General features: G+C 54.5%; 53 protein-coding genes (2 of these 53 cut by a window edge). 19 read left to right on the plus strand and 34 right to left on the minus strand.

The window, feature by feature from the left end; all coding sequences use genetic code 11:
* From AAEY27_RS08850 to AAEY27_RS08860, 3 genes are all read left to right on the plus strand, one after another.
* Positions 1 to 438 carry the 3' portion of a very short patch repair endonuclease gene (locus AAEY27_RS08850; protein WP_342324716.1) on the plus strand. Its footprint begins 51 nt before the window's first position, so only the last 438 of its 489 coding nucleotides appear in the window; its start codon lies off the left edge, out of view; the stop codon is at positions 436 to 438.
* A 202-nt stretch (positions 439 to 640) separates the two neighbouring features.
* Positions 641 to 1,048 (plus strand): hypothetical protein, encoded by a 408-nt coding sequence (locus tag AAEY27_RS08855; protein ID WP_342324717.1) that lies wholly within the window; start codon positions 641 to 643, stop codon positions 1,046 to 1,048.
* Positions 979 to 9,864 (plus strand): hypothetical protein, encoded by an 8,886-nt coding sequence (locus AAEY27_RS08860; RefSeq protein WP_342324718.1) that lies wholly within the window; start codon positions 979 to 981, stop codon positions 9,862 to 9,864. The genes AAEY27_RS08855 and AAEY27_RS08860 overlap by 70 nt, the downstream gene beginning before the upstream one ends.
* A gap of 54 nt (positions 9,865 to 9,918) precedes the next feature.
* Here the strand turns inward: AAEY27_RS08860 and yedA are convergent, their stop codons facing one another.
* Positions 9,919 to 10,830 (minus strand): drug/metabolite exporter YedA, encoded by a 912-nt coding sequence (gene yedA, locus AAEY27_RS08865; protein WP_342324720.1) that lies wholly within the window; start codon positions 10,828 to 10,830, stop codon positions 9,919 to 9,921.
* Positions 10,831 to 11,040: 210 nt separating this feature from the next.
* Between yedA and AAEY27_RS08870 the strand changes: the two genes are divergently transcribed.
* From AAEY27_RS08870 to dgcQ, 3 genes are all read left to right on the plus strand, one after another.
* Entirely contained in the window at positions 11,041 to 11,952 is a 912-nt protein-coding gene (locus tag AAEY27_RS08870; RefSeq protein ID WP_342324721.1) for a DUF808 domain-containing protein, read from the plus strand.
* 79 nt (positions 11,953 to 12,031) lie between these two features.
* Positions 12,032 to 12,214 (plus strand): YodC family protein, encoded by a 183-nt coding sequence (locus tag AAEY27_RS08875; protein ID WP_342324722.1) that lies wholly within the window; start codon positions 12,032 to 12,034, stop codon positions 12,212 to 12,214.
* A gap of 108 nt (positions 12,215 to 12,322) precedes the next feature.
* A complete protein-coding gene (gene dgcQ, locus AAEY27_RS08880; protein WP_342324723.1) occupies positions 12,323 to 14,032 on the plus strand; it encodes a cellulose biosynthesis regulator diguanylate cyclase DgcQ in 1,710 nt (569 codons plus the stop codon).
* On the opposite strand, the gene AAEY27_RS08885 is transcribed toward dgcQ, so the two are convergent.
* A complete protein-coding gene (locus AAEY27_RS08885; RefSeq protein WP_342324725.1) occupies positions 13,996 to 14,826 on the minus strand; it encodes a mannosyl-3-phosphoglycerate phosphatase-related protein in 831 nt (276 codons plus the stop codon). The two genes, dgcQ and AAEY27_RS08885, sit on opposite strands and share 37 nt — an antisense overlap.
* 223 nt (positions 14,827 to 15,049) lie before the next feature.
* Positions 15,050 to 15,280: a YodD family peroxide/acid resistance protein gene (gene yodD / locus AAEY27_RS08890; RefSeq protein ID WP_342324727.1), complete on the minus strand. Its 231-nt coding sequence runs from the start codon at positions 15,278 to 15,280 to the stop codon at positions 15,050 to 15,052.
* Positions 15,281 to 15,409: 129 nt separating this feature from the next.
* Between yodD and dsrB the strand changes: the two genes are divergently transcribed.
* The gene (gene dsrB / locus AAEY27_RS08895; protein WP_342324729.1) at positions 15,410 to 15,598 is read left to right on the plus strand and encodes a protein DsrB; all 189 of its coding nucleotides are present in this window, start codon (positions 15,410 to 15,412) and stop codon (positions 15,596 to 15,598) included.
* A gap of 44 nt (positions 15,599 to 15,642) precedes the next feature.
* On the opposite strand, the gene rcsA is transcribed toward dsrB, so the two are convergent.
* The 14 genes from rcsA to fliF form a co-directional block, all read right to left on the minus strand.
* Positions 15,643 to 16,266, minus strand: a complete 624-nt coding sequence (gene rcsA, locus AAEY27_RS08900) for a transcriptional regulator RcsA (RefSeq protein ID WP_342324731.1) — start codon at positions 16,264 to 16,266, stop codon at positions 15,643 to 15,645.
* Positions 16,267 to 16,544: 278 nt separating this feature from the next.
* Positions 16,545 to 17,342 carry a flagellar biosynthetic protein FliR gene (fliR, locus tag AAEY27_RS08905; RefSeq protein ID WP_342324732.1) on the minus strand — a complete coding sequence of 266 codons (798 nt, stop codon included), beginning with the start codon at positions 17,340 to 17,342 and terminating at the stop codon, positions 16,545 to 16,547.
* An 8-nt stretch (positions 17,343 to 17,350) separates the two neighbouring features.
* Positions 17,351 to 17,620, minus strand: coding sequence for a flagellar biosynthesis protein FliQ (gene fliQ / locus AAEY27_RS08910; RefSeq protein WP_023479157.1), 270 nt, complete (start codon positions 17,618 to 17,620; stop codon positions 17,351 to 17,353).
* Between the two features lie 9 nt (positions 17,621 to 17,629).
* On the minus strand, positions 17,630 to 18,367 hold the full coding sequence (gene fliP / locus AAEY27_RS08915; protein WP_342324736.1) for a flagellar type III secretion system pore protein FliP: 738 nt from the start codon (positions 18,365 to 18,367) through the stop codon (positions 17,630 to 17,632).
* Positions 18,367 to 18,741 carry a flagellar biosynthetic protein FliO gene (gene fliO, locus AAEY27_RS08920; RefSeq protein WP_342324738.1) on the minus strand — a complete coding sequence of 125 codons (375 nt, stop codon included), beginning with the start codon at positions 18,739 to 18,741 and terminating at the stop codon, positions 18,367 to 18,369. The genes fliP and fliO overlap by 1 nt, the downstream gene beginning before the upstream one ends.
* A gap of 7 nt (positions 18,742 to 18,748) precedes the next feature.
* Positions 18,749 to 19,165: a flagellar motor switch protein FliN gene (gene fliN, locus AAEY27_RS08925; protein WP_342324740.1), complete on the minus strand. Its 417-nt coding sequence runs from the start codon at positions 19,163 to 19,165 to the stop codon at positions 18,749 to 18,751.
* Positions 19,162 to 20,166 (minus strand): flagellar motor switch protein FliM, encoded by a 1,005-nt coding sequence (gene fliM, locus AAEY27_RS08930; protein ID WP_342324742.1) that lies wholly within the window; start codon positions 20,164 to 20,166, stop codon positions 19,162 to 19,164. Before fliM ends, fliN begins: the two co-directional genes overlap by 4 nt.
* A gap of 4 nt (positions 20,167 to 20,170) precedes the next feature.
* Positions 20,171 to 20,638 carry a flagellar basal body-associated protein FliL gene (gene fliL / locus AAEY27_RS08935; RefSeq protein ID WP_342324743.1) on the minus strand — a complete coding sequence of 156 codons (468 nt, stop codon included), beginning with the start codon at positions 20,636 to 20,638 and terminating at the stop codon, positions 20,171 to 20,173.
* A 100-nt stretch (positions 20,639 to 20,738) separates the two neighbouring features.
* Positions 20,739 to 22,004, minus strand: a complete 1,266-nt coding sequence (gene fliK / locus AAEY27_RS08940) for a flagellar hook length control protein FliK (protein WP_342324744.1) — start codon at positions 22,002 to 22,004, stop codon at positions 20,739 to 20,741.
* On the minus strand, positions 22,001 to 22,444 hold the full coding sequence (gene fliJ, locus AAEY27_RS08945; RefSeq protein ID WP_342324746.1) for a flagellar export protein FliJ: 444 nt from the start codon (positions 22,442 to 22,444) through the stop codon (positions 22,001 to 22,003). Before fliJ ends, fliK begins: the two co-directional genes overlap by 4 nt.
* 19 nt (positions 22,445 to 22,463) lie before the next feature.
* Positions 22,464 to 23,834 (minus strand): flagellar protein export ATPase FliI, encoded by a 1,371-nt coding sequence (fliI, locus tag AAEY27_RS08950; RefSeq protein ID WP_342324748.1) that lies wholly within the window; start codon positions 23,832 to 23,834, stop codon positions 22,464 to 22,466.
* Positions 23,834 to 24,550, minus strand: a complete 717-nt coding sequence (fliH, locus tag AAEY27_RS08955; RefSeq protein ID WP_342324750.1) for a flagellar assembly protein FliH — start codon at positions 24,548 to 24,550, stop codon at positions 23,834 to 23,836. Before fliH ends, fliI begins: the two co-directional genes overlap by 1 nt.
* Positions 24,543 to 25,541 (minus strand): flagellar motor switch protein FliG, encoded by a 999-nt coding sequence (gene fliG, locus AAEY27_RS08960; RefSeq protein WP_342324752.1) that lies wholly within the window; start codon positions 25,539 to 25,541, stop codon positions 24,543 to 24,545. The genes fliH and fliG overlap by 8 nt, the downstream gene beginning before the upstream one ends.
* Positions 25,531 to 27,243, minus strand: a complete 1,713-nt coding sequence (gene fliF, locus AAEY27_RS08965) for a flagellar basal-body MS-ring/collar protein FliF (protein WP_342324754.1) — start codon at positions 27,241 to 27,243, stop codon at positions 25,531 to 25,533. Before fliF ends, fliG begins: the two co-directional genes overlap by 11 nt.
* Positions 27,244 to 27,469: 226 nt before the next feature.
* On the opposite strand from fliF, the gene fliE reads away from it, so the two are divergent.
* Entirely contained in the window at positions 27,470 to 27,781 is a 312-nt protein-coding gene (fliE, locus tag AAEY27_RS08970) for a flagellar hook-basal body complex protein FliE (RefSeq protein WP_342324756.1), read from the plus strand.
* A 178-nt stretch (positions 27,782 to 27,959) separates the two neighbouring features.
* Complete coding sequence (locus AAEY27_RS08975; RefSeq protein ID WP_342324758.1) at positions 27,960 to 28,844, plus strand: diguanylate cyclase; 885 nt, start codon at positions 27,960 to 27,962, stop codon at positions 28,842 to 28,844.
* 43 nt (positions 28,845 to 28,887) lie between these two features.
* Here AAEY27_RS08975 and yedF read toward each other — a convergent pair whose 3' ends face one another.
* Together yedF and yedE are read right to left on the minus strand one after the other, a co-directional pair.
* Complete coding sequence (gene yedF, locus AAEY27_RS08980) at positions 28,888 to 29,118, minus strand: sulfurtransferase-like selenium metabolism protein YedF (protein WP_342324759.1); 231 nt, start codon at positions 29,116 to 29,118, stop codon at positions 28,888 to 28,890.
* Entirely contained in the window at positions 29,115 to 30,323 is a 1,209-nt protein-coding gene (gene yedE, locus AAEY27_RS08985; RefSeq protein WP_342324760.1) for a selenium metabolism membrane protein YedE/FdhT, read from the minus strand. The genes yedF and yedE overlap by 4 nt, the downstream gene beginning before the upstream one ends.
* Before the next feature lie 205 nt (positions 30,324 to 30,528).
* Here yedE and yedD point away from each other — a divergent pair, with 205 nt between their 5' ends.
* Positions 30,529 to 30,939, plus strand: a complete 411-nt coding sequence (yedD, locus tag AAEY27_RS08990) for a lipoprotein YedD (RefSeq protein WP_342324761.1) — start codon at positions 30,529 to 30,531, stop codon at positions 30,937 to 30,939.
* A gap of 35 nt (positions 30,940 to 30,974) precedes the next feature.
* Here yedD and amyA read toward each other — a convergent pair whose 3' ends face one another.
* The 10 genes from amyA to AAEY27_RS09040 are packed head-to-tail and all read right to left on the minus strand — an operon-like array spanning position 30,975 to position 41,059.
* A complete protein-coding gene (gene amyA, locus AAEY27_RS08995) occupies positions 30,975 to 32,462 on the minus strand; it encodes an alpha-amylase (protein WP_342324762.1) in 1,488 nt (495 codons plus the stop codon).
* Between the two features lie 57 nt (positions 32,463 to 32,519).
* Positions 32,520 to 34,142, minus strand: coding sequence for a gamma-glutamyltransferase (ggt, locus tag AAEY27_RS09000; protein ID WP_342324763.1), 1,623 nt, complete (start codon positions 34,140 to 34,142; stop codon positions 32,520 to 32,522).
* Entirely contained in the window at positions 34,132 to 35,634 is a 1,503-nt protein-coding gene (locus AAEY27_RS09005) for a class I adenylate-forming enzyme family protein (protein WP_342324764.1), read from the minus strand. The genes ggt and AAEY27_RS09005 overlap by 11 nt, the downstream gene beginning before the upstream one ends.
* Positions 35,627 to 36,397 carry a VOC family protein gene (locus AAEY27_RS09010; RefSeq protein WP_342324766.1) on the minus strand — a complete coding sequence of 257 codons (771 nt, stop codon included), beginning with the start codon at positions 36,395 to 36,397 and terminating at the stop codon, positions 35,627 to 35,629. Before AAEY27_RS09010 ends, AAEY27_RS09005 begins: the two co-directional genes overlap by 8 nt.
* Positions 36,394 to 36,804 carry a PaaI family thioesterase gene (locus AAEY27_RS09015; RefSeq protein WP_342324768.1) on the minus strand — a complete coding sequence of 137 codons (411 nt, stop codon included), beginning with the start codon at positions 36,802 to 36,804 and terminating at the stop codon, positions 36,394 to 36,396. Before AAEY27_RS09015 ends, AAEY27_RS09010 begins: the two co-directional genes overlap by 4 nt.
* A 13-nt stretch (positions 36,805 to 36,817) precedes the next feature.
* On the minus strand, positions 36,818 to 37,822 hold the full coding sequence (locus AAEY27_RS09020; protein WP_342324770.1) for a zinc-binding dehydrogenase: 1,005 nt from the start codon (positions 37,820 to 37,822) through the stop codon (positions 36,818 to 36,820).
* Between the two features lie 12 nt (positions 37,823 to 37,834).
* A complete protein-coding gene (locus tag AAEY27_RS09025) occupies positions 37,835 to 38,812 on the minus strand; it encodes an ABC transporter substrate-binding protein (RefSeq protein ID WP_342324772.1) in 978 nt (325 codons plus the stop codon).
* Positions 38,813 to 38,836: 24 nt separating this feature from the next.
* Positions 38,837 to 39,604, minus strand: a complete 768-nt coding sequence (locus tag AAEY27_RS09030; RefSeq protein ID WP_342324774.1) for an ABC transporter permease — start codon at positions 39,602 to 39,604, stop codon at positions 38,837 to 38,839.
* Between the two features lies 1 nt (position 39,605).
* On the minus strand, positions 39,606 to 40,364 hold the full coding sequence (locus AAEY27_RS09035) for an ABC transporter ATP-binding protein (RefSeq protein ID WP_342324776.1): 759 nt from the start codon (positions 40,362 to 40,364) through the stop codon (positions 39,606 to 39,608).
* Positions 40,361 to 41,059: a GntR family transcriptional regulator gene (locus AAEY27_RS09040; RefSeq protein WP_342324778.1), complete on the minus strand. Its 699-nt coding sequence runs from the start codon at positions 41,057 to 41,059 to the stop codon at positions 40,361 to 40,363. Before AAEY27_RS09040 ends, AAEY27_RS09035 begins: the two co-directional genes overlap by 4 nt.
* A 301-nt stretch (positions 41,060 to 41,360) precedes the next feature.
* On the opposite strand from AAEY27_RS09040, the gene AAEY27_RS09045 reads away from it, so the two are divergent.
* Genes AAEY27_RS09045 through AAEY27_RS09060 form a run of 4 tightly spaced genes read left to right on the plus strand, consistent with a single transcriptional unit; the run spans position 41,361 to position 45,226 of the window.
* Entirely contained in the window at positions 41,361 to 42,422 is a 1,062-nt protein-coding gene (locus AAEY27_RS09045) for an ABC transporter substrate-binding protein (protein WP_342324780.1), read from the plus strand.
* Complete coding sequence (locus tag AAEY27_RS09050) at positions 42,419 to 43,711, plus strand: acyl-CoA thioester hydrolase/BAAT C-terminal domain-containing protein (protein ID WP_342324782.1); 1,293 nt, start codon at positions 42,419 to 42,421, stop codon at positions 43,709 to 43,711. The genes AAEY27_RS09045 and AAEY27_RS09050 overlap by 4 nt, the downstream gene beginning before the upstream one ends.
* Positions 43,708 to 44,466 carry an ABC transporter ATP-binding protein gene (locus AAEY27_RS09055; protein ID WP_342324783.1) on the plus strand — a complete coding sequence of 253 codons (759 nt, stop codon included), beginning with the start codon at positions 43,708 to 43,710 and terminating at the stop codon, positions 44,464 to 44,466. Before AAEY27_RS09050 ends, AAEY27_RS09055 begins: the two co-directional genes overlap by 4 nt.
* A complete protein-coding gene (locus tag AAEY27_RS09060) occupies positions 44,459 to 45,226 on the plus strand; it encodes an ABC transporter permease (protein WP_342324785.1) in 768 nt (255 codons plus the stop codon). Before AAEY27_RS09055 ends, AAEY27_RS09060 begins: the two co-directional genes overlap by 8 nt.
* A gap of 54 nt (positions 45,227 to 45,280) precedes the next feature.
* Here AAEY27_RS09060 and fliT read toward each other — a convergent pair whose 3' ends face one another.
* From fliT to fliD, 3 genes are read right to left on the minus strand one after another with little or no spacing between them, the layout of a single operon-like run.
* Positions 45,281 to 45,640, minus strand: a complete 360-nt coding sequence (fliT, locus tag AAEY27_RS09065) for a flagella biosynthesis regulatory protein FliT (protein WP_342324786.1) — start codon at positions 45,638 to 45,640, stop codon at positions 45,281 to 45,283.
* Positions 45,640 to 46,050, minus strand: a complete 411-nt coding sequence (gene fliS / locus AAEY27_RS09070) for a flagellar export chaperone FliS (protein WP_342324788.1) — start codon at positions 46,048 to 46,050, stop codon at positions 45,640 to 45,642. The genes fliT and fliS overlap by 1 nt, the downstream gene beginning before the upstream one ends.
* A gap of 20 nt (positions 46,051 to 46,070) precedes the next feature.
* The gene (gene fliD / locus AAEY27_RS09075) at positions 46,071 to 47,483 is read right to left on the minus strand and encodes a flagellar filament capping protein FliD (RefSeq protein ID WP_342324789.1); all 1,413 of its coding nucleotides are present in this window, start codon (positions 47,481 to 47,483) and stop codon (positions 46,071 to 46,073) included.
* A 241-nt stretch (positions 47,484 to 47,724) separates the two neighbouring features.
* On the opposite strand from fliD, the gene AAEY27_RS09080 reads away from it, so the two are divergent.
* The 4 genes from AAEY27_RS09080 (at position 47,725) to AAEY27_RS09095 (ending at position 54,623) form a co-directional block, all read left to right on the plus strand.
* Positions 47,725 to 48,657 (plus strand): flagellin, encoded by a 933-nt coding sequence (locus AAEY27_RS09080; RefSeq protein WP_342324791.1) that lies wholly within the window; start codon positions 47,725 to 47,727, stop codon positions 48,655 to 48,657.
* Between the two features lie 184 nt (positions 48,658 to 48,841).
* Positions 48,842 to 49,774, plus strand: a complete 933-nt coding sequence (locus tag AAEY27_RS09085) for a flagellin (protein ID WP_342324792.1) — start codon at positions 48,842 to 48,844, stop codon at positions 49,772 to 49,774.
* Between the two features lie 199 nt (positions 49,775 to 49,973).
* Positions 49,974 to 50,906, plus strand: coding sequence for a flagellin (locus tag AAEY27_RS09090; protein WP_342324793.1), 933 nt, complete (start codon positions 49,974 to 49,976; stop codon positions 50,904 to 50,906).
* Positions 50,907 to 51,104: 198 nt separating this feature from the next.
* Positions 51,105 to 54,623 (plus strand): glycosyltransferase, encoded by a 3,519-nt coding sequence (locus AAEY27_RS09095; protein WP_342324795.1) that lies wholly within the window; start codon positions 51,105 to 51,107, stop codon positions 54,621 to 54,623.
* Between the two features lie 212 nt (positions 54,624 to 54,835).
* On the opposite strand, the gene AAEY27_RS09100 is transcribed toward AAEY27_RS09095, so the two are convergent.
* Positions 54,836 to 55,669, minus strand: a complete 834-nt coding sequence (locus AAEY27_RS09100; protein ID WP_342324797.1) for a methyltransferase domain-containing protein — start codon at positions 55,667 to 55,669, stop codon at positions 54,836 to 54,838.
* 230 nt (positions 55,670 to 55,899) lie between these two features.
* On the opposite strand from AAEY27_RS09100, the gene AAEY27_RS09105 reads away from it, so the two are divergent.
* Positions 55,900 to 57,051, plus strand: a complete 1,152-nt coding sequence (locus AAEY27_RS09105) for a DegT/DnrJ/EryC1/StrS family aminotransferase (RefSeq protein WP_342324799.1) — start codon at positions 55,900 to 55,902, stop codon at positions 57,049 to 57,051.
* 36 nt (positions 57,052 to 57,087) lie between these two features.
* On the opposite strand, the gene AAEY27_RS09110 is transcribed toward AAEY27_RS09105, so the two are convergent.
* Positions 57,088 to 57,671 carry the 3' portion of an FkbM family methyltransferase gene (locus AAEY27_RS09110; protein WP_342324801.1) on the minus strand. The gene runs 541 nt beyond the window's last position, so 584 of the gene's 1,125 nt are visible here — the last part of the coding sequence; its start codon lies off the right edge, out of view — the gene reads right to left on this strand; it ends in the stop codon at positions 57,088 to 57,090.

The following is a 57,671-nucleotide window of genomic DNA, read 5'->3' on the forward strand; positions in this document are numbered from 1 at the left end:
GCCACGCGTGATACCGCCATTGAAAAACGCCTGGCCGCCTGTCTGACTTCGCTGGAACTCGACTTTCGTGTGCAGGACGCCTCTTTACCGGGGCGCCCTGATTTTATTCTGGATGAATACCGCTGCGTGATTTTCACCCACGGCTGTTTCTGGCACCGTCACAACTGTTATCTGTTCAAAATCCCGGCAACGCGTACCGATTTCTGGCTGGAGAAAATCGGCAAAAATGTGACACGCGACGCGCGTGATTGCGCCTCGTTGCTCCAGCAAGGCTGGCGGGTGCTGATTGTCTGGGAATGTGCGCTGCGCGGAAGGCTGAAATTAAGTGACGCGGCGCTGAACGAAAGGCTGGAAGAGTGGATCTGCGAAGGGCAACAAACCGCGCAGATCGACACGACCGGGATTCACAGTATGGATGCGATGGGTTTCTCCAAATAGTTTCAGTTATCACTCTCTAATCTCTTATATTTTGCGGTTTCCCTTTTAATTAACCGCATGTATTCCTGTTTTTAATCTCCGATGAAAATTCTCAAATCATTTTTTCGCGTTTGTCATTCCCCTGATACCTGCCTAGCTTTTATTCATCCTGAGCTTTTTAATAACGCCTCATGTCACCTCGCTGTTTAGTCAGGGAGGCAGTATGCCTTTTCACGAGTACATGCTTAAACCTTTCTCTCTACTGAAAAGCAACGCAGAAGATATCTCTTTGCCTTCTGAGTCAGTAGACGAATATCGACACAATCATGAACCTGTTACCTGGCCTGGTTTATCAGCCGATGATCTGTTCGAGATATATGGTGATATTTCACCTGAGTATGAGCCGGTCATATCCAATACAGAAAGTGACCTTTCAGAAGATCGCTATCCTTTTGAAGAAAATCATCTTAAGCAATTTATTTTGGCAGCCTACAGCCGCAAGCTGCCCGGCTTCCGGAATCAGTTGTACCCCAAGGTATTCAACGCCAACAGGCGGAAGGATTGCTGGTTTCGCAAAGCGCAATGCTCAGCGCCGAATTTCGGCGTTTTAACCAGTTACAACATTCGCTGATGGCTGAAAGCCGACTGACCCGACAGCAACTGGCAGATTATCTGCAGCACAAAATTGCGGATATTCTTACGGCTGCGCGAGACGCGCGGGTTTATGCAATGAACGCATTACTCACTCAGGTCGATGCGACCGGGTTAGGCAATGCAGAACAACTGGCGTACTGGACACAAAATTACCAGATTTATGCACAACATTTTCGGGCCGTTGATGGCGAACCAGATAAACGTTTGCTGGTGGGTAACCCGCTTGCCAGGGCGCTATTGCCTGCCCGCGAAAAGGAACCCGACAATATCCGTTTAGTCCGGGCGATGCTGCATATGGCCGATACGCTGGGCACAATATCAACAATATTGGTGCGAGAAAAAAAACGGGTGGAACCCGAACAAGAGGACGATCGTAAGCCCTTTCAAGAGAGTAAATGGAAGCACGTTGATGACAGCGTCAAAAACGTTATGCAGGGCATAAAGGGTTTTGGTCTCGGCACGCGCAACACGCTCAGCAGACTCTCTTCAAGGGCAACCCATGCGCTTTTGCCTGGCGTGTATACCGAAGGGCTTAATCGAGCGATAAAAAACAGTGCAATGCTGATGCTTGATGAAATCCAGCAGACAGAACGGCAGATCAAACAGATCCCGGCGCTTGCCGATCTGATGGGCGAAGCGGTGGAACAGCGGTTGCGAGTCAGTCATCCCGCAATAGGGGATGAAGAGCTTCCGGTACTTAGCGTGGTGCTCAATCAGCAATTGGCAGAAGAAACCATGCGTTGGCAGGGGATCAGTTCCCAGGCACAAGAACAACTGGAGGCTTTAATAAAACCGGTTACGCGTTGGTCCAGCGATGAAAGGAAAGAGAAATTCTATGGCACCTTAAGCGAGATACTGGGTCAGACACGGCGAAGCCTGGAGCCCGACAGGTACAAAGACATGCAAAAAATGGATAAAACCATCCGCGAGATAGCCGAGGCTTTGAGCGGCCTTGCTCGCGAGGTAAATGGTTCTGTCGTGCGTTTGGCCGGGCATGGGTATAGCGGAGGCAAAGCGTTAAGGGGACATGCCAGACAATGGTTGATTGAACTCAATCGGCTTAAAGCAACTATCAAAAATCGCGTTGTGGATATTACTGGCCACTCTCTGGATAACTTCTCCCGCAGCGGGATGCTTGTTCGTGGGATAAGTGAATGGGCAGAAACGGTCAAACGTGAGTATCTGCAAGGGATTAGCTCGCAAGAAAAGCATGCCGCGGCGATGTTGTTTGACCAGGCATTCCTTGAGGTTGCAAGCGATAGCCGCAGCCATTTTGCCAAAAAATCCGATCCACAATCGGAAGGATTTTTGCGCCGGCTGACGCTCGCCTTACAGCACGCAGCGGATAACGCAACCGTTTATCCCCCAACGGCGGAAGAGATCCTCGCGGGCTCGCGGAGTTTGCCGGAAGATATTCGACGTTGGGCTGAAAGAAAGGTGGTGAGTGGCGCGTTATCGGCAATCGTGAGGGGAGGGTTTCGGATGGTGACGGGGCCATTCTCCCTACCAGTCCGCGTGGTACTGCGCGGCACACGTACCGGCGTAAACCTCTATCGCGGTGTGCATGCCATTAATCGTGTACGTCTGGGTGAAGGGCCTGCGGTGAATGTGAAAAATAGATTTATTAATCGGGAACTGTCAAAAATCGGCTTTCGATTGACATTATCACTGTCGCCAGCCGTCAGCATGGGGATTGCGACAACGGTAATGGGCGCCCGGTTATATCAGGAGAAAGATAGGCGAAAAAAGGTGGTTAAACGCATTGTCCTGAACTTGCCGGAGGAGTTGTTATGGTCGGGTGGCTATATTGGCGCGGGTAGAGGAATAAACGCTGCGGTAAAAGAGTATGCCGAGCAGGCGATAAGGCGCCAGGTCGAGGAAGCGTTCGCTAATCTCGGCCTGACAGACGAGTTCGACGCTACAGATAAGGTTGATGAGCTGGATGACACTGAACAAGCTCAGCCGCCCGCTGGCGATACAGTGGTCGCTGATGTGCTTGTGCAAGCGTCTTCTGGAGCGGCTACGAACAACAAAGCTGCGCGGCTGAGCAGACCGAAAAGGTTCGCGGGAGTCAACAGTAAGCCTGTCAATTTAGCCACTACAGTAATGCCAGCCTCCACCGCGATTTATCCGTTGTTACCGCGCAAATCTGTCATCAGTGCGGCATTATCAAAGAAAATAAAAGCAGATTTTCCCGTTGCTGACGCGCACCGCGCCGGAGTCGCGAAAGTCGAAGGGGTCAAAAATAGTAAGGCAAAAATCTATCACTCCGGAAAACGCAATTATCTTTATGCCGAGGGGCAATATCATTACATCAGCAATATCAAATATAAAAGTAAAGGAATTGTTACCGCTCAGCTTTATCCCACGGATAGCACTAAACCAAATGACAACAGTTGGGTGCCAATAATTTTTGAGTCTCGCAACAATGTTTGGGCGTGGTACCTGGGGCGAGATCAGGATGCAGCAAAGGGAAGCGAGAGTAAAAACCAGCAAGTACTGACACATACACTCGCCAGTGCTGAACTTATCGCTGCGGCAAAAACCTGGAAATCGAATGTTGCGTTTAGCTATAGCGAAATGGCATCTGGGTGGGAAGGGAGAATATATGCTGATGCTGAAAAGCATTTTATTTTCCTCAATAATTTCTATTGGCCCGTGCAAATGCAGGAGGATAGTAACGCGCTAATTACTATAGGTAAATCTTCAGAAGGTGTGCCGCAAACACTGAACATCTGGCTTGTTGATAACCAGTGGTCGCTCAAGGTTAAAACGCCAGCAAAAAAAGAAAAGCCAAAGGTCGTAACTCCATCACCAGCAACTATTCCAACGCCAATACCCGATGCAATAACAACAGCACCAACAATACCGGAAACAGTACCAGTAAAAACTGCAACTCAGGTTGTGGAAACAGCAAAACCGGCTCCCGTTGCACCTGCAGTCCCTACTTATCCGTTGTTGCCCCGAGCCAGTATCATCAGTGCTGATTTAATCAAAAAAGTGAGAGCAGATTTCCCCGCGTCGGGTGCTTACCGCGCTCCGGTAGCAAAAGTTGAGGGAACAAAAAACAATAAACCTCATATCTATCATACCGGTGCACGAAGGTATCTCTACATTGATGGGCAGTATTATTACATCGGCAATGTAAGGTATAAAAGTCAGGGGATAGTGACGGCACAGCTTTACCTGACTGACAGTACAACGCCAAATGACAATAACTGGCTGCCGATTATTTTTGAACCCCGTAACTATCGTTGGGCGTGGTATCTCGGGCGTGAGGAAGATGCAGCGAAGGGCGATGCTGGCAAGCAAAATAACCAAATACTCACCAGCGCAAGTACCGGACTTATCGCGGCGGCAAAGAAATGGTCTGCCGACAAAACGCTCAATTACAGCAGAATGATATCGGGTCGGGAAGGCCAACTTTATGCCGATGGCGACAAATATTATATCTTTCTGAATAAGCGATATTGGCCAGTACAGCTGCAGAAAGATAACAGCGCTGTTATATCCCCAGGCAAACAAAGAGCAAAAACGCTGTTTCGTAAAACTGGTTCAAATATATGGGAATTAAAGGAGCAGCCGGGTCATAAAGGTAGTTCAGCTATATTGTCTGAGGAAGCAAGACGGTGGGGTGCAACAGGAATAAATAAACACAAATTGCCTGTTTCTGGTGTCGAGGGCGAAATATATAAAGAAAGTGACGGTAAGCATTATATTTATATTTCCAGGCGCTATTGGCTATATACACCATTGAGCGATGATCTCGGTGGGGTTTCTGCTTCTGGTGGTGGACAAAATATGGTCGTCATCATTAATAATAATGATGGTTATTGGGATTTTTCTGAAGCAGTTGATGCTACTAATTTCAATACATTCGCCGTTATTAATGAAAGAATGTCAAAGGCTGAATTTACACCTGCAACGAGGCAGGCTATAGCATCTCAACTCGCTGCTGAACACTTTATTTCATTTAAAAACCTTATTAACCAGCTTTTTATTATTCTGGATAAGGAGTTTAGTCAACTGTATACCCAGCCGAATGATGAGAAGCTAAAGGATATTTTGTGGCTCAGAAATCGTCTCTCGCAACACTCGGACCTTGCACCGCAAACCAGAAATACCGACAGCAACCAGGACTGGGACCCGGTTTTGTTAGCAACCTATTGGGACGCTTTTAATGTTGATGCCGTAGATTACAGTGACCTTGCAACAGCCCGTCAGGCTCGTATTCTCGCTAATGACGCACAGGTAAAATTAGACAAACTCAATAATACAAGTGTCGATAAAAATGAAAAAAAATTGCGTGATATTAATGATGAAATAGAATCGATAAAAGCAGAAGAGAAAGATGAATATGAAAGATACAGAAGCAATCCTGATAAAAATGAGAATGTCCCTTATTATTACATGCGCAAGCGTGAGCTTGCGGAAAAATTAAAAAGTAAAGAGGCCCAGCAAAGCATTGTACGTACGATTGTCGATAGAACCCGCGCTCAAAAGGAAAAGTATCAGCGAGTGATAAAAAATTATAATGAAAAATATAAACATTATGATCTGGGTATTAAGCTTGGCAAGGAAGTATTTAATCAATACCTGTCTGCACAACGTGATAAGTCAGATATTTTAATGGCTGCCGAGGAATCTATTATTGAACTAGCGATGAAAGAGGTCGGTATTCGTAGTAAAACGGGTTTTTCAAATTCTGCGGCCGACCTTCAACAGCTTCGTACTTTACGTATTGCCAGAATAATGATCAGAAACACAATGTCGCAACAGCTCAACTATAACGATTTGGTTGATAAATTGGCCAATAAAAATATTTCAAAACCGATATTGCAAAACAATTATGCAGATATTGTCTGGGCGAATAAGCGAGCCGAAGAACTATCTAAAGAGTTGTATGAAGATGAGGAAAAGCCTGAGGTTTATATTCTTCTTCCAGCGATGCTTTACTGGTTGCTCAAAAACAAAGCAGAGATTTCATCAGTAAAAGGATTAAGCGCCACTAAACTTATTGACGAGTATTTTCAGGATCGCTATTCACTTAATCCATTGATAGCCGTAAAGGAAATGCCGGAAGGGTATACAGCACTGTCCGAAATGCTGGGGAGTGAGTATTTTGAGTCGCAGTTGGAATATAATCAGCAATTTATTGAGTATAAGGAGAAATATAGTGAATGGGAGGCAAGTGAACGTAGCCGTGAATTACTGGCTGTTTCTGGACTTACACTCGATGAAATGTCTGCTCCCGTCAAAAAACGCATTCGATTGAATGTAACCAAAAGCAATAATGTTAAAGATATTCATGCAGGCGAATTACTTTTTGTTCAGCTCGAAGATGGGCGGTGGATATTTTTTTCTATTTTCCCTGAAGCGACTTTCAGCCGAATATTTACCGATGCGCAAATGCACGGCAGTCCCTGGCTAAAAGCCATTGCGACGTTGGATCCGAAAAAGATCCACGCACACGGCCTGGAAAGCGTTTTTGACGAAGCATTCTTTAAACAACATTGCGGCCATGCAAATGAAAAGAATTACTGGGACAGCCGGCGCCGCGCTACCAGGGAAAAGAAAGAGTTAATTAATGGCATACTTTATAAGAAAGAGAATGATGTGCAGTATCCCAATCCCTTTGCTAATTCCCCATACGGTGGTCTTGAGTATGATTTCTACGAACAGGAAACTCAGCCGCATGATAATTTGGTTAAGACGCTGAATATCAGTATGCAAGAGGCGCTTAAACGTTCTGCGGATAGCAGTAAAGCCGCCCTTTATTCGCCATCAATACTGCAACGCGCAGCAGCTCTCTTTGTTCCGTTTTATTCAGAAATCTATAACGCTGTCACCGATCCGGATTACAAACCTGATGCAGCCAGTATCCTTGCGGATATGATTGGGGTCTTTTGTGTTGCCGCTCAAGTCGGCATGAAAGTGAGTGTGCTGGTAAAAAATGCAAAAGGTATAGCGACGCTTACCCGAGAAGGGATTGGACGCGGGTTAGTAGGGAAAAGCCTGTATATGCATGTCGTTAAAGGGTTGGGTAAACAAGGAATTATTGGCGCTGGGGAATTAGCAAAAATAAGCGCCAGCACAATATATGACTTAGTCGATGCTTTCCGCACCCGGGATCTTATCAATTATGCGGCGTCAAAAGCCAAAGCCGCCATGAATTTCAACAAGGTGGTTCCGGGAAAATTGAGTAAAACATTTGATAAAGGGCTTATCCGCAAAGATGTCTCTTTAAACGATATGCAGAAACAAATGTTACATGGTGGCGAAGTCTATGTTGGCGCAGTTTCACCAGCGGGAACCCGATCTTATTACATCAATACTTCCAGCGGCGTCTGCGAAGTTCGCTGGGATGAAACGCTTCGTCAATGGCGTACCGTTGATCCTACCGACCCAACGAAACCCGGTAAGATTGTTCGCTTTGAAAAAGGCTCATGGTTTGCTGAGGTAGATTTCGACAGTAGGCTCGGCCCACCGGAGAAAGGGGAGCAGCCTCAACGTACAGGGCTACCGAAGGAGAAGGTCACATTCAACATCCCGCTCAAACCGGAAACGGGCGATATTCCGGCGAAAGAGTACCTGGATGAACTCTATAAGCTGGACTCAACTCACCAGGCGATAGTCAAACCTAAGGAAAGGTGTCAGATATCCATGGCACCAGTGGCAGAGTTTATGCGTAAGAAGGGTTTTGAAGATATACGCTACCGCGGCATAGCGATATTTTTACATGCGGGCGACAGGTTCCCCGGCAATCATTTCGTGGTCGTGGGCAGAAAGAATGGCAAGGATTATGTCTTTGATCTCACGGCCGGACAGTTTGCCAGTAAATATGATGAACTGAACGGTCCTATTATCCTCCCTGAAGAGTTATGGGCGCAAAAATACGCCAATATTACAAGTAACACACTGATTAAATACGGAGATTACAACACGGCCGCGAAAGCCGATCTCGATTTTGGTATTTTCAGTCATTACACGGCGTATGGCCCGGATGCCATTATTCCTGGCGCAAAGGTACTACGCCGACCTGAATGGTATTTCCCTAAACCACTCGTTGACGTACCAGTAGCTGAAGTACAGGTTGGGACAATAAAACGCTCAATCATCAAAAAAGGCGTGGGCAGTACAATCAGGGCAACGGTTAGGCGCGGAAAGCTGACGCAAAACACGGCGAAAGAGGCAATAGATTATGCTGTTGACTCGCTGGAAAACAGCGAGCTGCTTGGTAAGACAGCGGCGAATACATTGCGCGAGGGAATAAAAAAAGCGGTAAAAAGCGGACAAGCCCTCACCGGGTCAACCGATCTGTTCACTAGCACAAGAATCATCGATAGCCATGAGGCGCTCTTGCGCGTCCGCGAGGGCGAAATGGTATTTTTTATGCGTGTCGACCCCAACATGCCGGAAAAAACAGGGCGGCAAATTCACGTAATGGTCGGTCTGGGTAATGGGCGTTTTACCGGCGTCAACAACAGCGTGCTTAATGTCTCGTTGGGCAATGACCCACGCATATTAACCGCCGAGCAGCTTGTCGAACCCAGTGGTCTCGGTTTCAAACTCAGGGGAGAGAAAGGCAATGTGCAAATTATTGCTGGTTATCCCAAAGGAATGTTAGTGCCGGAACTTCCCAGCCTGAAAAACCTTGCCAGCAAGATCCCGGCGAATGTGAACGTCGACGCCGGGTTAACAGATATATTGAAACAATCCGGCAAGCTCGCACCAGAACAGGCACAGGCGCTACGTACGGCGCTGCATACGGTTATCACTCAACCTGCCCCCGAATTAGGGAAATTGGGCATCGTGGATGAGATACTCAACTCACCCGTGAGAGTACAGAATCCATCGCAACTCGCCGATCTTCCCGCTGGTCACCTGGTTACCTGTATGCCACGCGATAAATCCGATGCTGGACATGTGATATATAGCCTCGGACAAGGTGAGTTTCTTGTTGTTAATCCTGGGCGGCTGGATGCTTCGCTGGCGGGTAAGCCCGCGGTGATGAAAGCAACGGATCTGCCTGAGGGGATATTTACCCGAAATGTTGTCTCATCCGGGGAGATTTCACTTCAAAAGTTGCGCATCGCTGCATTCCTGGGCCCTGGAGGGAAATTATCCGTTGAGGGTTCAACGCTGGTGATTAAAGCGTCTGGCGGTCCCGGCGCAGTGAATCATCTGGATGCCACAGAACTGGCTGATGTTATCCGCGGGCTGGCATTGGATGAAAGTCATGCCATTGATTTGACCAAAATCACCGAAATCAAACTGCAAACAAGTTTTGGTGGGCTAGGGAAAGTACCGCTTGGCAAGGCGTTAGCGTATTTACTGGATAAGAAAGTGACGGTGTACCCGACATTTTTCTCCCCCGAATTGCAGAGCAGTATTAATAAGTTATCAGGCGCCAAAACCTATGTCCCTGGCGATATTACGGCCGAGGAGATTGCGCTTATGACCAGACAACAAAGTAAAAATCATGATTTCTGGAAACGTTTGCGATCGCTCTTCGAGGGTAATCCGATTGGTAAAGCTGAAGATATCAGCGAGGAATTGCGGGTTTTGCTAAACAATGTCGTTGATTATGTGCGCGGCAATGTGTCGATGGAGCAATTTTTTGAAATAGTACCTGAGTATACGAAAGGGCTTCTGATGATCAGAGCAGAGATTAATTTACTGCACTCGAAGAAGGAGTTAGGTACGGATGATTACATCCTACGTAGCACCGATGTCTTGAATGCCAGCAGCTATGCAATTGAGTTACTGCAACGCCATCTCAGTAAGGTCTAGGATCGCAAAACAGCGGTGTTGAAACCCTGCTCATTGAGCAGGGCAATATAGAGGTTACTTCTCCGCCTCGCACGGCGTAACCACCGGGCGCACCGGGAGCAGGTATTTACCCAGCGTGACCAGCACCACCGCCAGAATAATAATACCCAGCGCCAGCCACTCAACTGGGGAGAGGTGTTCGCCACCAAAGCCGGTGCCGAGCAGCACGGCGACCACCGGGTTGACGTAGGCGTAGCTGGTGGCCACGGCAGGCGACACGTTGCGGATTAAATACATATAGGCATTGATGGCGATGATCGAGCCGAACAGCGCCAGGTAGGCCACGGCGAAGAAGCCGGATGCCGGCGGTACGGCGGTGAGGCGCTCGCCACTGATGGCGGATGCCGCAAGCAGAACAATGCCGGCGGTTAACATTTCAATAGCGCCTGCCATCATGCCAGTCGGTAGCTCGACGCGCGAACCGTACACCGAACCAAACGCCCAGCTTATCGATCCCAGCAGAATCAACCCGGCACCCCACGGGTTACCGCTTAAGTTACCGCCGCTGTTGAGCAAAATAATGCCCGCCAGACCAATGGCGATGCCTAACCATTCCAGTTTGCGCGTGGCGATACCGAAAAAGCGGCTGAAGCAAAGGGTAAACAGCGGAACCGTCGCGACAACCACGGCGGCAATACCGGACGGGACATTCTGATGTTCGGCCACGGTGACAAAACCGTTACCCACCGCCAGCAGCAGCACGCCAATCAGCGCGGCGTTGAGCAGCGGGCGCAGCGGCGGCAGCTTGTGGCCGGTCAACAGCAACACCGCGGTTAACAGCACCCCGGCGCAGAAAAAGCGCGTACCGGCCAGCATAAACGGCGGCCAGCTTTCAACGCCAATACGGATAACGAAGTACGTGGAACCCCAAATGATATAGAGCGCAAAAAGCGCTCCAATAAGAGGTAAAACTTGCCTGAAACGCATAACCCACCACGGAGGAATATAAGAGGCTTATAGTAAACGCCAAAACTATCCGGCTGGCGAGTGGTTAATTGTGCTGAAACTGTTAAATTTTTGTTGATGTTTTTTGATGCCAATCCAGGGTGTTTTTCGCCTGCTATCTTTTACTTCATACTGTTCACCGTTCGTTACTCGCTGGGCGATTTTGCGCAGCATAATCAAAAGGAAGACATTTTGGCAGGAAGTAGTTTATTAACCTTACTCGATGACATTGCCACCTTGCTGGATGACATTTCAGTGATGGGCAAACTGGCGGCGAAAAAGACCGCTGGCGTACTGGGGGATGATCTCTCGCTGAATGCCCAGCAAGTCACCGGCGTGCGCGCCAACCGTGAGTTGCCGGTGGTGTGGGGCGTCGCGCGCGGATCGTTATTAAACAAAGTGATCCTCGTTCCCCTGGCGCTGCTGATCAGCGCTTTTATTCCGTGGGCGATTACCCCCTTGTTGATGCTCGGCGGCGCGTTCTTGTGTTTTGAAGGCGTTGAAAAAGTGCTGCACACCATTGAGTCGCGCAAACACAAAGAGAACCCGGAAGCACGCCAGCAGCGGTTAGAAGCATTGGCGGCGCAAAACCCGCAGCAGTTTGAGAAAGATAAAATCAAAGGCGCGATACGCACCGACTTCATCTTGTCGGCGGAAATTGTCGCCATCACCCTTGGCATTGTCGCGGACGCGCCTTTGCTCAACCAGGTGTTGATTCTCTCGGGCATTGCGCTGCTGGTGACGGTCGGCGTTTACGGCCTGGTGGGCATTATCGTCAAGCTTGATGATATGGGCTATTGGCTGGTGGAGAAAAACGGCGCGCTGGCGCAAGGGCTGGGTAAAGGCCTGCTGGTCGTTGCGCCGTGGTTGATGAAGGTCTTGTCGGTGGTCGGTACGCTGGCGATGTTTCTGGTCGGCGGCGGAATTGTGGTGCACGGTATTGCGCCACTGCATCACGCCATTGAACATTTCGCCAGCGCACAAAATGCGTTGTTACAGGCGTTGACGCCGATGGTGGCAAATCTGCTGCTCGGCTTTGTTATTGGTGCAATTGTTGTGGTTATCGTGAAAATGGTGACCCGTTTGCGCGGCAGCGAAGCATAAATTCTCTCGCCTGGAGTTATGCAAAATAAACAAACTTCGTCTAAGGTGAAAAAGTTTCACCCTGATACAGGAGGCAGTAATGGTCTTTGTGGTCAGCGATGAAGTTCAGGCGAAAAATGGTGGTCCGCGCATGATCGTCACCGGTTACGCCAGCGGTATGGTGGAGTGTCGGTGGTATGACGGCTATGGAGTCAAACGGGAAGCCTTTCGTGAAGATGAACTGATGCCTGGCGACAGGCGCAGGATCCACGAAGAAGCATAACCCCTTGAAACGCCCGGCATTGCTGGGCGTTTTTCTTGCAAACACAGCAGCCGTTTTGTTGTCCGGCGTGGACCAAAGCAACAATCTCTAACTTATCAGGGAGCCACAGTGCGGCAGCTCAATGTCGTCAACGTGCCCGGACAACATAAAAACGCTAAACGCTATTTCGATCCAACATGGGTGGTCAACCTCTGTTTTGTGATCGTTATGGTCTTTTCCACGATGCTGACCTGGCGTGAAGTGATTGTTCTTGAGGGCGCGTATGGCGCGAGTCAACGCAGTGCGCTGGCCAACGTTAGCAACGCGCTGGACATGCAAATGCAGGTCGGTATCGACAGGCTACTGTTTTTCCGCCACACCATGCAGGCAGCACTGCAAACGCCGCTGGATCTGAACATACTGCGTAAACGTCACGACGAGTTCGACAGCAAACGGGCGCTGCCGCAGTGGCGTGTTGGCGTGGATAATCCGCGTACGTTGCCGGTGTATGGCGTTTCTGATTATTTCGTCAATCAAACCGATTTGCTCAACCGCGACAACGATGCGCTGCACAATGAACTGACCGCCGCTATTGAACTCGGCTATCTATTTCGTCTCTCCTCCCATGCGCTGTTGGCGCCGCGCAAGTCCTGGTACGTTTCGCGCGCCGGGTTTTTTATTTCCACCGAAGCCGTGAACAACGAACAAGATATTGTCCCGACTTACTATCACTTACTGATGCATCCGTGGTTTAGCGGGCAACAATTGCACGAGAATCACGGTCGAGGCGTGCGTTGGTTTACCGACCTGGCGCCGAAAAGCCCCAACGGCAGCAATGTCGTTGCCAGTGTACCGCTTGATTACAACGGCTACTGGTTTGGCGTGGTGATGATGAGTTTCCCGGTGGATGCGATTACTCAGTTGCTGATCGGCACCCAGCAGGGCGTACAGGAACGTGAGCGCGGCGAATATCAGCTCTATGATACGAATTTCAAGCTGCTGACCAGCACATTGTCGACGAGCGCGGCGGATCGCACCTTCAACCGCAAAGAGCGCGCGTTGCTCGAAGCGGATATGGCGCGCGACACCATTGGCGGCATGCGGCTTGGCTCGCGCTATGTGAGCTGGCAAAAGCTAAAACATTTTGGCGGCGTACTGTTGCGCATCCATACGTTGCGCGAAGGGATTATCGGCGATTTTGGCCGCATCACCATTGCGATGTTTATTCTGTGGCTGCTGTTTATGGCGATGCTGCTGGTGGCCTGGGGCGTGATCCGCCGGATGGTGAAAAACATGTACGCCATGCAAAGAACATTGCAATGGCAAGCGTGGTACGACCCGTTAACGCGCCTGTGCAATCGCGGCGCGCTGTTTGAGCGGGCGAAAACCATATCGAAACTCACGCGCTCGCAAAAACTGCCTTTCGCAGTCATTCAGCTCGATCTGGATCACTTCAAAAACGTCAACGACCGCTTTGGTCACCAGGCCGGGGATTTAGTGCTGTCGCATACCGCCGGGCTTATCAGCAGCACCATCCGCGATCAGGATGTCGCCGGGCGCGTCGGCGGCGAGGAGTTTTGCATTCTGTTGCCGGGGAGCACGCTATTGCAGGCGACGCAGATCGCCGAGCGTATTCGCCAGCGCATCGGCAGCAAAGAGATGTTGATTCATAAGCACACGACCATCCGCATCAGTGCTTCTTTCGGTGTCTGCGACGCGCTGGAAGAGGGCAATTATGATTTCGAATATCTGCAATCCGTTGCCGATCGTCGTTTATACCGGGCGAAAAACAACGGGCGAAATCAGGTTTGTTCCTCGGATGAAACGCCGAACACGTGATCCAGCCCTTCGCGCCAGCCCGCTGCGCCTTCCAGTTCAGTATGGTAGACGCGCTCTGCCGTGTCGTGGTGAAGCTGGATCCCCTGGCGGTTCAGGCCTCTGACTACAATCGCGTAATCAACGTTTTCAAGCAGCGGCGCATCGTTGGGGCCATCGCCTAGCCCAACGGTCTGCGAATGTTTTCCCCGGTAATGGCGATATTGGCGGGTCAGCCAATTCACCGCCTGATCTTTCCCGCCGCGCTCATCCAGCACATGCCAAAAGCGCGCGCCCTGCACGAAACGCAGGCCTAACTGCGACAGCGCTTCGTCAAACGAGGCCATGCGTTCATCGCTGTCGCGCCAGATCAGCGTTTCAGACGCTTCCTGCAACTTCGCGAGGCTCGCTTGCGCAGGCGGCAGGCCGGTCAGCTCGGCGAGCACATGCTCATCCAGCTCGGCAAACGTGGTGAACTTCCAGTCGTTACTCTTACGTAACTGCATAAGCACGCGGGCGATTTCCGCATGCGGCGCACCGGTAATAATGCGCGGGTAATCGTCATGATCCTGCCAATGTTCATCAAGTTGTATAACCGCGCCATTCTCAGCGATAAACGGCAAGCCCTGTAGCTGCAACATGTTTTGGATAGCTATCATCTCCGCCGCCGTCTTGCTGCTGCATAAAATCACCGGGATCTGCTTTTCGCGCAGGCGGGCAAGCCAGCCTGCGGCCGCTTGCCACTCGCCGGTATGGCTATCGAGCAATGTGCCATCCACATCGGTAAACACCAGTAACGGGTCTTCCAGGCTCGGCATGTTGGGCTCCTTAGCGTGAGTAAGAGAAGAATGACGATCGCGCATTGTATTCACTTGGATACTGTACGGATTCTAAATATTTGTTTTATGGATATATCTTGTCTTAGCAATTCTTTGTCGATAGAGTTGCAGCGACATCAGTTTCCCCTGATGTACGAATTTTTAAGTGCTTCTTGCGCAAGCAAGTTATCCCGGCCATGTCTCATGGCCGGTTTTTTTCGTTCTAGCGATTTGCCTCTGTGATGCTGAAGTCATGCACGTCCAGCTCAAAAGCTTCCGCCAGTTCCCGCCAGGTGTGATACTCCCGACCATCAATGCTTACGCGCTGACCATCTCCGTCCTCAATGCGGTGAACTTCGCTTTCGCTGATCTCATTAATGGCCGCCAGCAGCGCGTCGACATCTACGTGCACATCGCGTTTGGCCGTTTCGTCGTACTCTCTCGCCGTTTTCATACTGTCACCTCGTTCACAGTCCTGAAAATAAGTATAGACGGTAGAAAAAAACGCCAGCCAAACTGCGGGGCGCTGTCAGCCACGGCGTTTTGTTCTACACTGGCGTAAATACGAAAGGAGGGGGACAAAATGAAGGTTAACGATCGGGTGACAGTTAAAACGGACGGGGGACCTCGCCGTCCGGGTGTGGTATTGGCTGTTGAAGCGTTTAATGAAGGTACAATGTACCTGGTTTCACTGGAAGATTACCCGCTCGGTATTTGGTTCTTTAATGAAAAAGACCACCCGGACGGGGTATTTGTTGAATTAGAAAATTAATTTTCGCCCTCCAAAAAAAGGAGGGTGAATATATAACAATCTCTTTAACGCATATTAACAAATATACCAGTGGTAACATTATCTGTTAGCCGCACTACATGATAAATGACTTGTTTATTATGCGTTTTAATTTTCCTTTTAATATTTCCCTTATGTGATGATACCGTTTTGGCTTTAATATTCATCTGATCGGAGATTTGAATCGTATCCTGACCTGACATCCACATTTTTAACATGCTGGATTCGGTCCGACTTAGTGAAAGCGTTGGCAAATTAATGGGTCCGACGCTTTTTTTCTCCTTGTTCAGGTAATCTCCCAAAATATTATCCAGTGATTCCGGTTTTATTGATTTAGAACTGATTAACAGGTTTTTACGGACTAACAGGTATTCATCAAAATGGATATTGGCGATTGCCATAAACACAATAAACAGCGCACGGGGATGCTGATTAATGACTTGCTTTATATGTTGACTGCTGCTTGGGTCATGGATAAAGCAGTCCTCATTAATAAACACCACGGATGGCTGTAGTGTGGCGCAAGCTGATTCGAGTTCATCGACAGTTTGAACGTCGTTGATTTCCCGTTTTTTTACCCCCCGGCTCGTCAGATACCCTGTTAATCCCAACCGGGTATAACTGCATAAATCCATAATAATCGTTGACATGGCATACCCTCACTCAATGCGTAACGATAATCTACCACCCGCCAGAAGCTTCAGAAGCCATACAGGAAAAAATATATATAACTGAAGTGCGAGACGAAGACTTCAGGCGAATCCACTATCCCGTAAAGTTACGTATAATTTGCCAGGAATCATCTCAAAGTAAAGTAAATGTTGCTTTCTGTGAGGGCGCTAAAAACAAATAAACCGCGTCAGATATATCCTGGTCTGTGTTTTCCTAATTTAACTTTAGGATTTTCCTCAGAGAGGCAATACGAAAATTACGGGTTTGTATTTCGTGGCAGCTCGCTGACAATATCCGCTAACAGATTGAATATCTCGCTGAATAAACGTTCGCAGAACGGAGCGATTAACGGCATCATGGCCGCCATCAGTAAAATACCGACGCTTAACGTAACGGGAAAACCGATCACAAACACCGATAATTGCGGCGCCATACGGTTCAGTAAGCCAAGGGAGAGGTTAATGGTCAGTAGCAGGGTGATAATCGGCAGCGCCAGCATTAAACCATTGAGGAAAATCATCCCAGCCGCCCGCGTTAACGCCATGTAAGCATTGCCGTTTACCGGGTTACCGCCAATCGGCAAAGTGTGGAATGTGTCCACCAGCATTGAAATCAGCCACAAATGCCCATTGAGTGTCAGGAACAACAGCAACGCCAGCATATCGACAAGGCGCGCCAGGACCGGCATGTTCAGGTGGCTGGTGGGATCAACAAAAGTGGCGAATGAAAGGCCCATTTGCAGGCCGATTAATTCCCCGGCCATACGGATGGTGGCAAAGGCGAATTGCATAGTGAAACCGAGCGCAATGCCAATCAGAATCTGCTGAAGCGCCACCCACAGGGCAGCCGGCGAGAAAATCGGAATATCCGGCACCGGCGGCAGTGTCGGGGCGACCACCATCGTTATTACAATCCCCAGGCCCACTTTAATCCGCCGGGGAATGCGCGATTCGCTCAGAATAGGCGCGGTCATGATCAGCGCCATCACGCGCAGCAGCGGCCAGAAATACAGACTGATCCAGTGTATCCACTGGTCGCTGGTGACGTTCAACATAGGCCGGATTACCCGATGATGTAAGGAATGTTGTTGAACAGAGTACGCATATAATCAAGCAGCAAATTGAGCATCCACGGCCCGGCAACCACGATAGTGACAAACACCGCGATAATTTTCGGGATAAACGAGAGCGTCATTTCGTTGATTTGCGTCGCCGCCTGCAAAATGCTGATCACAAGGCCGGTGATCAGCGCGATCAGCAGCAGCGGGGAGGCGAGCGCGAGCGCGACTTTCATCGCCTCGGTGCCCATCATCATGACCGATTCGGGTGTCATGCCTTACTCCTAACTGTAAAAGCTTTGCGCCAGCGAGCCGACAAGCAGCTGCCAGCCATCCACCAGCACAAACAACATCAGTTTGAACGGTAGCGCGATCGTCGCAGGTGGCACCATCATCATCCCCAGCGCCATCAGCACGCTTGCGATCACCAGGTCGATAATCAGGAAGGGAATAAAAATCGTAAAACCAATCTGGAACGCGGTTTTCAGCTCGCTGGTGACATACGCCGGCAGCAGAATGCGCATCGGCACCGCTTCTGGCCCTTCAATCGGCGGGCTATTGGAAAGACGGGCGAACAGTGCGAGATCCGCCTGGCGGGTCTGACGCAGCATAAATTCACGCAGCGGTTGCGCGCCCCGGTCGATCGCCACATCCAGCGAAATCTTGTTTTCGCTAAACGGCTGATACGCGTCGGTGTAAATCTTGTCGAGCACCGGCGACATAATGAAAAAGGTCAAAAACAGCGCCAGACCCAGCAATACCTGGTTCGGCGGCGCCGACGGCGTACCGAGCGCATTTCGCAGCAGGCCAAACACAATGATGATGCGAGTAAAGCTGGTCATCATCAGCAAAATGGCGGGCAGGAAGGTGAGGGAGGTGATAAACACCAACGTCTGCACTGGCAGCGACCAGCTTTGGCCTCCGCCTGCCAGCGGCTGGCTGACCAGCCCCGGAAGTTGTGCGAACGCAGCAGGCGCAACCAGACACAGCCCGGCCAGCGCAAAAGGGAACAAACGGCGCATCAGGATCTCCCGGAACGCTTGAGCAAATTCTTCATCACGGACTGGAAATCCACATTTTTCTCGTTCACGGCTTCGCTGTCGACGGGGGCGGGCGGAAGTTTGTGCAACAGATTGATGTTGGTGGGCGTAACGCCCAGCACCAGGCGTGCATCTTCAACATCCACAATCACCACGCGTTCGCGCGGGCCAACCGTGGAGCTGGCAGTCACTTTTAAACCCCGACTGCTGGCGGTTCTGCCGCCAAAGCCGAAGCGTTTGGCAAGCCAGGCCGCGATCAAAATCACGGCGATGATGCCAAACAGCGCGCCACTGACTTGCAACAGTGGCGCGCCGGAAACGGCGGACGGTTGAGAAACCGTGGCCTGTGTCTTCATACTTGCCTCAGCGGCTCAGACGACGCATACGCTCGGAAGGCGTGATGATGTCGGTGATGCGCACGCCGTATTTATCGGCCACCACCACGACTTCACCTTGAGCTATCAAATAACCGTTGATCAGGATATCCAGCGGTTCACCCGCCAGCCCATCAAGGGCGACCACCGAACCCTGCGTCAGGCGCAGCAGCTCTTTGATCGTCATGCGGGTACGACCCAATTCAACCGTCAGTTTGACGGGGATATCCATAATCAAATCGATATCCTGAAGATTACCGCCAACTTCGCCGCCGCCAAGCTGCTGGAACACGGCGTCAGCCGCGGTTTTCGTGCCAGACGTGGTTTTTTGTTCGTTCAACGCGTCAGCCCACAGATCGTCCAGTGCTCCGCTGTTCTCATCGGACGGATTGTTCATATCACTCATTTGGGCTGTTCCTCATTCAGCGAATTCAAAATCGGGTTTATCAAGTGCTCAACACGTAACGCATATTGCCCGTTGACCGTACCGTACTGGCTGGTAAGCACCGGTACGCCGTCGACGTGCGCGATAATGCGGTCGGGTTTATCAATCGGCAGCACATCGCCGGGTTTGAGCTTAAGTATCTGCGACAGGCGCAGGGGAATATCCGCGAAATTGGCAATCAAAGTCAGCTCAGAGTGCTGAACCTGACGCACCAGGTTGTCACGCCAGTTCTGGTCTTCATTGCGTGAGTTTTCCAGCGGCGGGTTAACCAGCGTTTCGCGCAGCGGCTCGATCATGCTGAACGGCAGACAGATATTGAACTCACCGGTCAGGTTGCCGATTTCCACATGGAACGGCGTATTGACGACGATATCGTTAGGCGATGTGGTGATGTTCGTAAACTTCACCTGCATTTCAGAACGCACGTATTCAACATCAAGCGGGTGAATCGCTTTCCACGCGTCGCTGTACGCTTCAAGCGCCAGCTTCAGCATGCGGTTGATCACGCGTTGTTCAGTGTGCGTGAACTCGCGGCCTTCCACTTTGGTTGGAAAACGCCCGTCACCGCCAAACAAGTTATCCACAGCGATAAACACCAGGCTTGGCGAGAACACGAACAGGCCGGTTCCGCGCAGCGGTTTTAAGTGGATCAAGTTAAGGTTGGTGGGAACGGGTAAGTTACGCGCAAATTCATGGTAGGGCTGAATGCGGATCGCGCCGACGGTGATATCCGGGCTACGACGCAGCAGGTTGAACAACCCCATGCGAAACTGGCGTGCGAAACGTTCGTTGATGATCTCCAGCGCCTGTAAACGTTCACGAACGACGCGGCGCTGGGTATTCGGGTCATAGGGGCGAATGTCGCTTTCGCCCGCCATACCCGGTTTCGGCTCATCACTTTTATCGCTGTCGCCATTAAGCAGCGCATCGATTTCTGCCTGAGAAAGAATACTATCGCCCATGTCTTTACCGCAAAATGAAAGCTGTATAAAGAACGTCAGTGACTTCCTGCTTCGGTTGTCCTGGCACTAATGGCGTTGCGATTGTTTCTTTAATCGCGGTAGCAAGGTTCTGCTTGCCCTCGTTGGTTGCGAGCTGATTAGCGTCCTGACGTGAGAACAACAGCAACAAGCGGCTACGCACTTCCGGCAGATATTCACTCAATCTTGCCCGCGTGGCGTCATCTTTCAGACGCAGCGTGATCCCGACATAGAGCACGCGGTCTGCGTCGCCCAGGTTCACGGTAAAGGTGTCCAGTGCGAAGAAGACAGGCGCAGGCGGAGGCGGAGCTTCCACTTTGGCGTTAGCCGCTGGTTTTTGTTGCATACGCCAGTAACTATAGCCAGCTGTGGCACATGCCGCGAGTGTGATTAACACCAGCAGCGGGATCCAGATAGAGCGCTTGCGTTTTTTGTTGAGAGCGGAGTCAGTCATCTGATACGGGCTTCCTGTTAACAGCTTATGAGGTGATTATCCCGTGTCCTGCTCCGGTCAAAGGGCGGAAAAGACGGGGATAATCATGCTACCTCTGGCGTTAGGCAAAGATGTCGACCGCGCCGTTACCGCGAGCCGCAGACTGCAAGCTCGCCGGGGCGACCAGCGCCTCTTCATCATCGCTGCCAAAACGATCGCCGGAACCCGAGCGTGAAGCCTGTTGCTGCTGGGAAGACTGCTGTTGTTGGCCTGCGAAGCTTTCGCTGCTGATATTGCTCTGACCGAGTTGAATACCGCTTTCAGCAAGAGACGTACGCAGCATCGGCAACGCCGCTTCCAGCGCCTGACGAACATGGCTGTGCGCTGACACCATCTGCAATTGCGCTTGATTATCTTCAAGCTTAATCGAAATTTGCACCTGGCCCAGATCTTCGGGGTGTAAACGCAATTCCGCGCTCTGCTGACCCTGGCGGGTAAACAGCGTCACATGCTGGCTAAGATTCTGCTGCCACTCATGGCTGCCGAGCGGGGCGCTAAGTACCGGTGCCGCGACGGGCGTACTGGCCTGCGCAGCGCTCACGCTGGTGGTGACCGGCGCGAGGCTGGCGGTGGTGTTGGTGGTTTGCAGCGCGGCGGTGTCATTCTCTTTTTTCGCCGAAGCCGTTGAGGCGAGCGTCGCGGTTTGCTGCGCGTCATCCGCCACGTTGAACGGCGCTGCGCCTGTGGCGTTATCAGCTTTCGCGCCGGTGCGCGGCAGGTCGGCGTCGGTGGCCGTCGACATCGCGCTGTTATTCAGTGCGCGGTTCGCCGCCCCGGCCACATCGACTTTGCCTGTGGCGGTTGTTGGCTGTGCGCTGGTGGTCAACTGCGCGGCTTGTTGATGCGGCAACATCGCCATCAGCGCGCTCAGGCCTGCCAGCTCGTCATCGCTTAAATCAGTTTTTTCATCGCTGTCGCTGGCTTGCGCGGTTTTGCTTAATGCCGCCAGCACATCGGTTTTGGCGGCAGGCGTCAGGCCAGACAGCAGATTCTGCATGTCTTCCGTACTTTTCGCCGAGGCAATCACATCACTTTTCGCGCTCTGGCGCGCCAGCAAATCCGCCAATTTCTGCGCGGGCGTTTGTGCTTGTGTTTCTTCGCCCGCAGCCGCCGTCAGGTTGCCTTTGCCCAGCTTGCCGCTTAACGCCGCCGCTTGTAAGTCGGCAAGGGTCAGCGGCGCATCGCTTTCTTGCCCCTGCACGCCGGACATCGCGCCGGTCAGCATGGCAAGAAAATCTTGTGCGGCATCCCCGCCGGTTTTGCCCGTCTGCGCACCGGTGGTAGTGGTGTCGGATTCCGTAACTAACAGTTTTGGCAACGTGATCATTCTATTTTCCTCAGGGATGCTCGCTGTGCAAACTCATCCATTTTTTTCTGATCGAGACGGTTTTCCGCCAGCAGTGCGGCGGCGCTTTGACGGTCCTGCAACGTTTGCCAGGCCTGTAAGCGCTGTTTCTTTTCACGCCAGCAACCCAGCGCGAAATCCACTTTTTCGTTCCACTGAGCTAACTGATGGCGATGTTGTTCAATGGCTTTTTCGAGCGTCTGAATAAACTGCTGATAGTTCTGCCAGCGTTGGTTATCAATCCCCTGGCTCATGGTGTTATTCAGGCTGCTGCGGTACTCATGCTGATAATCGATCAGCATTTTTAACTGTTCTTCGGCTTGCTGGCAGCCGCGACGCATTTCACCCAGTTTCAGTGCCGCGTCGTCCACTTCTTTTTCTGCCAGATCTTTTAGCGTCGTTAATGCGCTGTTCTGCGTCATAAAGTCAGCTCTCCATTACTTAAACTGTCGGGAAGATAAGCTCTAACGCCTGCATTGAATCTTCCCACCCGGCACGTTCAAAAATGCCCTGTTGCAGGAAAGCTTCCAACTGTGGCCACAAAGTAATGGCTTTATCCAGCATTGGATCGCTCCCGCGCGCGTACGCGCCGACGCTCACCAGATCGCGGTTACGTTGGAAGCTCGACAGCAACTGCTTAAAGTTGCGCACGCGTGCGTAATGTTGTTCGGTAATCAAGGCTGTCATCGCGCGGCTGATGGACGCTTCAATGTCGATAGCCGGGTAGTGACCGGCTTCCGCCAGGCGGCGCGACAACACAATGTGTCCATCGAGAATGGCGCGCGCGGAGTCAGCGATAGGATCTTGTTGGTCATCCCCTTCGGTCAGCACGGTATAGAACGCGGTAATCGAGCCGCCGCCGTGAATACCGTTACCCGCACGTTCTACCAGCGCCGGTAATTTGGCGAAGACAGAAGGCGGATAACCTTTGGTGGCGGGCGGTTCGCCAATCGCCAGCGCGATTTCACGCTGCGCCATGGCATAACGCGTCAGGGAATCCATGATCAGAAGCACATGCTGACCGCGATCGCGGAAATCCTCAGCAATGCGCGTGGCGTAGGCAGCGCCCTGCATACGCAATAAAGGCGAGACATCCGCCGGTGCGGCGATCACAACAGAACGCGCGCGGCCTTCAGGCCCGAGGATGTTCTCGATAAAATCTTTCACTTCGCGGCCACGTTCGCCGATAAGCCCAACGACAATCACGTCGGCCTGGGTGTAACGCGCCATCATGCCTAACAGCACGCTTTTCCCGACGCCGGAACCGGCGAACAGACCCATACGCTGACCACGACCGACGGTTAACAACGCATTGATGGCGCGCACGCCGGTATCCAGAACGTGTTCAATCGCTGTACGTTGCAGCGGGTTAAATGGCTGAGTGACTAACGCGCCTGTTTCACCGGTATCCGGTGCCGGCAGGCCGTCGAGCGGTTTACCGCCGCCGTCCAGCACGCGGCCGAGCAGGGCAGGGCCGAGCGGCAGTTGCTTGCCGCTGTGTAAATTATCGCCCGTCGCGCTGCGGGCATACACGCGCGCGCCAGGCAAAATGCCTTCCACTTCTTCAAGAGGCATCAGGAACAGGCGCTGGCCGTTAAAACCGACCACTTCGCTTTCCACTTCGCGAGTTTCAAGCCCGTCCTGACGTTCGATAATGCACGTTGCTCCCAGCGGCAGTTGTAACCCGGTCGCTTCCAGCACCAGGCCGGTTGCGCGAGTCAGTCGGCCATAACGGCGCACAGAAGGCAGTTGCGTCATCTTTTGCTCGAAGTTATCCAGCGTTGTCAGCCAGCGGGTTAAACGTGCGGTCATCAAACGACTCCGGGTGCCGCCAGACGGCACAGTTCCTGCCAGCGCGTTGCTACGCTGGCGTCTAAATCGCCTTCATCGGCGGAAACTTTGCACCCGCCCTGATGCAGGGTCGGGTCGCCGCGCAAACGCCAGCCGTGCAGGCTGAGGGTCGCGCCAAGCATCTCTTCCACGCGCTGCAAATCGTCCGGGTGAACGCGCAACTGCGGTTTACCGCTGAACAGCGGCTCTTGTTGCAATAACAGCTGAATCTGTTTAATCAGCGCGCTGTTATCCACCACCGGCGCGTGGCCGAGCACCTGGCGCGCGGCTTCCAGCGCCATCTGCATCAGGCGGGACGCGATAACGCTGTCCAGCGCATCCAGCGTGTACTGAAATTCGCTGACCAGTTGCTGCATCCGCGCATGGATCGGCGCTTGCTGCTGGCGCGCCTGGTTCAGACCTTGCTCAATACCTTGCGCCAGGCCTTCCTGGTACGCGGCGTCGTAACCGGCTTTGCGGCCTTCCGCCAGCCCGGCGTTATACCCGGCGTCGTGGGCCTGCATTTGGATCTGCGCGAGATGCTGCTGTTGCTTCTGCTCGTCGCTTAATTCGTCTTCTTCACCTTCGCCGACATCGGTAGCCGGTTGCTCCTGCGTTATCAGCGGAGCGAATTCGGCAGCCAGCGGGATCGCCAGATCGTCTGGCGTCCACACCTTCCACGGCATTTCGTTAGACATACGTATCCTCGCCGCTGCCAATTACCATCTCGCCGGTTTCCGCCAGACGGCGAACGACGAGCAGGATAGCTTTCTGTTCGTTTTCCACCTGAGACAAGCGTACCGGGCCACGGTTGGCCAGGTCGTCGCGCAGGATATCTGCCGCACGCTGCGACATGTTGCGCAGGAACTTGTCGCGCAACGGTGGCTCCGCGCCTTTGAGGGCGATAAGCAAGGATTCGGAATCCACTTCCTGCAACAGACGCTGGATGGAACGGTCGTCGACATCCACCAGGTTTTCGAACAGGAACATCTCGTCGATAATTTTCTGTGCCAGCTCGCCGTCGAACTCGCGCACTGCGGTAATAACCGCTTCTTCCTGCTGCGTTTTCATCAGGTTGATGATTTCCGCCGCCGTTCTCACGCCACCCATTTTGCTGCGTTTGAGGTTCTGGCCGTCGAGCAGGTTGTTCAGCACTTCGGTCAGTTCCGCCAGCGCGGCCGGCTGGACGCCGCCGAAGGTGGCGATACGCAGCATCACATCGTGGCGCATACGCTCGTCAAACAGCGCAAGGATATCCGCCGCCTGCGAACGTTTGAGGTGCACAAGGATGGTGGCAATAATCTGCGGGTGTTCGTCGCGAATAAGGTCGGCGGCGCTCTGCGGCTCCATAAAGTTGAGCGTTTCGATGCCGCTGGTGGTATCGCGCGTTTCGAGAATATCTTCCAACAGGCTGGAGGCGCGCTCTTCGCCGAGTGCTTTCACCAGCACCGAACGCAGGTAATCGTTGGCGTTGATGTTCAGCGCCGCGAATTGTTCCGCCTCGTTTTCGAACTCCTGCAACACGTCCATCAACTGCTTGTTGGAAATCTGACGCACGCTGGCCATCGCGGTACTCAAGTGCTGGACTTCGCGGGCGGAGAGGTGCTTAAACACCTCGGCCGCGCGGTCTTCGCCAATGGTCATCAGCAGGATGACGCTTTTGTCCGTTCCGGAAAGATTATTGCTCATGTTCGTTACTCATCCACTGGCGAATGACCAGCGCCACGACGCGCGGATCGTTATCTGACATTTCGCGAATACGCTGGCTCATCACTTCGGCGCTCAGGCGCTGGTTAGAACGACGCTGCTGTTGCTGCTCGTCTTTGCTGAGACGTACTTCCACGGACTCTTCAATTTCTGAACGCGCTTGCGCGGCTTCCTGTGCGGCTTTCGCTTCTTCCTGGCGGCGAACCAGTTGCGGACGCACCGCTTTACGCCACAGCAGCCACGCCACAATCAGCACCAGTAACCAGCGGCCTGCGGTCATCAGCTGGTCGATAAACGACTGCTGCTGCCAGAACGGGATCTGACCACCGACATCATCTGTCGCGTTGAACGGCGAGTTCACCACGTTGAGGGAGTCACCGCGTTTTTCGGTGTAGCCCATCGCTTCGCGGGTCAAATCTTCAATCTGTTTCAACTGGTCGGCGGTCAGCGCGGCGGTTTTGCCATCTGCCAGCGTGCGGTAGTTCACCACCACGGCGACAGAGAGACGCTGAATATCGCCCACATTCATCTTGGTGTGACGAATGGTGCGGTCGACTTCATAGTTGTTCGTTTCGTTATGCGTGGTGTTACGCGGGCCGGACGTGGTATTGGTGCTGGTCGTCGACTGGCCTTGTTGCGCCTGACCTTGCGCATTTTGATTCTGCTGACCGTTCTGCTGATTCGCAGGCGGTGTGGTAATCGGCGCGGTGTTCGCCGGGGCTGGCTGGTTAGAGAGCGCACCCGGTACGCCGCCAGGATACTGGCCGCCAATCTGCTCGCTATTATTCACCTGACGAGAACGCAGCACCGCTTGTGCTGGGTCGCCGCCGTTCGGCGTGTATTGTTCTTCGGTCTGCTCTTTATTGGCGAAATCCAGTTGCGCCGTCACCTGCGCGTGAACGTTAGCGTTCCCGACGATCGGCCCAATAATCGATTCGATGCGACGTTGAATACGGCCTTCGACATCGGCGGTGTATTTCAGTTGTGCGTCATTGAGATCACGACCGGCGGTGCCGGATTGCGTCAGCAGGCGGCCGCTCTGATCAACCACAGTGACATTACCCGGCGGCAAACCTGCCACTGCGCTGGACACGAGGTGCACCATCGCGCTGATCTGACCGTCATCCAGCGCACGACCCGGCTGCAAATTCACGGTGACCGACGCGGAAGGGGATTTCTGCTCACGGACGAACAAAGAGGGTTTCGGCATCGCGAGGTGAACGCGCGCGCCTTTAACTGGACCGAGTGTTTCGATAGTGCGTGCGAGTTCGCCTTCCAGCGCGCGTTGGTAGTTAACTTGCTCGCTGAACTGGCTGATGCCGAATTTTTCTTGATCCAGCAGTTCAAAACCGACCGCGCCGCCTTTCGGCAGACCTTGCTGAGCGAGACGCAGGCGCAGTTCGTGCACTTTATCTGCTGGCACTTCAATCGCGCCGCTGCCGTCAGCGAAACGGTAAGGGATATTCATCTGCGTCAGCTGTGTGACGATTGCGCCGCCATCCTGATCGGACAGGTTGCTATAAAGGGTGCGATAGTCCGGCGCTTTCGCCCACAGAACCATCGCGACAACGATGGCAACGGCTGCGGCGGCGGCCACCATCAAAGGAATTTTGGGGTTCGCGCGTAAGCGGTTGATCCACTCTAGAGATTTATTCTGCGGTGCAGTTGTTGCAGTCGCACTCATTGCGCACCTCGTAACTCTGGGTGGATGTTGTTATTTGAGTTGAGAAACAAAACAGACTCCCGGGTCGGCAAACTCGACATATGTCCATTAACATGGCGATGCCATTATTTGACGAAACGGATTTTTCTATGCCTCAAATAACCTGGTTTTTTGTCGCTATTTACCGCCATTATCCCATTGACAAGCTGTTAACCTTGTCGGGTATCAAACCATCCGGGGATTTACAATGGCTATACAAGGCATTGAGAGCGTCGTCAGTCAGTTGCAGGCAACTGCCGGGATTGCGCGCAATCAGAGCGTGGAAAGCGAACCGTCGGTCAGCTTCGCCGGGCAACTGCATGCTGCGCTGGATCGCATTAGCGACACGCAAAACGCAGCGCGTACCCAGGCGGAAAAATTTACACTCGGTGAGCCGGGTGTGGCGTTGAACGACGTGATGACCGATCTGCAAAAATCCTCCATTTCTCTGCAAATGGGGATTCAGGTGCGTAACAAGCTGGTGTCTGCTTACCAGGACATCATGAATATGCAACTGTAGTTTGCAGCGTTAGCGAAGAGACCAGGCCGGATCGTTCCCGCCTGGTTTTTTTCGTTTCTGTAAAAAATATCCCCCTTTAGTAGTAGGGTATTTTTCCCTGCCTTGATGTTCTTTACAGAACTCTACTTTACGTTTTTTACACTTTTTACCCGCCAATAAACTGATAAGGGGGTCGATAGTGTTACGTGATACCGATCAAATTGATGCCACGCTTGCCAACCTGAATAAAATCGTCGACGGGCACTACGAATGGCTAGTCACGCTATTTGCAAGCGTTGTGGATAACTCCATTGAGCATTCGCCGGATGCTTATGATTGCTGCGTCGTGAAGGAATTGTTACAAGCGCTGAACGCAGTGGGGCCTGAAGATGCGCAATGTTTGCAGGTGATCCACACCGCGCATAGCCAGCTTCACGAAAGCGGTCGCAACTTGCTGGCGTCGATTCGAGAAAATGAGGCAACGGCGGCGAACTTTAATGACTTAAAAAACAGTTTGCAGATCTTTTCAACGGCGGTGCAGGCCTGGAAAAGCCTACTCTTAAACCGGCGCAACGCCCTCGATCCGCTGACCGACTTACCGGGCCGACGCTTGCTCGATGAGATTTATGCGCAACAACTGGCGATGGCCGACGGGCAGCATACTTACATACTGTTGATGGATATTGATCGCTTCAAAAAAATCAATGATAGCTGGGGGCATCTGGTCGGGGATGAAGTGTTGCGCGCGCTGGCGCAGCGCTTACGCGATGAAATCCGCAACAGCGATACCGCGTACCGCTACGGCGGCGAAGAGTTCATCGTTTTATTGCGCGCGCCGACGGATAAAGGCGCCTGCCAAACCGCGTTACGCCTGTGCGCAGCCATCGCACAGCAGCCGATTCAGTATCAACACCTGCAACTGTTTATTACGGTCACCCTTGGCGTGACGCGGGTGCGTTTTGGCGAAACCCTGGAGCAGGTTGAAGCGCGCGCGGATGCGGCGATGTATCGCGGTAAGCAGACCGGGCGTAACCGCTGCATGTTTATGGATGAAACAGGGGAGATTCGGCAGGTGACTGACTGAGCGGTGCAAGCCCTCTGCCGGGCGACAGAGGGCGCTGATTCGCTTATTTCTGGATCAAGTAGCGGATCGTCGGCCCATCCTGCTGGATATCCAGCACCGTGTAGCCGTGGTTTCGCGCATCCAGCGGAATGTTGTTAATCGACTGCGGGCAGTCGCTCACCACTTCGAGGATTTCCCCTTTTTTAAGCTGCGGCATCGCTTCGAGCGTGGCGACAGCCGGGTAAGGGCAGGGTTCACCGCGCATATCGAGGCGGTAATCAGGCACCATGCTCATGCTGGCTCCTTAATGGTGGTAGGGGTTGAACGGCGGCGGAAGAAGTGTTTCTCCCAGCCCACGACAAACAAAAACGCCGCCAGTAACAGAAGATAGGTCACCAGCAGGCCGCCGAGCGGGCCGAACGTATTGAGCAAATTGATTTTGTCCCAGTGGGTGGCCAGCGCTGGGGAAATATCATCCCAAAAGTAGGCGAGGATCGTGGAGCCAATCACATTGCCGAGGCCGACCCACCAGTAATGGACCTGGCCTTCAACGGCGCGGTACATCCAGCCGGTTTCGCACCCGCCCGCCAGCACAATGCCAAAGCCGAACAGCAAACCGCCGATCACCGCGTTTGGCCCGGCCCACATGATTTTGGCTTCCATCCCCAATTGCACATAGCTGAAGATGCCAATGGCGCTCGCCGCCATGCCGAAGATGATCGCTTTCGCCATCATCGTGCGCCCGGTGATCCACATATCGCGAAACGCTGAGGTAAAGCAGATTTGCGCCCGCTCAATCAGCAACCCAAAGCCCACGCCAAACAGCATCGCCAACCCGAGTTTCGGTTGGTTCATCGCCGTCAGCAGCGCCCAGCCGACCATGCCGATAAACACCAGCATGCCGAGGCGAAAACGGCGCTTCGCCTGCGAAGGCTTTTGCGTCAGCGGTGACGCGGCGCTGACTTTTTGCAACTTCACCGGAATGCGAAACAGCGGCAGCAGAGTAAAGCGCGCGCCAAACCAGGAACCAATCGCCGTGGCGATGGCAAAAAACCACGCGTGCAGGGAAAACTGCGGAATGCCGGTAAAGAAGGCGGCGAGGTTACAGCCCATCGCCAGACGCGCGCCAAAACCGGCAATGATGCCGCCGATCACCGCCTGAGCAATACGGATCCGGCTATGCGGGAAGCGCAGTTTGACGTTATTTGCCCACAGCGCCGCCGCGAAACAACCGCCGAACATGCCGATAATCATCATCCCATCAATGCGCGTCAGCGGCGTGCCGTCGAGATGAATCAGTTTGAAATAGCCCCACTCTTCGGTGTGCACGCCCGCCAGTTGCAATAACTGGCCACCCCAGCGCGTAAATTCGCCGGTAACCGCCCAGAACGTGCCGGTAAGACCAAAATAGTAGGTAGAGAGAATGCCCGCCGCGATAACCGCCGGGACAGGCGACCAGAACTTAATCAGAAAGCGGTCTTTGAACTGTTGCCATGACATAGTGGTGAGCCTCTGAACTCAGAAGGTGTTGAATGGTGCAGATAAGTCGTATAAAAGAAGCCGGATAATACACGCCACCGCCCGTAATCCCATGCACAATACGGCGAAAACCTGGCGCAGATCAAAGTTGTTCGCGCCGGGCGAAAGGCTGGCGATGATAAGGCTTTAATGCCACAATCGTTTTTTTTCGCGAGCAGGATGAAGAATGAAAAAGCGAGTGATTCTCGGCGCGATGCTGCTGTTGAGCGGCTGTGTTCAGGTGGATAATTATCAGGCGGTGGTAAAACACCCGGCACCCGCAGGGTTAGCGGGTTATTGGCAGTCGGCAGGGCCGCAAAGCAGCCTGGTCAGCCCGGAAGCGATCGCTAGCCTTATCGTCACGCCGCAAGGCGATACGCTGGATTGCCGCCAGTGGCAGCGCGTGATTGCGGTGCCCGGCAAGCTGATGCTGAGCGGCGATACGCTTTATAACGTGACGCAAAAACGCGATGTTTACCGTCTTTCACGTGAAGATAACCTGCTGGAGTTCGACGGTTTAACCCTCAAGCGTGTTGATAAGCCGACCGTGGAGTGCCAGCAAGCGCTGGAGAAAGCTGGCCTGGATATCAATAAATAATCCCACTGCGCCGGGTTTTCGCCCGGCGTATTTTGTTACAGCGCCTCTTGTTGTACCCACACGCTGACGCTTCCGCCATGGCAGGTAAACACGCCAGTTCCGTTTTCGTCGGTCACGATGGTCTCTTCGCGGTTGGCGAGAAAATCCTGCCACGTTTTATTGGCGTAGTTTTCGCCCAGCGCGAGCGTTTTCTCCCCGTCGTCGCCGTTTGACATCACCACCACACACCCCGGATCCTCCGCCGTTCCGCTGCGGCTAAACGCAATGCAGTTGGGATGATCGAACCATAACGTTTGCACGCCGTGGGCAAAGCGCTGGCGGGCCAGGATCATCTGTTCGAGCTTATCAATGACCGGCATATCAACGTGATGCGTTTCGCCATCACCGCCAATATCGTCATAACTTGCGCCGTACAGATCCGGGTAGAACACCGACGGCACCCCGTTTTCGCGTAGCAGGATCAACGCATACGCCAGCGGTTTAAACCACGCTTCCACCGGTGCCTCCAGCGCCTGTAACGGCTGAGTGTCATGGTTTGCCACCAGCGTAACCGCATGAAACGGATCGGCTTCCACCAGCGTGCCGGTGAAAATTTGGCGCATGTCGTATTCGCGTCCCTGTTTCGACGCCTCGTGGAATTTCATGTGCAGCGGCGCGTCAAACAGCATCGTTTTGCCATCAACCTGGTCAATATACTGGTGCAGTTTGTCGACGTCGGGCGACCAATATTCCGCCACGATAAACAGCGGTTTCGGTGCGACGTCCTGCACATGCTCAATCCACTCTTTAAAGAACCAGACGGGAATGTGTTTCACCGCATCAAGGCGAAAACCGTCGCAGTGCGTCTGCTCCATCACCCAGCGCGCCCAATATTTGATCTCTTCTGTCACCGCGTGATTACGAAAATCGATATTCGCGCCCATCAGGTAATCGAAGTTACCCAGTTCATCGTCAACCTGATCGTTCCAGCCTTCGCCGGTGTAGTCGTTAACGATTTTGAACACGCCGTCTTCGTCCGGGTTCTCGATATGATCGACGCCGCTAAAGCATTTATAGTCCCAAATGAATTTTGAATAGCGCCCGGCGCGGGCAGGGAAGGTGAAGCGCGTCCACGCCTCGCAGTCCAGCACCTCGTCATCGATTTGTGTGCGGTCTTGTCCGTTGACCCGATTAACGCGAATCGCCTCTTTTTCATCGGCGCCCATTTTGTGGTTCACCACCACATCGAGCAGCACGGCAATCTCGTTTTGTTGCAGCGCGCGAATCGCGGCGAGCAACTGCTGTTTATCGCCATATTTGGTGGCGAGTGAGCCTTTTTGCTCAAACTCACCTAAATCGAACAGATCGTAGCTGTCGTAGCCCACCGAATCGCCACCGCTCGCGCCTTTACAGGCTGGCGGCAGCCAAACCATATTGATGCCCATATCATTAAAACCGGCGGCGCGTTCGCTCAATTCAGACCAGAGCGTGCCGCCGTTCGGGGAGTACCAGTGAAACGTTTGTAACAGAGTGGGGTTTCTCATCGTCCATGCTCCAGAATGCGACTCTCGAAGTATGGATGAGTTTTGAAAAAGCGAACGTTAAAAACCGATCGCTTGCCCATCACGCCGACTGTCGCTTGCTGCCACATAACCGTGGTGCGCATCGTCAGACAAACGCCAGATAAACTGCCCGGCGCCAAAATCCATATACGCATCGTCAATGGTATGCAGCCGCTGACCCCGCGCCTGCAACTGCGCGGCAACCTGTGGGTCGAAATGGCTTTCCAGATCTAACGAGAAATCGCGGTTAAGTTTCCAGCGCGGCGCGTCACAGGCGGCCTGCGGTTGCTGCTGGTAATCCAGCATTCTGACCAGCGTCTGCACATGGCCCTGCGGTTGCATATCGCCGCCCATCACGCCGAAGCTCATCTGCGGCTGGCCGTCTTTGGTGAGAAACGCCGGAATAATGGTATGAAACGGGCGTTTGCCCGGCTGCACCACGTTGGCAGAACGTGGATCGCTGGAGAAACCCGCGCCACGGTTTTGCAGGCTGATGCCAAACGCCGGCACCACCACGCCCGAACCAAAGCCCATGTAGTTGGACTGAATAAACGACACCATCATGCCGTGCTCGTCGGCGGTGGTGAGGTAAACGGTGCCGCCGCTGCGCGGAAGGCCCGCCGTCGGCGTGCTGGCGCGCGTCATATCAATTTGTGCTGCGCGCTGTTGCAGATAACCACGCTCCAGCATCTGCTCCGGCGTCACCTCCATCGACGTTGGGTCGGCGACATAGCGGTAAACATCGGCGAAGGCCAGTTTCATCGCTTCGATTTGCAGATGCTGCGCTTCCACGCTGTCCAGTTCAAACGCGGTGAGATCGAACTGTTCAAGGATGCCGAGCGCAATCAGCGCCGCGATCCCCTGGCCGTTCGGCGGCAACTCATGTACGTCATACCCGCGATAGCGCTGGCTTATTGGCGTCACCCATTCTGGCTGATACTGCGCCAGATCGGTGAGTGTCAGGCTGCCGCCATTTTTTTGCGCCCAGCGCACCGTCGCGTCGGCAATTTCTCCTTCGTAAAACGCGCGTGCGCCCTGATCCGCCAGCAACCGTAACGCTTTGGCGGCGGCGGGAAAGCGAAACAGTTCGCCGGTGTGCGGCGCGCGTTTGGCAGGCATAAAAGCCTGCGCGAAACCCGGTTGATTTTCCAGCGCCGGCACCGCCGCCTGCCATTTGCGCGCCACCATTGGTGCCAGCGTAACGCCGCGCTCAGCCAGTTCGATGGCGCTCTCCAGCAGGCGCGAGAAGGGCAGTTTGCCGAAACGGCGGTGCAGGGCGTCCCAACCGGCAATCGCGCCCGGCACCGTTACCGCATCCCAACCGCGCTCCGGGCGTCGCGCCAGCCCTTGCGCATCCTCGCCGTAGCGTTGGCGAAAATAATTAACATCCCAGGCTGACGGCGCCGGGCCGGAGGCGTTCAAACCGTGTAATTGCCCGTCCGCCCACACCAGCGCAAACGCATCGCTGCCCAGTCCATTGGAGACCGGTTCGACAATGGTCAGTGTCGCGGCCGTGGCGATGGCGGCATCCACCGCGTTGCCGCCGTCGAGCAAGACGCGGTGACCGGCCTGTGCCGCCAATGGGTGCGAGGTAGAAACCACATTACGCGCGAACACCGGGGTGCGCACCATGCGGTATGGGTTATGCCAGTTAAAGGTCATGCACTTTCCCCTGTAATCGTTGTTCGGCGGCGGTCTGCAACACCCGGCGGTCGACTTTATTGGTGCCCGCCAGCGGGAAATGGTCGGTCAGCCAGATATGGCGCGGGTGCAGATAGGCCGGGCCATGTTCCAGCGCCCAGCTTTTGAGCGCGTGCGGCGTAACATCTTCGCCCGCGCGCGGGATCACCCACGCCACCGGTTTTTGCCCTTTGATGTCATCAAGCACCGGCACCACGCAGGCTTGTTGTACCTGCGGGTGGCGCTCAAGTAGTTTCTCAACTTCGCCTGGCCAGATGTTTTCACCGCCGCAGACAAACATGTCGTCGTGGCGACCGACAAACCAGTAAAAACCCTGCGCGTCACGGCGAAAGACATCGCCGGTGATGTAGAAGCCGTCAGCACTGAAGGGGGCGGCGACATCCGGGCGCTGGTGGTAACCCTGCATCAGCGCCGGGCTTTTCATCTCCAGCACGCCTTCATCGGCGGGATCGCCCGCGCTATTACGCAACCGCACGCTGACCGCCGGGTGCGGGTAACCCGGTGAACCGGCAGGTGTTGGGGTGCCATCCGGGTGCGGGCCAAACACCACCGGGCCGCCTTCGGTGGTACCGTAGGCGTTGATAATGCGCGCCTGCGGTAACCACTGGCGTAATGCGCTGTCGAGGCTGTCGCTCACCGGGGCGGAACCCATGCGGATCACCCGCACACATGAAAGGTCGCAGGTTTCGCGTAAATCCGTTTCGCGCAGCATCATCGCCAGCATCGGCGGTACGGCGGTCAGCCAGGTGCAGCGATAGCGGTGCACCGCCTGCAAATAATTGCGCGCGGCAAACTGCGGCAATAAAACGGTAGTGACATGGCTGGCAAGGGTTAACAACGCCAGCGCAAGGGCGTTCATATGGTAAAACGGCGCGGCAATCAACACGCGCTCGCCGCTCAGCTCCCGCTGTGCCAGCCGGGTTTCAACCACCCAGCGGTGGCTGGCGTGAGTGAGACGCACACCTTTCGGCATGCCGGTGGAGCCGGAGGTATAAAGCAGCAGCGCCAGATCGTCGTCACCGGGAATAAACGCCGGGCGTTCGCCCACGCGTTGCCGTTGCGCCAGTTCCTCGCCGAAGGCCACGCGCGGGATGTCGCCCTCTAAACGCGCAAGCTGATCGCTATCGCCCAGCAGCATGCGGCTGCCGCTGTCCACGAGAATGCGGTTGATGGTCTCGACCGGAAAACGGAAATTGATCGGCACCGCCACCAGGCCCGCGCGCATGATGCCAAGCAGGCTGGCGATATAGTCAATGGAGTTGCGCGCAAGGATTGCTACCCGCGCGCCTTGCGGCCAGCCGAATTGCTGCAAGCTAATGCCGATGGCGTCCGCCTGCATATCAAGCTGGCGAAAGCTGATCTCCTGTTGGTGGTGATCATCAAGCGGGGTGATAAACGCTGCCCGTTCGCTGTTACGTAATTCGGGGGAAAAAACACCCAGGTTATCAGCCATCAATAAACTCCAGCACCAGGGTCAGCGCGGGGATTGCCACACGCAGTTGCCCGTTGTGAGATGCCTGCGGCAGGTTAAGTTCTCGCGCTGCCGTGGCTACGTCATTCAGATCACGCCCCGATATTTTGACGGCGGCAAACAGGCTTTCCCGCTGCCCGTCGAGCGGCAGCAGCGCCGCGTAGTCAGCGCGCCAGTCGTCGTAACTCAGCACGCGCAGCAAATCGCTGTCGCCAAGCTGCGCATACTGCGCACGGGTCGCGGCAATGTCCTGCGCCACAATCGTCAATTCGCGAATGGCACCCGCTTGCAGCCACTCGTCGCGCCACACCCACTCTGGCGTATGGTGCTGACAGAAATAGACCCGCCCGGCGCTGAAGGTGTCGGGGGCAAGGCGCACGGTGGTAAAGCGCGCCTCACCGCGCGCCTCGCCGCTGACCACCTCGCGGGAAAAGTGGCGCGGTGGCTGCACATTGAAGCCTGCCGCGCGCAGCGCGTTTTCTGTTGCCTGGGCGTCGTCACTGGCAAACACCAGGCCGTCGAGGCCCGGAGGGGTGGCGAGTAACTCTTCGCGCCGCGTTTCGCCGCTTTCGGGCAAACCAATCAGCTCAAGATAGTGGTCGTTAAACATGATCAGATGGTTAATCGAACCGAGCGTGTGGTAGCCCTTAGGCGTGAGGGCAAACCCCAGCGCCCGGAACCAGCCCGCGCATTCCTCCAGCGCGAAGTGGCTGTTGATAACCACATGATCGAGCTTCAGGTTCATGCCGCCCCCACTTGCGCCGGAGTAGCGTAAAGGCCGCGCCCGCTGGCAACCAATTGCCCTTCGGCGTCATACACCCAGGCTTCGGCGCTGGAGGCCAGTTTGCCGCGTTTGATGACTTTCGCTTTCACCGTCAGATCGCCACGGGCAGGGCGGTGATAATCCACATGGACATTGAGCGTCGGCACGCCTTTGCCCGTCCACGCGACCAGCGCCCAGTCGGCGGCTAAATCAATGAGTGTGGCGAGAATGCCGCCGTGGATATACCCGCCCGCCGCGTTCACCACCCACTCTTCGCGAAAGGGCGCCAGCAGAGTGATTTCGCCTTCGCCCGCGCTCTGGACTTTCAGCCCCAGCCACTGGTGATACGGGCCTTGCAGTAACTTTTGTTCGATTTCCTGCGCGTTCATTGCTCACTCCTGCTTATGGTTTAACAATCACTTTGCCCAACACTTCACGATCGCGGATCAACCGCAACCCTTCCGCCGCTTCTTCCAGCGGGAGCACCCGGTCGATTAACGGTTTGATTTGTTCATTCGCCACCATCTCCAGCAGCGCGGTGAGATCCTCGGCATAGAAGCTATTGGAACCTTTGATATTGAGTTCAAAACTCCAGACGTAGCGCAGATCTTCCTGCGGGTCGTAACCTGCCGTCGCGCCGCACACCAGCAGCGTGCCGCCGCGTTTCAGGCATTTGAGCGACGGGCGCCAGGTGTCGCCGCCGGTAAAGTTAATCACCACATCCACGCCACCTTCATAGGTGCGGCGCTGCGGTTTGCCATATTGCTCGATCGCCCAGCGCGAGAAATCCTGTTCGCGGTAATTGACCACCCGATCCGCGCCGAGCGCTTTCAGGGCGGCGGCTTTCTCATCGCTGCCCGCGCAGGCAATCACTTCCGCGCCGAGGTGTTTCGCCAGCACCACGCAGGCCGTACCCACGCCGCCGCTGGCGCCGAGGATCAGCACCCGGTCGCCCGCTTTAATGGTGTTGTGGGTGATCAACATCCGGTGCGCGGTGCCATAGGCCACCGGCAGCGCGGCGGCGGCTTCAACACTGACTCCCTGCGGGATGGCGATAAGCTGGCGGGCATCGACCAGCGCATATTCCGCCATGCCGCCGTCGGTCATTTCGCCCATCAGCCCGACACCCGGTTTCAGCGGGTTGACCAGCACCCGATCGCCGACATGCCAGCCGCTGACACCTTCGCCGATGCTGTCGATGGTGCCCGCCAGATCCAGCCCTGGCACCACCGGCAGCGGCACTTTGATGCCCGGCATGCCTTGTACGGTGAACACATCGTGATAGTTAAACGAGGCCGCGCCGACGCGCACGACCACGTGCCCGGCTTGCGCCTGCGGCTGTGCCTTATGGTTATCGATTTGCAGTTGCTCAAGGCCACCGTGTTGTTGCAATACCAGCGCTTTCATTGGGTTTTTCCTCTATTTGCTATTTTTTGCCGCCAGATATGGGCGAGCGTCGAACAGGCTGTCACTAAGCCCGCCTTTTATGGCACCGCTGCTTAACAGCACGGCGTGTTCACGTTTCAGGGTGTCGATGTCGGCTGGTTCAAAGGACATCTGGTTCATGCGATCCCAGAGCTGGACGTAAGCGCGCGCCTGGTCTTCCGGCAGGCTGGCTTTGCTTTTCAGGATCTTCACCACCTCATCCGGGTGGCGGCGTCCCCAGTCGAGGGTGTCGCGCAGGGCGGCAACCACGTTCGCCACGGTTTGTGGTTGTTGCTCAATCAGTTCACTGCGCACGGCGCCAACGCCGATATAGGGCAGGGCATCGCTGTGGGTGAGTTTTTTCCACTCATCCGCAAAGGTGCTGATAACGGTCAGTTTCAGTTCCGGCAGTTGGTTCACCGTCAGCGTGCGCAGCGCGGCGCCATCCACCTGTTTTTGCGCGAGGAACTGCGCCAGGCGGGATTCATTGCCGCCGACCAGCGAGAATTGATTGGCGGCGATACCGGCGTTTTCCTGCAACAGCGTGGTGCCAATCACCGCCACCGACGAACCGGCGGGCGACATACCGACTTTCTTGCCTTTCAGTTGCGCGAGCGAGGTAATCGGCGAGCCTTGCGGCACCACAAAGGCCACATCCGCGGGCTGGGTGGCGGCAAAGATTTTTACCGGTACGCCTTCAGAAGCGACGCTAAACACGCCCGCCACCGGCGCGCCAAACGCCAGATCAATGGAGCCAGAAGCCAGCGCTTTCAGCGGCGCATTGACATCCGGGAAGTGAACAAACTCGGCATCCACGCCGCGTTTTTTCAAAAAGTCCTGACTTTCCAGCACCGACCCATAGCCGAGGCTTACGCCAGAAGTCCAATACCCGATGCGCACCTTACCGGCGGCGAGGCTTATTTGCGGCAGCAATGCCGCCAGCAGTGTGGAAATAACCAACAGCTTTTTCATCTCTTTACCCCTGTGTGAATCGTGTTATGCGCGTTTTTTCCAGCGAAAAAGATGTCGCTCCAGCGGTTTTAACAACCCGCCTTCGAGCAGCAACATCAATGAAACGAGTAACAGCGTCCAGGCGAACACCTGGCTGGTTTGCACCAGATCGCCCGCCTGGCGCAGGCGATAGCCAATGCCGTCGGACGAACCGAGCGTTTCGGCGACCAGTGAGACGCGCCAGCCGAAACCAAAGGCCAGCCGCGCGCCGGAGAAGAAATAAGGCAAAATGGTGGGCAGATAAACTTTGCGCAGCGTTTGCCAGCGGCTCATGCGAAAGCTGCGCGCCAGCTCGACAAAGTGCGCGTCGACGTTTTGCGCCCCTTGCCAGACATTGGTGAGGATCAGCGGCATGGCGGTCATAAACACCACGAAAATGGTGGTGGCGTCGGAAATGCCGAACCAGATAATGGCGAAAATGGCCCAAATGGCGGAAGACACGGTGTTGAACACCGCCAGCAGCGGCTCGAAGAAACGCGCTACCCGCGCACTGGCGCCGAGCGCCAGGCCACCGACCGTGCCGACCAGCGCGGCGAGTAAAAAGCCCGAGGCCACGCGACCAAATGTCACACGCACATCGTGCAGCAGGTTATCGCCTTGCCACAGCGCCACTAGCGCCTGCCAGGTGGTCGCCGGTCCAGGTAAAACAAACGCCGGAAGATGCTGCGAGGCCAGCCACCAGCCGACAAGAAACAGCAGTAACATCGCCAGCCGTTGCAGCACCAGGCTGAAGGTGCGGGTCAGCAGGTTCATCTCATACCTCCAGACGCAGCAGGCGGATCTGCTCATTGACCGCGGGATGAGTGGCAATGCGCGGGCGTGGCAAATCAAGCGGGGTTTCATTGTGTAAACGCCCCGGATGCGGTTTGAGGATCAGCACGCGGTCGGCGAGCACCACCGCTTCTTCCACATCGTGCGTGACCAGCACCACGGTCATGCCGGTCAGGTGCTGAATGCGCAATAACTCGTCATGCATCGCGCTACGGGTTTGCGGATCGAGGCGCGAAAAGGGTTCGTCCATCAGCAAAATTTCGGGCTGCACCACAAGGCTGCGTGCCAGCGCCACGCGGCTGCGCATGCCGCCGGAAAGCTGATGCGGCCAGTGGCGGATGAACTCGGCGAGGCCGACTAATTCGAGCGCCTCAGCGACGCGTTGCCGACGCGTTTTGGCGTCGAGGCCGCTGTTTTCCAGACCGAAATGAACATTCTGTTCGACGGTGCGCCACGGCAGCAGGCGATCTTCCTGAAACAGATAAGCGACGCGCTGCCAGTGTTGAAACTTCTCAGATGGCACACCTTGCAACAGGATCTCGCCGCTGTCGGCGGGCAATAAGCCGGACATGATATTCAGCAGGGTGCTTTTTCCGCCGCCGGACGCGCCAAGCAGCGCGACAATTTCACCGCGCTGGATGGTCAGCGAAATATTCTCCAGCACCTTTTGCGCGGCAAAGGATTTGCTCACCGCCAACAGCGCAATACTTTTTTGCGTATCAGGTAGGGTAGATATTGTCACTCGACGGCCTCCTGAAATAACACCGGTAATAATGTGCCTTCTTTACTTAATGTCGCGTAAATCTTTTCCAGGGTCATAGCCTGGAATGTTTCGATATGGCGTCGGGCAATAAATTCGACGCGTTTGGCGTCGCCTTCAATAAATGCCTCAATCATTGCGTTATGGTCGTGTTTTATTTCCGGCTTGGTGCCTTGCACGTTAAATCCTAATGCCACCAGACGCGCCATTTCATCCATTAAGCCAGATAAAGTACGAATTAAATGACTATTGCCGGTGGCTTCGGCAATGGCTAAATGAAAGCGTTTGTTGGCATTCATAAACACGTCGATGCGCGTGGAAAGCGGCGCGGTTAATTCGATGCGGCAATCCGCTTCCAGCTTGCGCAGCAAATCAATATCCACTTTACGTACCGCAAGCCTTGCCGCCAGCGGCTCAAGCTGAGCGCGCAGGGTAAAAATCTCTTCCACATCCTGTAAGGTGATCGGCGCAATGCGGTAGCCTTTACGCGGGCGCGACTCCACCAAAAAATCATGGCTGAGGCGCGCCAGCGCCAGCCGACAGGTGCTTTTGCCTAACTGGTAACGTTCCATCAATTCAGATTCTGTGACCAGCGTGCCGGGCATCATCTGGCAGGTCAGAATATCGCGACGCAGAGTGTGATAAGCCTGTTCGCTTAAAGATAAAGAATTCGTCACGCCGGGCCTCTTAATGACATTAGCGAACTGTGAGCAGCCCACTGTGATGTTTTGAATATCTTAGAGGGGCCATTCTGTGACAGCTTTCACGTCGCGCCTAATAATTAAAATGGCAATGCAATGCGCAAATTTATCTATTGTGGGATGCTCAGATATTTCATGTGAGATTATTAGTGGGCAGTTCAACTTTGCCATTTTCAGCATATTGTTAGCGCAATTTGTTCGTTTTTATTCGACGGCGCATGTTCTAGTTTGACCGACACCTTTTTGCCTCTGCGTTATATTCGGTCAAGGAACTTATATGCATATTAAATATTGGCTGCCGTCACTTTTATTCATCGCCGCCCAGGCGCAGGCGCTCGATGAGGTGACCGTCGCGCTGGCGATCCCCCCGGCGGTACATGACGGCGCGCCGTATGCGGCAGCCGAGGAATTGGGGTTATTTAAAGAGCAAAATCTGTCGGTAAAACTGCTGGTGTTTCAGGGCGCGGGCGCGTTGTTGCCGCAGGTCGCCAGCAAGCGCGTCACCTTTGGCTATCCGGTGTCGGAACCGGTTATTTCCAGCTACTTCAACGGTAAAAACCCGCTGCCGCTGCGCTACTTCTATAACGGCACGCCGAGCCAGACCATGGAATACACCGTGCTGGCGGACTCGCCGATCAAAACCCTCAGCGACCTGAAAGGCAAAAAAATCGGCGTCGGTTCCTTGACCTGGGGAACGATACCCGGTAGCCGCGCTGCTCTGCGCGAAGCCGGGCTGGAGCCGGGCAAGAATGTTGAATTTGTCGCCGTCGGTTCGCTCGGTTCGGGCTTCCAGGTGTTGCGCAGCAAGCAGGTGGATGCGCTCAATTTCAACAGTAGCTGGGGCGACATCTTCGAGTTCACCGGCACGAAAATCCGCCGCATCGCCTACCCGGATGTCTTTCAGGAAACGCCCGGAAACGGGTTTATCGCTCACATCGACACCTTCACCCAGCAACCGGATCTGATTCGCCGCTTTGGTCGCGCCTATACCGAAGCGCAGTACGTCTGTGAGATTAACCCGGATTTCTGCGTGCGCGCCTTCTGGCGACAGCACCCGGAAAGCAAACCGGCGGATGCCGACGGCAAAGGGCTTAGCGATGCGCGAACGCTGCTGATCCGGCGTCTGGAACGCACGTTGTACCGCGCAGACGGCACACGCCGGGTGCCTGGCGAATATGATGTCGCAGTGATCCGTCGCGCCATTAATGCAATGGCTGCTGCAGGCGAATACCCGCGCGGCGATGTGCCCGTCGAGCGTATTTTCTCTAACCAGTTTGTCAGCGCGTTTAATGACTTTGATAAAAACGCGCTGCGTAGCAAAGCGGAGGCCGCGAAATGAGTCGCCTGATAATTGATATCCCGGATGATCTGATCGACCGCCCGCGCCACATTACTGCCGACAGCCTCGCGCCCGGCGTCGCACAATTCTCGGCCGCGTTTACCCATGCCGACGGCAGCCGCTGGCAAAGCGGCGCGACGTTCACAGTTGGTGAAAACGGGCTGCTGGATTTGGCCGTGGCGGTGCCTTTATCCGGTGACTGGCAAGACGCGCAGGCCATGGCGCCAGTGTGGAGCCTGCGGCAGGTTTCTCCTCCCGAAGACAGCGCGCGCAGCGACAGCCTTGACGCGCGCACGATCCATCTGCGCATTGACGATGCGGCAGGTAACACGGCGCAGGCGACGTTGATTCAGCGCGTTGTTCCCGCTGGCGTGTCGCGACAGGAAATCCGTGAACAGGGTCTTTCCGGCACCTTATTTACACCGGAAGGCGCAGGGCCGCACCCGCTGGTGATTGTGCTGAATGGTTCCGGAGGCGGTACGCCGGAACAACGCGCGGCGCTGTTCGCCGCACATGGCTACAGCGCGCTGGCGCTGGCGTATTTCAAAGCACCGGGGCGCCCGGAATTTATCTCTGCCACGCCGCTGGAGTATTTCGAAGAGGCCTTGACGTGGGCCAAAGCGACGCTCCAGCCGCGCAACGGGTTTATCGCGCTGGCCGGGCATTCGCGCGGTGGCGAACTGGCGCTGATCCTCGGTTCACTGTTCCCGGAAAGTGTCTCGGCGGTGATTGGCTATGTGCCGAGCGCCGTGGTGCATGGCACGTTACGCGCCGGTCGGCCGGATGAACCGCGCGATGCCGACGCCTGGCTGTGGCGCGGTAAGCCGCTGCGCAATATCTGGCAGGGCAATCCCTTTGCCGATTGGCATGCGTTTGACAACCCGCCACAACCCGGCGCGCCCATTCGTCAGGCGCCTGCTTTCGTCAATGTCGAGCGGGATGACGCGAGCAGGGCGGCGGCGCGTATCCCGGTGGAGCGCATTGCTGGCCCGGTGTTGTTGATTTCCGGCACCGATGACGGTTTTTGGCCGTCGACGGCGTACTGTGAGCGCATCAAAGCGGAACTGGCGGCGGCCAATCACCCGTGGCCGGTTGAGCATGTGCGTAACGAAGGCGCCGGGCATGCGATCAGTTTCCCGTATCTGCCGACCACCGACCGGGCAAAAGTCCACCCGGTTGCCGGTGTAGTGATTGACGGCGGCGGTACAGCGCTGGCGAATGCGCAGGCCAACGCCCACAGTTGGACGCGGGTACTCGCCTTTTTGGCCTCGGCGCAGGTGGCGTTATGAGTGCGGCATTGACGCTGCATGATGTCGGGCTGACGTACGCCACCCGGCGCGGTGAAATTGCCGCGCTGGATGAGGTGAGTTTGCAGGTCGCCGACGGTGAGTTTGTCGCGCTGTTAGGGCCATCTGGTTGCGGCAAATCGACGGTGTTAAAACTGGCCGCCGGTTTATTGCCCGCCACGCGCGGTGCGGTGCAGGTTGCTTCGCAGCCGGTTTGCGGCCCTGGTCGGCACACTGGTGTGGTTTTTCAAAAACCGAACCTGTTGCCGTGGAAAACGGTGCTCGAAAACGTGTTATTGCCCGCGAAAACGTTGGGCTTACCGCTCGCTGATGCACGGCAACGGGCGCGGGAATTGTTGGAACTGGTGGGGCTTGCGGATTTCGCCGCCGATTACCCGTTCGAATTATCCGGCGGCATGCAGCAGCGCGTCGGCATCGCCAGAATGTTGCTGCATGATCCGGAACTGTTGTTGATGGATGAACCGTTCGCCGCGCTGGATGCGTTATCACGCGAAGGGTTGATGCTGGAACTGCAACGCATTTGGGGGCAGCAGCGAAAATCGGTGCTGTTTATTACCCATAGCATTCAGGAAGCGGTGTTTCTGGCCGATCGCGTGCTGGTGATGTCGACGCGGCCGGGGAAAATCATCGAAGATTTAACCATTGCACTGCCGCGCCCGCGCAGCCTGGCGATGCTGGCGGATGAACACTTTATGGCGTTGTGCCAGCAGTTACGGAGACATTTTGCCTGTGCGTAGATTTTTGCCATTTCTTTATCCGCTGATAAGCGTTGCACTGTTGATTGTTGTTTGGGATGCGGCGGTACGGCTGTGGGCCATCCCGGATTATCTGTTGCCGTCGCCGCAGGCGGTGTACCAGGCGCTGGCAAGCGGGTTTGCCGATGGCAGTTTGTGGCCGCATATTGCCACGACGCTCGGTGAAACGCTCTCGGGGTATGTTATCGGCAGCGTGCTCGCCATTGCGTTTGGCGTGGCGCTGGCGGAATCTCTTACTTTTGAGCGCTTTGTTTACCCGCTGCTGGTGGCGTTACAGGCGACACCGAAAGTGGCGCTGGGGCCAATCATTCTGGTGTGGTTTGGTTTTGGCGTCGCCTCAAAGATTGTGCTGGTGGCACTGGTCTGCTTCTTTCCTTTATTTGTCAACACGGTGAATGGCATCCGGCGCACCGATGCGGAGTTGCTCGATGCCTGCCGCGCGTTTTCAGCGTCCCGCGCATGGCTGTTGTTCCACGTTAAGCTGCCATCGGCAGCGGGCGAGATCTTTGCCGGGCTGCAAATCGGCGTCGCGCTGGCGTTGATTGGCGCGGTGGTCGCCGAGTTTCTGTCGGCGCAGCAAGGGCTGGGTTATTTGATTGCCTCAAGCTCGGTCAGCATGAGTTTGTCGACCATGTTCGCCGGGGTGTTTTTACTGGCATTCAGCGGTTTTATCGGTGCACAGTGTGTGCGGTGGTTACAGGGAAAAATCGTTTTTTGGGAACCGGGCGGAGGGAAGAAGTAAGGAAAGCGTGGCGGGTGAGGGGGAGTAAACCGCGACACCCGCCGCTAATGAGAGTTAGATCTCATTCGGGAAGAGAATGTTTCCAGAAAGACGTCCATATGTCGAATGCAAATTGTGTTGTCGGGAAGTTTGACCAACCAATGTCCGCAGCTCGTCCATTCGCTGGCTTAATAATTCTTTCAGTAATATTTCGTTATCCAGAATCTGCTTCAGCAGCGGGCGAAGTTGCGCCTGCATCTGCGGCGCGGTTTCGCTTGAATCCTGGAACTGTGTCAACTTCTCCACAGAAGTCACGTACCCCAGCTCATGTTCGATAAGTTCATCCCAACGCCCTTCTCTCGCGAGGCTAAGCATGGTACGGCTGGTAACCAACAGCTGCTGATAGTGGTGGAGCAACCCGAAATTTGCTTCCATTAGTAAGTGTCCCGCGCGGTGTGATTATTGGGGCCAATTTCTTTCCAGGCATCAGCAATGTTGTTTAGCAACGTTGAAACTTCATCAATGGCAGAGAGGTCATTGTGGAGATTTGCCTGTAAAAGACGTCGTGTCATATAGTCGTAAAGACTGTCCAGGTTCGCGGCGATCTCGCCACCGACTTCGTGGTCGAGACCGGCGCGCAAACCGTTGGTAATGATATTAATAGCCTTTGAAAGCGCCTGTCCTTTACCGGGAATATCTCCCTGCTCAATCAGGATCGCGGCTTTTTTCATGGCGCTTAACGCGCCATCAAAGAGTAATACCACGAGTTGATGTGGGCTTGCGCTCAGCACGGCGCTTTCGACACCGACCTGAGCGTAAGCCTGAGTTCCCGATTTCGTATACATTTCCAACCTCAACTAATGGTTTATGAACTCATCGCATTAAACTGCTGAGTCAAGTAGTTCCCTGTGGTAGTCAGGGAGGAAACCAACTGACTTAAACTTGTAAACTGCGTTTTATAGCGTGCCATGGTGGCGGTAATCTGATCATTCACCGAGGTGTACTGGGCGGCAAGCTGCTTCAGCGTCTTGTTAATGCCGTCCGTCGCGTTCTGTACGCTGCCGTCGGTGCCTAAAATGTCACTCAGCAAATTGCTGGCCTGCGTGGCGAACCCGGTGGTTTTACCGTCGCCAGACAGGAACGTAATCACGTCGGCGTTTTTCTCGCTCAGCGCCTTATCAAGCTTGGTGCTGTCAACGGTCAGTTTGCCCGACGTATCCTGTGTAATACCCAACTGCGACAGGATGGAATAGCTGCCGTCGCCCGACTGCGATGTTGACAACAACGAACGCAGACGCGTTTGAATGTTACGCAGTGTGCCGTCGCCCAGCAGATCGCCGTTCGAGGTGTCCTGCGCGTCACTGCCCTGATCCACCGCCGTGTATTTGGTCTGGTTGGCAATGGTGGTTTGCAGCGAGTTATAGGCATCAACAAACGCCTGCACCGCCGCGGTCATCGGCGCGTTATCTTTAGTTACCGACAACGTTTCTGCTGATGTTGTCAGCTTGTTCAGCGTCAGCGTTACGCCTTCCGGCGCATCGGTGATGGTGTTGCTGCTACGCGTAATCTCGATGCCGTTGATTTTCACTTTGGCATCGGATGCGGCAACCTGCTGCGTCATCACATTGCTGGCGCTGCTGGTATTGGTCGAGTCATAGCTAATGTACTTCGCCAGTTCCGAATCATCCGTGGTGATTGTCATCTGGTTAGTCGTACCGCTATCACGCGAGGTCAGTGCCAGGTAATAACTGTTGTCATCCGCTTTAATAATGCTGGCGGTCACGCTGCCTTGTTTGGCGTTAATCGCATCGCGCATATCCGCGAGGCTGGTTTTATCGCTCGACAAGGTAATTGTCATCGGGTCGTCTTGCCCCGGCTGCGTAATGGTGATCGTGCGAGAGCTCAAGCTGCTGTCGCCCAGATCGGTATCTTTACTTGCCACTTTCGGGCTCAGCAGAGACTGCGAAGCCGCCAGTGACGTAACTTCAACGGAATAAGTCCCCGCCGCTGCGTCATTATCCAGCGCGGCGCTAAACGCCGTGTTGGTGCTGGAGACTTTTGTACCGGCAATGGCTGATGTGTTTTTCAGCGCATCTGCTGCTGTTTGTAGTTTGGTCAGGGAGGTTTGCACCACGCCCCATGCCGTCAGTTTTGCTTTATACGAAGTCTGCTGAGTAGTAATTGGCGTCAGCTTCGTCTGTTCAGCCGTCTGCAAATTGTCATACAACGTATTGAGATCCAGGCTGGTGCCTGCGCCGAGCGAACTTATACTTGCCATATCTTCATCCTTCAGTTTTAGACAATCACTGTGGACAGTATCGGCAGCGATGTTGAAAAGATTAGAGGGTTTTTTATAAAACAATGGCGAAATAAAGCGGGAGAATAGCGGGCAGTTTCTGGCTTTAAAAAAATGATCTTTTTCCCTAAAGGTTGCCAAATGACGGTCGATAATCTGGGTAACGGTGAGAAAACCGTGGGCAGATGCCTGAATCTGATAACTTTTTTTAAGGAATTACATCATGGCTGTTATTAATACTAACACCCTGTCGCTGATGACCCAGAACAACCTGACTAAATCACAGTCTTCTCTGGGTACCTCCATCGAGCGTCTTTCTTCCGGTCTGCGTATCAACAGCGCAAAAGACGACGCTGCGGGTCAGGCGATCGCTAACCGCTTTACGTCCAACATCAACGGCCTGACCGTTGCTGCCCGTAACGCGAACGACGGCATTTCTCTGTCTCAGACCGCTGAAGGCGCGCTGGGCGAAATCAACAACAACTTGCAGCGTATCCGTGACCTGACCGTTCAGGCGCAGAACAGCTCCAACTCCGCGTCCGACATCGACTCCATCCAGGCTGAAGTTAACCAGCGTATGGAAGAAGTGAACCGTGTAACCAACCAGACCGACTTCAACGGCATCAAAGTCCTGAATACCGGTTCCGGTTCAAGCAGCTACGATTTCCAGGTTGGCGCGAAAGACGGCGAAACCATCAGCATCGCCATCAGCTCCAGCGACAGCTACAACCTTGCCGCTGCCGGTTCTTCTGGTTCTGCGCTGAACACCAAAGCCATGACCTCTGGCGATACAGTCAACGGTACTGCACGTTCTACTGAAGCGGTTGGCTTCGACGTACTGAAAGGTTCCGTCACTGGCGGCGCGAGCGGTGCAGCTTCTGGCTCCACTCCGCTGGCAGACATCGATGCGGCAATCAAAGCGGTTGACTCTCAGCGCAGCCTGCTGGGTGCGTCCCAGAACCGTTTCGAATCCACCATCACTAACCTGAACAACACGGTGAACAACCTGTCTTCTGCCCGCAGCCGTATTCAGGACTCTGATTACGCGACGGAAGTGTCGAACATGTCCCGCGCGCAGATCCTGCAGCAGGCGGGTTCTTCTGTGCTAGCGCAGGCCAACCAGGTTCCGCAGACCATGCTGTCCCTGCTGCGTTAATCCTTTATTACGCAGATCGCATAAAAGCGCCGCTTGTCGGCGCTTTTTTTATGTGCGTGAAAAAGCCGCAGAAAAAAAGAAAAAATCCCTAAAGAGTTGGTTGAACCCGTCGATAACAATCATGACGGTGATGAAGCCTTTGGCGCTTACCGGAATATAAATTTTTCACTGAAGGATAACTATCATGGCCGTTATTAACACTAACACCCTGTCGCTGATGACCCAGAACAACCTGACTAAATCACAGTCATCTCTGGGCACCTCCATCGAGCGTCTTTCTTCCGGTCTGCGCATCAACAGCGCAAAAGACGACGCCGCAGGTCAGGCGATTGCTAACCGCTTTACGTCTAACATCAACGGCCTGACCGTTGCTGCCCGTAACGCGAACGACGGTATTTCTCTCTCCCAGACCGCTGAAGGCGCGCTGGGCGAAATCAACAACAACTTGCAGCGTATCCGTGACCTGACCGTTCAGGCGCAGAACAGCTCCAACTCCGCATCTGACATCGACTCCATCCAGGCTGAAGTTAACCAGCGTATGGAAGAAGTGAACCGCGTAACCAACCAGACCGACTTCAACGGCATCAAAGTGCTGAACACCGGTTCCGGTTCAAGCAGCTACGATTTCCAGGTTGGCGCGAAAGACGGCGAAAAAATCAGCATCGCCATCAGCTCCAGCGACAGCTACAACCTGGCCGCTGCCGGTTCTTCAGGCACCACCCTGAACACCAAAGCCATGACCTCTGGTGATACCGTCAACGGTACTGCACGTTCTACTGAAGCGGTTGGTTTTGACGTACTGAAAGGTTCCGTCACTGGCGGCGCGAGCGGTGCAGCTTCTGGCTCCACTCCGCTGGCTGATATCGACGCGGCAATCAAATCGGTTGACTCTCAGCGCAGCCTGCTGGGTGCGTCCCAGAACCGTTTCGAATCCACCATCACTAACCTGAACAACACGGTGAACAACCTGTCTTCTGCCCGCAGCCGTATTCAGGATTCTGATTACGCGACGGAAGTGTCGAACATGTCCCGCGCGCAGATCCTGCAGCAGGCGGGTTCTTCCGTACTGGCACAGGCCAACCAGGTTCCGCAGACTATGCTGTCCCTGCTGCGTTAATCGCAAATTGAGTTGTACAAAAAAGGCGCCGCTTGTCGGCGCTTTTTTATTTTGTGATCTGTGTGTTTTTTCGACGAAAATTGTTCAAAAAATAGAAAAAACACTAAAGAGTTCTGTAAGGCCGTCGATAATGATCATGACGGTGATGAAGCCTCTGGCGCATACCGGAATATAAATTTCTCACTGAAGGATAACTATCATGGCTGTTATTAATACTAACACCCTGTCGCTGATGACCCAGAACAACCTGACTAAATCACAGTCTTCTCTGGGCACCTCGATTGAGCGTCTCTCTTCCGGTCTGCGCATCAACAGCGCGAAAGACGACGCTGCGGGTCAGGCGATTGCTAACCGTTTTACGTCCAACATCAACGGTCTGACCGTTGCTGCCCGTAACGCGAACGACGGCATTTCTCTGTCTCAGACCGCTGAAGGCGCGCTGAGCGAAATCAACAACAACTTGCAGCGTATCCGTGACCTGACCGTTCAGGCGCAGAACAGCTCCAACTCCGCGTCCGATATCGACTCCATCCAGGCTGAAGTTAACCAGCGTATGGAAGAAGTGAACCGTGTCACCAACCAGACCGACTTCAACGGCATCAAAGTGCTGAACACCGGTTCCGGTTCAAGCAGCTACGATTTCCAGGTTGGTTCTAAAGACGGCGAAAAAATCAGCATCGCCATCAGCTCCAGCGACAGCTACAACCTGGCCGCTGCCGGTTCTTCAGGCACCACCCTGAACACCAAAGCCATGACCTCTGGCGACACTGTCAACGGTACTGCACGTACTACTGAAGCGGTTGGCTTCGACGTACTGAAAGGTTCTGTCACTGGTGGCGCGAGCGGTGCAGCTTCTGGCTCCACTCCGCTGGCAGACATCGATGCGGCAATCAAAGCGGTTGACTCTCAGCGCAGCCTGCTGGGTGCGTCCCAGAACCGTTTCGAATCCACCATCACTAACCTGAACAACACGGTGAACAACCTGTCTTCTGCCCGCAGCCGTATTCAGGATTCTGATTACGCGACGGAAGTGTCGAACATGTCCCGCGCGCAGATCCTGCAGCAGGCGGGTTCTTCCGTACTGGCACAGGCCAACCAGGTTCCGCAGACCATGCTGTCCCTGCTGCGTTAATTGTAAAACGCACATTTCTGAAACCCGGCGCCGCCGGGTTTTTTTTTGCCTGCCGCTCCCCCAAAGGTAAACGTCAGGAAACCGCTATTTTTACCCGTTTTTTACGCGGATTGGCGCGCCGTCAATGCAGTATCGTTTCCTGTAATATGTGGATACCGGTGCATGCGGTGTCTGTCGACCATTATTGGGAATACTGTTATGCCGCAATCTGCACTCGTTAGCCTTGTCATCCCCAGCTATAAATCCTCCTGGTTTGAAGAAACGCTACGCTGCGCGTTGTCGCAAGATTATGACAACCTTGAAATTATTATTTCTGATGATTGCCCGACCAACGATATTGAGCGCATTGTCGAACGTAACAAAGAGCATTCACCTTTTCCGCTGACCTATATTCATAACCAACCGGCGCTGGGCGATAACCAAAACGTTGAAACCTGCATTCGGCTGGCAAAGGGCAAGTACATCAAGTTTTTGTTCGACGACGACACCCTTGAGCCGGACTGCGTCTCTTCGCTGGTCAAGGCGATGGAAAGCGATGCTTCCGTGCGCCTTGCCACGTCGCGCCGCCGCCGGATTGGCGTTCACGGCGAAGCGTTAGCGGACATTAACGCGACGACCGCCGCAGTAAAAAGCGATGCGATTCTCAACGGGCGCGATGTCATCAGCTTCCAGCTCCACGGCATTGTTAACTTTATCGGGGAGCCGAGCACGGTATTAATGTACCGCGACGATCTCATTGATTTGCTGAACCACCCGGATGGGCTGTTCGCGCTGAACGGCGAAGTGATGCACTTCCTCGCGGACTTAACGCTGTACGCGAAATTGCTGCGCAAGGGCAACCTGGCGTACCTGGTCAAGCCGCTTTCTGCGCTGCGCGTTTCTCGCCAGCAGGTTAGCCAGCTTGGACGCGATGACGATCCGCGCGCCGACAAAACCCTGAAAGCGTTCCCGGAGTTAATTAAAAAACTCAACATGGGCGATACCGAAACCACGCCGCGCCACCATGTGCGCGTCGCGCCGATGAGCGATCCAACCCACTTTGCTTTGCAGGATGTCGGCAGCCACATTGATAACGGGGTGAAAGAGTCGCTATTGGCAGACTGGATCGCACAGCGCCAGTTACTGCCGGTTCAGCAGCGCATGGTGGATAAACACAACGCGGCCTTTGAAACGGCGGATTTGACGGTGCTGATTTATGGTGGCGACGGGCAGCCGGGCAATATTGAAAAAACGCTCGCCTCATTAACGCAAAAAACCTATAGCGGTTTGCGCATTCATCCGGTGGTGCTGAGCAACGACACCTTTGACGGTGTGCGCACGATTGGCGAGTTCGCGGGCGTGCATCGCGCGTTGGAAGAACTGGCGTGTGAAATGCCGCGCGGCTGGTTTATTGCCTTTCAGGCGGGCGGGGAATTTTATGATTCCGGCCTGCTGTCGCTGGCTTCAACGTTGATTGAAGCTGATTCGCTGTCGGCCATTTATGGCGATGAAGTGTTTAACATCGACGGCAGCGCCATTGGCGTGAAATTCAAATCGGACTTCAACCTCGATCTGTTTCTCAGCCAGCCTTTTTCGCTCGGGCGCAACTGGTTCTTGCGCGGCGAGGTGATCAGCCAGTTTGGCGTCGATGCCAGCACCGGCGCGGCATTTGAATTCGATCTGCTGATCAAACTGATTGAAAGCCAGGGCTTCGCGCCGATGGGCCACCTGGCAGAACCGCTGTTCCTGGCGATGCAGCCGATCGCCGCGCCAGAGCAGGAACAACGCATCCTGCAACGCCATTTACGTAACCGTGGATATGGGCGCGCCGAAATTACCGTGGATATTTATGGCCATTACCATATTGGCTACGGTCACGCGGATACGCCGCTGGTGTCGATCATTATTCCTGCCGGGCAGCAGCTTGCGCCGCTGGTGACCTGCGTCACCTCGGTGGTGGAAAAAACGCAGTGGACACAGTATGAACTGCTGGTGGTGGCGGATTCTGCCGCGCCGCAAGAGATGCACAACTGGCTGCAAGGTTTGTCAGAGATCGACCCGACGCGCATTAAAGTGCTGAAAGGCGACGGGGTAGGTACTTATGCCCGCGCGGTTAACCAGGCTTTCGCGCTGGCACAGGGGCAATACATTGCCATGCTGCACCCGGACTTGGTTATCACTCAGCCCAAATGGTTGAACGCGATGCTTAACCACGGCCAGCGCCCCGAAGTGGGGATCGTTGGTGGCAAACAGCTTTACAGCGATGGCACCGTGCGCCACGCCGGGTATTTGCTTGGCGTGAACGGTGTGGCGGGGGAAGCATTTTTCCGCACCGATGATGGCTTCAAAAGTTACATGGGACGCTTGCACGCAGATCAAAACTACAGCGCAGTTTCCGGCGAATTCATGCTGTTTGACCGCGCAATTTTTGAAAGCGTGGGCGGCCTCGACGAAACGCTCGACACACTGTGGGATGTCGATTTCTGTCTGCGCGCGCGCCAGAAAGGGTGGTTCACCGTCTGGACGCCGTCGGCGGCGGTGTTACGCACCGTGGGCCGTAAAGCCGATGAAACCCCGCGCGAAGCGGCGGCTCGCCGGGAACGTAAAGAGCGCGAAGAAGATGAGATGTTCGCCCGTTGGATGCCGATCATCAGCAACGACCCGGCTTACAACATTAACCTTTCCCTTAGCAACGAGCAGTTTATGGTCTGCCCGGAGAGCAAACTGAGCTGGCGACCCCTGTCGTGGAACCCGCTGCCGGTGGTGCTTCCGCACATGGGCGACTACGCGGGTTGCGGGTATTACCGCATGATCAAACCGTTCGAAGCGATGGTTGAAAACGCGTGCGTGGATGGCAAATTATCCCCCGCGCTGCTGAGCATTCCGACGCTGGCGCGCTATAAGCCGGACAGCGTGATTATCCAGCGCCACTTCTCGCCGGAATTCCAGGCGTGGGCGAGTGCGGCGAAAAAGCGCACCGACGTGTTTATGGTCTTTGAACTGGATGACTACTTGCCGAACATTCCGGTGAAAAACCAGCATAAGTCGGATTTCGACAGCGACACGCTGAAGAATTTGCGCAAGACGCTTAACTTTATGGACCGCTTTGTGGTGTCGACGCAGCCGCTGGCCGATGCGTTTTCCGCCTGGCACTCCAACATTGTGGTGATGCCGAACCGCGTTTCCGCCGACTGGTGGTCAGGCTTAACCAGCCTGCGCGGGCAGGGGCGTAAGCCGCGTGTGGGTTGGGCGGGCGGTTCCAGCCACCGGGGTGACCTGGAAATGGTCGCCGATGTGGTCAAAGCCTTTGCCGACGAAGTGGATTGGGTGTTCTTCGGCATGTGTCCGGAAAAACTGCGCCCGTATGTGCGTGAGTTCCATCGCGGCGTGGACATTGAACTTTATCCACGCAAGCTGGCTTCGCTCAATTTGGATCTGGCGATTGCGCCGGTGGAAGAGAACCTGTTCAACGCCTGTAAGAGTAACTTGCGTCTGCTGGAGTACGGCTCCTGTGCCGTGCCGGTGATTTGCAGCGATGTAGAATGCTACCGCTCCATCAATGACGTGACGCGCGTGCGTAACCGGTATAAAGACTGGGCGGATGCGATTCGCTACCACCTTGATAACCCGTCGCAAAGCGCGCAAATGGGGCAGGCGTTGCAAGCCACGATTTTCCGCGACTGGATGCACAACGCCGACACCGCTGCAGCGTGGGCGAAAGCCTGGTTGCCGGACTGATCCACAAGGGGTTATGCCGGGTGGCGGCGATGCCTTACCCGGCCTACAAGCTATGTGATATCAATAAGTTGTGTAGGCCTGATAAGCGAAGCGCCATCAGGCGTGGACAAAATCAGGTGCATTGGCGGGCATGTGGCGCGTAGGCCTGATAAGCGCAGCGCCATCAGGCAGGTCATCATTCTCAAGCGCCGGTTTCCCGGCGTTTTTTGTTTTTAACGGGTTTTCCAATAATCCATAAAGCCCTCTTTACCGTACAACCAGAGGGTTTGCAGCTCGTTATTGATGTTGTCGATCAGCGGTTTGATTTCGCTGTAAGGCTGGCGCAGCAGCACCCAGGATTTACTTTTCGGGCTATAAACCGACGATTTGTAACCCCATTGGTCCATCAAAATTTGCATACTTTTATTGGTATGTACCACCGTGTGCACGGGCACATCGGTATAGAACCAGTTTGGATCTTGCGGCACGCGATCCACCACCACCGTGTGGATCAGCAGGGAACCGGTATCGGAAACCAGCGCGTTAACGTCGTCCAGATCCTGGCGCGTCAGCACATGTTCGAACATCGCGGAGTTAATCACCATTGACCAGGCTTTCTTCTGCGGCTCATCGATATAGCGGTGTGCCGGGTTGCGGACATATTTGTCGTAGCATGGGATTTCGCGGTTGAAATACTTGCGCTGAATATGGCTCAGCGTGCCATAGCCGGAGGCGTAATCCAGCATGTTGCTGGTATCGATAATGTTATTGCGCGCCAGCAGTTCAATCATTAACGCCTGCTCGGCATACGGCGGCTGGTTGAAGCCGGTGGTATCGCGACCGCCGGTTTCGCTGTAGTGGTGAAAATCGGTGTTCAGCTTTTCCCATTCGTCATGCGACAACGCTTTATGCGTTTGCGAGCTTAAAAAGCCACAGTGCGGACACTCATAAAACTGCACCGGCACCAGCTTCTGGGTGAAGCTTTCGGTCGATGGCGCGCAATAGTTATCCTTCTGGAAATAGAATTTCATTTCCGTATCACAGATGAGGCAAGTGTTGATTTTCATAACTGTCCTGAGTAGTTAGCGGCGGGCGCAGAGTCGTGGCGCGATAATGTAAGAATTTGACATATTTCACCCATATCCAGCCGCCAAATATCCGCCGTTTTGTCCCTCTTTTTCTGGGATTGCGTCATCAACAGAATAATTAGCCCATGAAAATGGTTTTGTTTTGCCGATAAGCAGGCAACGCACCTCGCTATGATGCAAGCCTACCCCTTTATCCTGCAGGTCCGCCTATGGCCGATAACATCTTTGTCACCAGTCCGCTTTTGCCTCCGCTTGAGGAATTTATTCCTTATATGGAGCAGATTTGGCAAAACCGTATTTTGACCAACGGTGGCGCTTTTCATCAGCAACTGGAAGACGAGCTGGCGAATTACCTGGGCGTTAAGCATGTTTGCCTGTTTTCCAACGGCACGCTGGCGCTGTTAACCGCATTGCAGGCGCTGCGCGTGACAGGCGAGGTGATCACCACGCCGTATTCGTTTGTGGCGACATCCCATACCCTGCTGTGGAACGGTTTGACGCCGGTGTTCGCCGATATCGACCCGCAGACGTTTAATATCAGCCCCGAGCGTATCGAAGAGCTGATCACGCCGCAGACCACCGCCATTATGCCGGTGCACTGTTACGGCATCCCGTGCGAGGTGGAGAAGATCCAGCAGATTGCCGATATCTACGGGCTGAAAGTGATTTACGACGCCGCTCATGCGTTTGGCGTGCGCCAGAACGGCACCAGTATTCTCAATCATGGCGATTTGTCGGTGTTGAGTTTCCATGCCACCAAAGTGTTTAACACCTTTGAGGGCGGGGCGATTATCTGCCACGACGCGCGCACCAAACAGCGCATCGACTACCTGAAAAACTTCGGCTTCGCGGGTGAAACGCGTGTGGTCGCACCGGGCATCAACGCCAAGATGAACGAGATGGAAGCGGCGTTTGGCCTGCTCCAGCTTAAATACATTGATGGCGCACTGGCGGCGCGCAAGGCGATTTATCAGCGCTATTGCGAAGGGCTTCAGGGTGTTGAGGGAATCAGTTGGTTTGATGCCGCCGACCGTTTCGAGTGGAACCACGCCTACTATCCGGTATTGGTGGAAGGCGAATATCCGCTGGCGCGCGATGCCTTGTACGAAGCGTTAAAAGCGGAGGGGATTTACTCCCGCCGCTATTTCTACCCGCTAATCAGTTCCTTCGCCATGTACCGCCATCTGCCGACGGCTGCCGAAGAACACTTACCCGCCGCGAATGTGATCGCCGAGAAAATCCTCTGCTTGCCTATCTACCCGGATTTAACCGAAGCGGATCAGCAGCGCGTGATTGACGTGATTCGCCAGCATGCCCTGAACCGAGCAAAACCCGCCAGCCCGGTTCAACACGTGGCCTGAACAAAAAAGCGCTGGTTAACCAGCGCTTTTTTTGTCTTACGCTTTCACCTTCGCCGCGGGAACCGCATACAGCACCATTTCATAGGCCAGCCGTGGATGGTGGGCGCGCAGGTAGAAACGGTAATCGCCGTGTAACTGCTGAATGAATTGCGGAATGGTCAGCAAATCGTCGCGCTTGTGGTACAGGCTGATGGCGAGCGTCGGCTGCCAGCGCGTAATGGTGTTTTGCGCGCCCTGCAATGCGGCGAGTTCCGCGCCTTCAATATCCATCTTGATAAAGCTGACGCGGTTGCCGCCGGTGACATCATCAATTTTCAACAGATCGATTTTATCGCCAACGGGCGCGTCGCTCAGGGACGACGAGAACGAGTTGGACGCATTGAAATAGAGCGTGGTGGCTTCGTTCCACACGCCAGCCTGAAAATGAGCGCACTGCGGCAGGTCGGCGGTGTTGTGCTGCAACTGGGCAAAGGTGGTGCTGTCTGGCTCGAAGGCATAGATTTTTTCGGCCTCACCCGCGCCGTCGCGCTTGAGCGCAGTGACAAACGCCTTGATGCTGTCGCCGTCGAACGCGCCGCAATCGACAAACACTTCGTTATCACCCAGCGCAATAATTTCTT

The sequence above is a fragment of the Kosakonia sp. BYX6 genome, from assembly GCF_038449125.1.
In the GTDB taxonomy this organism is placed as follows: Bacteria; Pseudomonadota; Gammaproteobacteria; order Enterobacterales; family Enterobacteriaceae; genus Kosakonia; species Kosakonia calanthes.

Bases quoted from the DNA above. Each gene is read 5' to 3' on its own strand.
- AAEY27_RS08855 (WP_342324717.1), top strand. From the start codon at position 641: ATGCCTTTTCACGAGTACATGCTTAAACCTTTCTCTCTACTGAAAAGC.
- yedA (WP_342324720.1), bottom strand. From the start codon at position 10,830: ATGCGTTTCAGGCAAGTTTTACCTCTTATTGGAGCGCTTTTTGCGCTC.
- AAEY27_RS08875 (WP_342324722.1), top strand. From the start codon at position 12,032: ATGGTCTTTGTGGTCAGCGATGAAGTTCAGGCGAAAAATGGTGGTCCG.
- AAEY27_RS08885 (WP_342324725.1), bottom strand. From the start codon at position 14,826: ATGCCGAGCCTGGAAGACCCGTTACTGGTGTTTACCGATGTGGATGGC.
- yodD (WP_342324727.1), bottom strand. From the start codon at position 15,280: ATGAAAACGGCGAGAGAGTACGACGAAACGGCCAAACGCGATGTGCAC.
- dsrB (WP_342324729.1), top strand. From the start codon at position 15,410: ATGAAGGTTAACGATCGGGTGACAGTTAAAACGGACGGGGGACCTCGC.
- rcsA (WP_342324731.1), bottom strand. From the start codon at position 16,266: ATGTCAACGATTATTATGGATTTATGCAGTTATACCCGGTTGGGATTA.
- fliR (WP_342324732.1), bottom strand. From the start codon at position 17,342: ATGTTGAACGTCACCAGCGACCAGTGGATACACTGGATCAGTCTGTAT.
- fliQ (WP_023479157.1), bottom strand. From the start codon at position 17,620: ATGACACCCGAATCGGTCATGATGATGGGCACCGAGGCGATGAAAGTC.
- fliP (WP_342324736.1), bottom strand. From the start codon at position 18,367: ATGCGCCGTTTGTTCCCTTTTGCGCTGGCCGGGCTGTGTCTGGTTGCG.
- fliO (WP_342324738.1), bottom strand. From the start codon at position 18,741: ATGAAGACACAGGCCACGGTTTCTCAACCGTCCGCCGTTTCCGGCGCG.
- fliN (WP_342324740.1), bottom strand. From the start codon at position 19,165: ATGAGTGATATGAACAATCCGTCCGATGAGAACAGCGGAGCACTGGAC.
- fliM (WP_342324742.1), bottom strand. From the start codon at position 20,166: ATGGGCGATAGTATTCTTTCTCAGGCAGAAATCGATGCGCTGCTTAAT.
- fliL (WP_342324743.1), bottom strand. From the start codon at position 20,638: ATGACTGACTCCGCTCTCAACAAAAAACGCAAGCGCTCTATCTGGATC.
- fliK (WP_342324744.1), bottom strand. From the start codon at position 22,004: ATGATCACGTTGCCAAAACTGTTAGTTACGGAATCCGACACCACTACC.
- fliJ (WP_342324746.1), bottom strand. From the start codon at position 22,444: ATGACGCAGAACAGCGCATTAACGACGCTAAAAGATCTGGCAGAAAAA.
- fliI (WP_342324748.1), bottom strand. From the start codon at position 23,834: ATGACCGCACGTTTAACCCGCTGGCTGACAACGCTGGATAACTTCGAG.
- fliH (WP_342324750.1), bottom strand. From the start codon at position 24,550: ATGTCTAACGAAATGCCGTGGAAGGTGTGGACGCCAGACGATCTGGCG.
- fliG (WP_342324752.1), bottom strand. From the start codon at position 25,541: ATGAGCAATAATCTTTCCGGAACGGACAAAAGCGTCATCCTGCTGATG.
- fliF (WP_342324754.1), bottom strand. From the start codon at position 27,243: ATGAGTGCGACTGCAACAACTGCACCGCAGAATAAATCTCTAGAGTGG.
- fliE (WP_342324756.1), top strand. From the start codon at position 27,470: ATGGCTATACAAGGCATTGAGAGCGTCGTCAGTCAGTTGCAGGCAACT.
- yedF (WP_342324759.1), bottom strand. From the start codon at position 29,118: ATGAGCATGGTGCCTGATTACCGCCTCGATATGCGCGGTGAACCCTGC.
- yedE (WP_342324760.1), bottom strand. From the start codon at position 30,323: ATGTCATGGCAACAGTTCAAAGACCGCTTTCTGATTAAGTTCTGGTCG.
- yedD (WP_342324761.1), top strand. From the start codon at position 30,529: ATGAAAAAGCGAGTGATTCTCGGCGCGATGCTGCTGTTGAGCGGCTGT.
- amyA (WP_342324762.1), bottom strand. From the start codon at position 32,462: ATGAGAAACCCCACTCTGTTACAAACGTTTCACTGGTACTCCCCGAAC.
- ggt (WP_342324763.1), bottom strand. From the start codon at position 34,142: ATGACCTTTAACTGGCATAACCCATACCGCATGGTGCGCACCCCGGTG.
- AAEY27_RS09005 (WP_342324764.1), bottom strand. From the start codon at position 35,634: ATGGCTGATAACCTGGGTGTTTTTTCCCCCGAATTACGTAACAGCGAA.
- AAEY27_RS09010 (WP_342324766.1), bottom strand. From the start codon at position 36,397: ATGAACCTGAAGCTCGATCATGTGGTTATCAACAGCCACTTCGCGCTG.
- AAEY27_RS09015 (WP_342324768.1), bottom strand. From the start codon at position 36,804: ATGAACGCGCAGGAAATCGAACAAAAGTTACTGCAAGGCCCGTATCAC.
- AAEY27_RS09020 (WP_342324770.1), bottom strand. From the start codon at position 37,822: ATGAAAGCGCTGGTATTGCAACAACACGGTGGCCTTGAGCAACTGCAA.
- AAEY27_RS09025 (WP_342324772.1), bottom strand. From the start codon at position 38,812: ATGAAAAAGCTGTTGGTTATTTCCACACTGCTGGCGGCATTGCTGCCG.
- AAEY27_RS09030 (WP_342324774.1), bottom strand. From the start codon at position 39,604: ATGAACCTGCTGACCCGCACCTTCAGCCTGGTGCTGCAACGGCTGGCG.
- AAEY27_RS09045 (WP_342324780.1), top strand. From the start codon at position 41,361: ATGCATATTAAATATTGGCTGCCGTCACTTTTATTCATCGCCGCCCAG.
- AAEY27_RS09050 (WP_342324782.1), top strand. From the start codon at position 42,419: ATGAGTCGCCTGATAATTGATATCCCGGATGATCTGATCGACCGCCCG.
- AAEY27_RS09055 (WP_342324783.1), top strand. From the start codon at position 43,708: ATGAGTGCGGCATTGACGCTGCATGATGTCGGGCTGACGTACGCCACC.
- fliT (WP_342324786.1), bottom strand. From the start codon at position 45,640: ATGGAAGCAAATTTCGGGTTGCTCCACCACTATCAGCAGCTGTTGGTT.
- fliS (WP_342324788.1), bottom strand. From the start codon at position 46,050: ATGTATACGAAATCGGGAACTCAGGCTTACGCTCAGGTCGGTGTCGAA.
- fliD (WP_342324789.1), bottom strand. From the start codon at position 47,483: ATGGCAAGTATAAGTTCGCTCGGCGCAGGCACCAGCCTGGATCTCAAT.
- AAEY27_RS09080 (WP_342324791.1), top strand. From the start codon at position 47,725: ATGGCTGTTATTAATACTAACACCCTGTCGCTGATGACCCAGAACAAC.
- AAEY27_RS09085 (WP_342324792.1), top strand. From the start codon at position 48,842: ATGGCCGTTATTAACACTAACACCCTGTCGCTGATGACCCAGAACAAC.
- AAEY27_RS09090 (WP_342324793.1), top strand. From the start codon at position 49,974: ATGGCTGTTATTAATACTAACACCCTGTCGCTGATGACCCAGAACAAC.
- AAEY27_RS09095 (WP_342324795.1), top strand. From the start codon at position 51,105: ATGCCGCAATCTGCACTCGTTAGCCTTGTCATCCCCAGCTATAAATCC.
- AAEY27_RS09100 (WP_342324797.1), bottom strand. From the start codon at position 55,669: ATGAAAATCAACACTTGCCTCATCTGTGATACGGAAATGAAATTCTAT.
- AAEY27_RS09105 (WP_342324799.1), top strand. From the start codon at position 55,900: ATGGCCGATAACATCTTTGTCACCAGTCCGCTTTTGCCTCCGCTTGAG.